We start from the raw sequence: 56227 nt of genomic DNA on the forward strand, positions 1-56227 counted from the left end.
TGGTGACAGCCCTGTCATGGGTTTTACCCGTTCGCGGGGGCCATATGATCGGCCCGGGCATGTCAGGGGAGGAAGGGGTCTCGTGAACGTCACCGAACGGGCCGAGTTGACGGTGGTCGGCTGGGTGGTCCGCACCAGCAATGCCGACGAGATGGACCCGGCGCGCGCCAAGCTGCCCGCCCTGTGGCAGCGCGCGGGAGCGCCGGGCGTCTTCGCGCACGTGCCCGGACGGGTGGACGAAAACCTCTACGCCGTGCTGACCGACTACGAGAGCGACCACCACGGGGCCTACACGCAGATCGTCGGCGTCGGCGTGCGCACCGCGCCGCGGCTGCCCGAGGGCATGGTGGCGGTCCGGGTGCCCGGCGGGCAGGCGCTGAAGGTCGAGGCGCGCGGGCCGATGCCGCAGGCCCTGGTCGAGGCGTGGCAGCAGGTGTGGAAGCACACCGAGTCGGGCGGCACCCCGCCGCGCGCGTTCACGACGGACGTCGAGGTGCACCACCCCGACGGGGTGGACATCTACCTGGGCCTCTAGCCCGGCCTGGACCGGTCCGGAGCCGGGCGCGGGGCCGGGGCGGCCAGAGGGCAGCCAGAGGGCGGCCAGAGGGCAGGCGGAGAGCAGGGCGCGGTCTACGGCAGGGCGAGGGCGGCGGCCGCGGCCTCGACGGCCGCCCGTTTGACCTGCGCCACGGGCAGGTGCGCGTACTCGACCGTGCAGTCGGACATGCCGCCCAGCGCCACCGTCGCCCGGATCTGCAGCTCCGGTGTGGGATCGGGGCCGAGCAGCAGCGCGATCATGCGCCGCTGCCACGCGAACACGCGCTCCCCGAGGTCGAGCGTGCCCAGCAGCGACAGCTCGCGCACGATCATGGTGGTCACCTCGCGGTGCCGCCACATCAGCTCGAAGCAGTCTTCCAGCAGCGCCCGCGCCTCGCCCGCCCGCGCCTCGCCGGGCGGGCGGGTGTCGACGAAGCGCTCCAGGTCGTCGACCAGCGGCTGGAGGATGCTGCGCACGAGGTCCTCGCGCGAGGCGAAGTGGTAGTAGAGGGCGGGCTTGGTGATGCCCAGCCGTTCGGAGATCTGGCGCAGGCTCGTGTTCTGCACGCCCTGCCGGACGAACAGCTCGCGGGCCACCTCCTGGATGCGCGCCTTGGTGTCACCGGGCATGGACCAAGATTACCCCTTACCTTCCGTTAAGTCAGAGCGTACTCTGGAGCGTACTTACCTTCCGTTAAGTAAGGAGGTCGGCATGAGGGTCCTCATCTCCGGCGCCAGCGTCGCGGGTCCCGTGCTGGCGTACTGGCTCAACCGGTACGGCTTCACCGTCACCGTCGTCGAGCGCGCCCCGGCCCTGCGCAAGGCGGGCGGCCACGCGATCGACCTGTTCCGCCCCGCCATGGACATCGTCGAGCGCATGGGCGTGCTCGACCGTGTGCTGGCGGCCAGGACCGGCACCGAGCACCTGACCATGTACCGCGAGGGCTTCGCCAGGCCGATCGACCTGGAGATCACCCGCGTCCTGGCCGCCGTCTCCGACCGCCATGCCGAGATCATGCGCGACGACCTCAGCGAGATCCTGTACGAGGCCGCCCGCGGCGACGTCGAGTACGTCTTCGGCGACTCGATCGCCGCCCTGTCGGCGCGGACCGGCGAGGTGCGCTTCGACAGCGGCAGGGAGGACCGCTACGACCTGGTGGTCGGCGCCGACGGCCTGCACTCCAACGTGCGCCGCCTCGTCTTCGGCCCCGAGTCCCGCTACACCACCTGGATCGGCGCCTACCTCGCGGTCGCCTCGGTCCCCAACCACCTGGGCCTGGACGGCCGCATGGAGGGCATCGCGGGCGCCGGCCGGATGGCCGGCATGTACGGCGCGGCCCGCATGGACGACGCGCGGGCGCTGTTCCTGTTCCGCACCCCGCGCCCGCTCACCTACCACCACCGCGACGTCGCCACCCAGCGGCGGCTGCTGCGCGAGCACTTCACCGGCCTGGGCTGGCAGGTGCCGCGCCTGCTGGCCGAGGCGGAGCGCTCGCCCGCGTTCTACTTCGACTCCATCACCCAGCTCCGCCTCGACACCTGGTCACGCGACCGGGTGACGCTGGCCGGCGACGCCGGCTACTGCCCGGGACCGGCCGTGGGCGGCAGCACGAGCCTGGCGGTCGTGGGGGCGTACGTGCTGGCGGGCGAGCTGGCCCTGCACGGCGGCGACCCGGCCCGCGCCTACCCGGCCTACGAGGCCGCGATCGGCCACTACGTGCGCCGCAGCCGCGCGTTCGCGGTCAAGGCGGCCCGGCGGCTCGTGCCGGGCAGCCGCCTGGACCTGGCCGCGCTCGCGGGCGCCGCGTGGCTGGCCGGCCGGCTGCCCACCGGGCTGACCAGGGCCGTCGTCAAGCTCGGCAGCAAGGGCGTGCGCCTGCACGACTCGATCGCCCTGAAGGACTATCCCGCCCTCACCGGGGCCGCAGCTCGATCGGGAACGACGTCACGCCCCTGACGAAGGCGTTCGGCAGGATCCGCGGCCCGCGCCCGTCGGCCCAGGACGCCTCCCGCACCCGCGCCACCCACTCCTCGAAGAAGATCCGCAGCTCCAGCCGGGCCAGCGCCGCGCCCAGGCAGAAGTGCGTGCCGAGGCCGAAGGCGATGTGCCCGCCCGGCCTGCGGGTCACGTCGAACGCCTCCGGCTCGGCGAACACCTCGGGGTCGCGGTTCGCCGCGCCGTACATGAGCAGCACCTGCGCCCCCGCGGGGATCGGCCGGCCGTGCAGGCGGGTGTCGCGGGTGGCGGTCCTGCACATGTTGAGTATGGGCGTGGTCCACCGGATGAACTCCTCGACCGCGCCCTCCATGAGGCCGGGGTCCTCGCGCAGCAGCCGCCACTGCCGCGGGTGGCGGATCAGCGCGTCGATGGCGGTGGCGATCACCGTCCTGGTGGTCTCGGCGCCGCCGTCGAGCAGCAGCAGCGCCTCGTTGGCCAGGCGCTCGTCGTCGTAGTCGGGGCTGGCGCACCACAGCGACAGCAGGTCCCCTCGCGGGCGGGCGCGGCGCTCGGCGGCCAGCTCCAGCACCGCCTGGCCGTACTCGCCGGCCGCCACCGCGGCCTCGTGGGTGACGTAGCGCAGGCCGCCGCCGGCCACGATCGTCGTCTCCGACCAGTGCTTGAGCCGGGGCCAGTCCTCCTCGGGGAAGCCGAGCAGCCAGCCGATCATCCGGGCCGGCAGCGGCGCGGCCAGCTCGGCCACCGCGTCCACGGCGCCCTTCTCCAGGGCCCGGTCGAGCTGCTCGGCGACCACCTCCCTGACGCGGCCGGCGTAGGCGTCGCGGACGTGGTGCGGGGTGAAGCGGCGGTGGACCAGGCGGCGGCGGGCGGCGTGCTCGGGGTCGTCCAGGCCGATCATGGACGGCTCGGACGGGAGCTGCGGGCGGTAGCCGGCGGTGCTGGTCCACAGCTTCGGGTCGCGCTCGATCGCCGAGACGTCGGCGTGGCGCGAGATGCCCCACAGGCCGTTGGCCGCGTCGTGGTAGACGGGGGCGTGCTCGCGCAGCCAGGCGTAGACGGGGGCCGGGTCGCCGGCGTACAGGTCGCCGTCGAGCAAGTCGATGATCATGCGAGCACCCCTTGGCTTCGCAGCTTGTCCGCCTCCTCCCGCGTGAGGCCCCAGTCGGACAGGTCCGTCAGGCGGGTGGCGGGGGAGAGGTCCTGGGCGGGCACGCCCAGCAGGCGGGGCGCGGGCCGGGGCTGGACGACGCCCCCGACCTCGGCGAAGGCGTCCCGCGCGACGTTGTGCGGATGGGCGGCGGCCTCGGACATGGACAGGACCGGCGACACGCAGGCGTCGGAGCCGGCGAACAGCTCCTCCCACTCGGCCCGCGTGCGCTTCCTGAACTCCTCGGCCAGGCGCTCGCGCAGCGCCGGCCACTGTGCCCGGTCGTCGCGGTCGGGCAGGTCGGTCAGACCCATGAGGGTGACCATCGCCTGCCAGAACTGCGGCTCCAGCGACCCCACGGCCAGGTAGCCGCCGTCGGCCGTCTCGTAGGTGTCGTACTGCGGCGCGCCGGTGTCGAGCAGGTTCGTGCCGCGCGGCCCCCAGAAGCCGCTCTGCACGCCCTGGTAGAACATCGCGAACAGGATCGCCGCCCCGTCCACCATGGCCGCGTCGATCACCCGCCCCCTGCCGGTGCGCTCCCGCTCGAACAGCGCCAGCAGGACGCCGTAGGCGAGCATGAGGCCGCCACCGGCGAAGTCGCCGAGGATGTTGATCGGCGGGGTGGGCTTGCCGCCCTCGCGGCCGAGCATCGACAGCACGCCGGAGATCGCGATGTAGTCGATGTCGTGCCCGGCGGTGGGGGCGAGCGGGCCGTCCTGGCCCCAGCCGGTCATCCGCCCGTAGATCAGCCGCTCGTTGACGGCGTGCAGGTCGTCGGGGCCGATGCCGAGCCGCTCGGCCACGCCCGGCCGGAACACCTCGATCACCACGTCGGCATGCCGCGCCAGCTCCTTGAACGCCGCCACGCCCTCGGGCGCCTTCAGGTCCAGACCGACCGTGCGCTTGCCGCGGTCCATGACGTCGGTGCGCGGCCGGTCGGAGACGGCCTTGACCCGGTCCACCCGCAGCACCTCGGCGCCGTGGTCGGCCAGCATCATCCCGGCGAACGGCCCCGGTGCCAGCCCGGCGAGCTCCAGCACGCGCACCCCGGCCAGCGGGCCGCGACGGTCTTCAGTCATACCGACAGTAGAACAACATTCGGTGATCTCGTGCAAGCCGCCTTCCTCGACCACCCTCCCCGGCCGCATCAGGTATGGGAAACTTGCCTGCTGTCTGTGGTGATCTACAGGGGACGGACATGGTTTCGGATAGCAACCGGCTCATCGCCCGGCGCTACGAGTTAGTGCGCGAGCTGGGCCGCGGGGGGATGGGCGTGGTCTGGGAAGGCCGGGACACGCTGCTCAACCGGCAGGTCGCCATCAAGGAGGTGGTGCTGCCGGACGGCTTGTCGCCGGGCGACCGGGAGCGCCAGCTCGTGCGGACCGTCCGCGAGGCCCGCACCGCCGCCAAGCTCAACCACCCGGGCGTGGTCGCCATCTACGACGTGGTCGAGGAGGACGGGCGCCCCTGGATCGTCATGGAGCTGCTGCGCTGCCCCACGGTCGAGGAGGTCGTGCTCAGCACCGGCGCGCTGCCGATCCGCGAGGCCGCCGACGTCGGCCGCCAGGTGCTCTCGGCGCTGCGCGCCGCCCACGCGGCCGGCATCCTGCACCGCGACGTCAAGCCGAGCAACATCCTCATGACCGAGGACGGCCGGGCGGTGCTCACCGACTTCGGCATCGCCACTGTCGAGGGCGACGCCTCGCTCACCCGCACCGGCATGGTCACCGGCTCGCCCAGCTTCCTCGCGCCCGAGCGGGTGCGCGCCGACGCCGCCGGGCCGCCCTCCGACCTGTGGTCGCTGGGCGCGACGCTGTACGCGTGCCTGGTGGGCCGCTCGCCGTTCGAGCGGGGCGAGCCCATGGCCACCCTCAACGCGCTGCTCAACGAGGAGCCCGACTACCGGCGCATCCCGCCCGCCATGCACCCGGTCCTGCGCGGCCTGCTGCGCAAGGAGCCGGAGGACCGGCTCGACGCCGAGGAGGCCGACAAGCTCCTGGCCGCCCTCGCCGCCACCCGGCCCGCCTACGACCACGACGAGCCCGAGCGCGAGCGCGGCGGCCGGGGCCGGGGCCGGGCCCTGCTGGCGGCGGCCACGGCGGCGGTGGTGGTGATCGGGGCCGGGGCGTTCGGCTACTTCAGGTTCGCCACGCCCGCCGAGGGCGCGCCGCGCGCCAGCACCGCGCCTGCCGCGGCGACCGCTCCGCTGACCCCCGTCCCGACGCCGCCCGCCGCCACCCCCACCGCGACGGCCACGCGCACGCCGCGCGCGACCCGGGCGGCGGCGCCCCTCGTGCGGGCCTGGCGCTCGCCCGACGGCTGGTCGATCCTGCGGCCGACCGGCTGGCGGGGAGCGCGCGGGGAGGCGTACACCGAGTGGACGCGCCGCGACCGGGGCGCCCACCTCGGCGTCCAGGCCGTCTTCAGCAACACCCAGCCGAGCGAGCTGATGATCACCACCCTCGACGAGCTGCGGCAGAGCGCCGCGAACGTGGTCGAGCGCGGCCGGCGCACGGTCCGCCACCAGGGCGTCAGGACGCTGGAGTGGGAGCTGACCTGGACGGCGGGCGCCGAGGGCGGCGCGCCCTGGGTCACGCCCGGCACCCGCTACCGCGAGCTGCGCCGGGCGGTGGTTGTCGGCGACACCGCCTACGTCCTGTCCTGGACCGTCGCCGAGAAGCAGTGGCCGCGCAGCCGGGCGCTGATGCGGCAGGTGATCAACAGCTTTACTGTGAGGGCATGAGCCCCTGGACCCTGCTCGCCCTGCCCCCACTCCCGGAGGCGCTCGTCCGCCGCCTGCTCGCGCCGCTCGGCGACCGGGTGGACGTGCGGGTGCCCGCCGCCCGCGACCGCGACGCCCTCCTGGCGGCGCTGCCGGAGGCCGAGATCGTGCTCGGCGACTGGACGGGCGCGCTCGCGCTGGACGCCGCCGCGGTGGCCGCCGCGCCCCGGCTGGCCTTCGTCCAGCAGCCCTCGGTGGGCGTGGACGGCCACGACCTCGGCGCCCTGGCGGCGGCCGGGGTGCCGCTGGCCAACACGCCGGGCGTCAGCGCCGTCGCGGTCTCGGAGTGGTGCCTGGCCGCCGCCCTGGCGCTGGCGCGCAAGCTGGTCGCGGGCGACGCCGCGGTACGGGCCGGGGAGTGGCCGCAGCAGAGCCTGCAGCCGTACGAGCTGCGCGGCCGCCGGGTGGGCGTGGTCGGGTACGGCCCGATCGGCGCGGCCTGCGTCGAGCTGTTCCGCGCGCTGGGCTGCCAGGTGGCGTTCTGGACCCGCACGCCCCGCGAGGACCCGTCCTTCCAGGACCTTGACGCGCTCGTGGCGGGCAGCGACGTGCTGGTCGTCGTCATCGCGCTGTCGGAGCGGACCAGGGGCCTCGTCGACCCGGCCCGCATGAAGCCCGGCGCGCTGCTGGTCAACGCCGCCCGCGGCGGGGTGGTCGACCAGGCCGGGCTGGTGCGGGCGCTGCGCGAGGGCACGCTGGCCGGGGCGGCGCTGGACGTGTTCGACACCGAGCCGCCGCCCGCCGACGACCCGCTGCGCGAGCTGCCGAACGTGCTGCTCAGCCCGCACGTCGCCGGCGTCACCCCCGAGGCCAGCGGCCGCCTGCTGACCGCCACGGTGGACAACCTGCTCGCCGCCGTCGAGGGCCGCGAGGTGGACGGCGTCGTCAACGGTGTCGAGCCCGCGGTTCGCAGGAAGTTTACCGATACATCTACCCAATAACGGCTCCACCTGGCACGATGAACAGTTTTCGTGTCTTTAACGACCCCGGTCTGGCTCACACCGCGCGCGGGAGATACGGTCTTACGGACGATCTCTACACCAGCTCAAGGGGGTGATTTGGTGACGACGATGGCGACACACCGCCGGGCAGTGGAGCAGATCCGGCAGTCGTACGCCGAGATCCCGGGCGGGGCGGCGCCCCGGCTCGCCAAGTCGACGTCGAACCTCTTCAGGTTCCGCGACCCCGGGCGTACGGCCAAACTCTCGGCCAGAGACCTCGACGAGGTCATCAGCGTCGATCCTGAGACCATGACGGCCGAGGTCCAGGGCATGACCACGTACGAGCACCTGGTCGAGGCGACGCTGCCGCACGGCCTCATGCCGTACGTCGTCCCGCAGCTCAAGACCATCACGCTCGGCGGCGCCGTGACCGGGCTCGGCATCGAGTCCACCAGCTTCCGCGACGGCCTGCCGCACGAGTCGGTCGAGGAGCTGGAGATCCTCACCGGCGACGGCCGGGTGATCGTGGCCCGCGACGACAACGAGCACCGCGAGCTGTTCCGCGCCTTCCCCAACTCCTACGGGACGCTCGGCTACGCCCTGCGCATCAGGATCAAGCTGCGCAAGGTCCAGCCGTACGTGCACCTGACCCACATCAAGTTCACCGACGCCGCCAAGTGCATGCTGGCCATGCAGGAGATCTGCGACAGCATGGTCCACGACGGCGAGCAGGTCGACTTCGTGGACGGCGTCTTCTTCCATCCCGGTGAGATGTACGTCACCGTCGGCCGCTTCGCCGAGCGCGCGCCCTACGTCTCCGACTACACGGGCATGCGCATCTACTACCAGTCGATCAGGCAGCGCAACCGCGACTGGCTGACCATTCACGACTACCTGTGGCGCTGGGACACCGACTGGTTCTGGTGCTCGCGGGCCTTCGGCGTGCAGCAGCCCGTGGTCCGCTCGCTCATGCCGCGCCGCTGGATGCGCTCCGACGTCTACCGCCGCCTGGTGGCGCTCGACCGCAGGCACGGCGTCACCGCCCGGGTCGACCGCTGGCGCGGCCAGCCCGTCCACGAGTCGGTCATCCAGGACGTCGAGACGCCGATCGAGCGCGGCGCGGAGTTCCTGGAGTTCTTCCACGACAAGGTCGGCATGACCCCGGTGTGGATGTGCCCGCTGCGGGCGAGCTCGCGCTGGCCGCTCTACCCCTTGGAGCCGGGCCGCCTCTACGTCAACTTCGGCTTCTGGGGTATGGTGCCGCTGCCACGGGGGCAGTTCGACGGCTACTACAACCGGTTGATCGAGAACGCCGTACACGATCTCGACGGCCACAAGTCGCTCTACTCGACGTCCTTCTACGCCCGTGAGCGGTTCTGGCAGCTGTACAACGGCGACGCCTACTGGCCGGTCAAGCGGGAATACGACCCCGACGGGCGCCTGCTGGACCTGTACGACAAGTGTGTGCGGGGAAGGTGACTGGATGGCTCTCGCAACCATCTTTGAGAAGATCGTCGGCTCCGACGCGAACATCGCGTTCACGGCCTACGACGGCAGCAAGGCGGGCCCTGACGGGGCCGATCTCGCGATCGAGGTCAAGTCCCCGATCGCGGTGGCCTACCTGGCGCACGCCCCGGGCGAGCTGGGCCTGGCCCGGGCCTACATCTCGGGCCATCTCGACGTCCAGGGCGACCTTTACACGTTGCTGGACCGCATGTGGAACATCACCACCAACGACCTGACCACCGCCGAGAAGCTCGCCGCGGTGAAGGCGCTGGGGGTCAAGCCGCTGCTCATGCGCGTTCCGCCGCCGCCGCAGGAGATGCGGCAGAGCGTGCTGGCCCGGATGGGCTCCCGGCACGCCAAGCAGCGTGACGCCGAGGTCATCCACCACCACTACGACGTCTCCAACCGCTTCTACGAGTGGGTGCTGGGGCCGTCGATGGCCTACACGTGCGCCTGCTTCCCGGAGGAGGGCTCCTCGCTGGAGGAGGCCCAGTACACCAAGTTCGACCTGGTGGCCCGCAAGCTCGACCTCAAGCCGGGCATGCGCCTGCTCGACGTGGGCTGCGGCTGGGGCGGCATGGTCATGCACGCCGCCAAGCACTACGGCGTCAAGGCGCTCGGCGTCACGCTGAGCAAGCAGCAGGCCGAGTGGGCCCAGAAGGCCATCGCCGACGCGGGTCTGCAGGACCTCGCCGAGGTCCGCCACCTGGACTACCGCGACGTCCGGGAGACCGGCTTCGACGCGGTCAGCTCCATCGGCCTGACCGAGCACATCGGCAAGGACAACGTGCCGTCGTACTTCGAGTTCCTGTACGGCAAGCTCAAGCCCGGCGGCCGCCTGCTCAACCACTGCATCACCCGCCCGACCGGCAAGGAGAAGACCTTCAACAAGGGCGGCTTCATCAACCGCTACGTCTTCCCCGACGGGGAGCTGGAGTCGGTGGGCTGGCTGATCCGCCAGATGGAGGACCTCGGCTTCGAGATCCGCCACGAGGAGAACCTGCGCGAGCACTACGCCAAGACCCTGCGCCACTGGTGCGACAACCTGGACGCCAACTGGGCGGACGCGGTGCAGGAGGTCGGCCTGGGCACCGCCCGCGTGTGGGCCCTCTACATGGCCGGCTGCATCGTCGGCTTCGAGCGCAACAAGGTCCAGCTCCACCAGGTGCTGGCCGTCAAGCTCGACCGCGACGGCCGCTCCGGGGTCCCGCTGCGCCCGGCCCGCACCTGGCCCTGACCCGCGCCACACCGAGAGGGCCCTTCCGGGGCCCTTTCGGCGTTTCCGGGCCGGATCGTCCCCGGTCAGGCCGCGGGAGTGACGTCGAGGACGGCCTTGCCCGCGACGCGGCGGCCGAGGAGGGCGGCGGCGGCCTCGGCGATCCCCTCCCACGAGCCGCGCAGGCCCACCTCGGGCGACAGGCGGCCGGAGGCCACGAGGGAGACGAGCGTGCCGAGGTCCGGCCCGGGCTCGCGCACGTCGCCGAACGAGCTGATCGTCCTGGCCGGGCCGAGGGCGAACAACGAGCCCGGCTCGAAGACGGCCGGCTCGCCCGAGGCCCAGCCGATGCTCTGGACGCCGCCGCCCGGCGCGAGCAACCGCCAGGCGGCGGCGAGCTGGGGGCCGCCGACGTTGTCGATGACCAGGTCCACCGGCTCGCCGACGCCGTCCAGGCCGGTCACCACCTCGGCCGCGCCCAGGGCGGCCAGGCCCGCGGCGCGGGCGGGCGAGCCGACCGAGGCGATGACGTGGGCGCCGCCGAGGGCCGCGAGCTGCACCGCGTACCGGCCGACGCCGCCCGCCGCCCCCGTGATCAGGACGCGGCGGCCCAGGATCGGGCGGGTGCGCAGGGCACGCAGCGCGGTGAGGCCGGCCATCGGGAGGGCGGCGGCGTCGGCGAGGTCCACCCCGTCAGGGACGGCGGCCACGGCCGTGACCTCCACCGCCATCCGCTCCGCCCAGGCTCCGGCCCCGAACGCCACCACCCTCGTCCCCTCGGCCGGGCCGGTGCCGTCCGTCGCGGCGTGCCGGACGACGCCGGCCGCGTCGTAGCCGTGGACGGTCCCGGGCGGGAGCGCCGCGGCGCCGGCGATCTCGCCGCGGTTGAGCGAGAGGTGGCGGACGTCGAGAACGAGCCGGCCCGGGCCGGGCGCCGGGTCGGGGGCGGTGCCGAAGCGCAGGGCTCCGGGGACTTCGGGATCGACGACGAGAGCGCGCATGGTCAGAGGTCTCCACGAGTGCGGGAACGAAACGGACTGTCAGTCCGATTGGCTCCGCACGCTAGCATATGCGGACCGGTAGTCCGCAACAGGGAGAGCGCGGCGAGATGAACGAGGAACGGCCATGACGGCTGAAGGGCGCGCGGAGCGGGTCGACGCGGCGCGCAACCGGGCGGCGGTGCTGCGGGCGACCGAGCTGCTGCTGGCCGAGGGAGGCGGCGACCACGTGTCCATCGACCGGGTCGCGGCGCTGGCCGGGGTGGGGAAGGGGACCGTGTTCCGGCGGTTCGGCAGCCGGGCCGGGCTGCTGCAGGCGCTGCTGGAGGAGCGGTCGAAGGAGCTGCGGGAGGCGATCGCCGGCGGGCCGCCGCCGCTCGGGCCCGGCGCGCCGGCGCGCGAGCGGCTGCTCGCCTTCCTCGACGGGCTGGGCGCGATCGCCGAGGGCAACGCCACCCTGCTGGCGGCGCACGAGCAGGCGTGCGCCGAGGACAAGTACGACGACCCCAGCTACCGCTCCTGGCACCGGCACCTGAGCGGCCTGCTCGCCGAGGCCCGCCCGGACCTCGACGCGGACTTCCTGGCCCACGCCCTGCTGGCGGTCTTCGACGGAGGGCTGATCCGGCACGTGACGCCGCCGGACGAGCCGCGCCGCTTCACCTGCGCGGTGCGGGAGCTGGCCACGGCGCTGCTGGACGGCTGAGCGGCCGCCCGGGTGCCCGCTGCCGGCCCTGGCCCGGGGCTTACTTCTTGCTCTTGGCCGGAGCGGCGTGCTTGCCGTGGCTCGGCCGGGGCTCGTCGGCGGGGGAGCCTTCCTTGGGCTCCTCCGTCTGGTCCTCGGGGGTGTGGGGCTTCTCGTGGCGGCCCACGCGACCTCCTTCGCCGTGCTTGACTGCTTACCGTTACCGTAAGATTACCGTCGGCACGCGCCTAAGGCGAACACCTGTCACGAAAGCCGGTCATCCGGCGGCAAGCTCCTCGACGGTGCCCTTCAGGCCCGCCCAGCCCTGCCGCGTGTCCGGGGTGTCGCCGTGCGAGGCGCGAAACCAGGACACGAAGTCGGCCACGTCGTCCAGGGCCCAGCGCAGCCGGTAGCTCGCCAGGAGGTCCCGGTCCGGCCGCCGGCCGGTGGCGGCGGCGTATCTCGCCAGGTCATCGGGGGTGGGCGACAGGTGCCACAGGTCGCGCTCGGGGACGGCCAGGCCGACCGTGTCCCAGTCCACGAGCAGGAGGCGGCCTCCGGGGGCGCGCAGCAGGTTGCCGGGGTGCGGCTCGCCGTGGGTGACGACGAGCCCGCCGGACGTGCCGAACGTGCCGGACATCGTGTCGAGACGGGTCAGGCAGCGGCGCAGCACGGCGGCGTGGCGGGCGACCAGCTCCCTGGCGGGCTCGGCGTACGGGCCGCCCCGCCAGGGCCGGCCGCTCTCGCGCAGGGCGGCCTCCAGCGGGCCGCGGCCCGCGAGCCCGGCCGGCGCGCGCGGGGTGGACGCCGGCGGCGGCGTGCGGTGCAGGGCGGCCAGCAGGTCGATGAGCCGCTCGCGCTCCGCGGGCGGCCGGGCGTCGCCGAAGTCGCCGGGGACGCCCTCCTCGTACGGGAACACGCTCACCGCGTGGCGGCCCAGGCGGACCAGGACGGCGCCGTCGCGGGTGCTCAGCGGAGCGACGACGAAGCCGAGCCCGGCCCGCTCGCGCAGCGCGCGTGCGGTCTCCAGGGCCAGGCGGAGGCCGTCGTGGGAACGCCGGCCCAGGTCCGCGACGGTGACGAACCACCGCCCGCCGGCCACCCAGTGGTAGTCGCCGAAGCCCACCGGCGCGTAGTCGAGCCCGCCCGCCCGGATGCCCCACGCCTCGCGCAGGGCGGGCAGCAGCAGCCCTTCGTCGAAGCCGTCCGGCCGATCCCGCATGCCGGGCACGTTATCGGCCGGAGGCCGGGGCTTTCATCCGGATAAATCCATCCCGATGAGCAGTTCCACCGCGTCCAGGACGTCGCGCACGACGTGATCGGCGGCGGGAGCGGGCCCGGGCCGCCCGCGGTCGAGCCAGATCGTCCGCAGGCCGGCCGCGCGCCCGCCCTCGACGTCCTTGACCGGGTCGTCACCCACCATCCAGCCGCCCGCGGCCAGGGACGTGCCGCACCGCGCGGCGCCGATGGCGAACAGCCGCGCGTCCGGCTTGCGCACGCCCTCCGCGCCGGAGATCGCCCAGCCGTCCACCCGCCCGGCCAGCCCGGTGCGCCGGATCTTGCCTGTCTGGTTGTCGGGCATGCCGTTGGTGACGACGCCGACCGTCCACCCGGCCGCCCGCAGCCGCCCGAGGCCGTCCAGGACCTGGGGCCGGCAGGTGACCAGGCCCGGCAGCCGGGCCCGGTAGGCCCGCCACAGCTCGGCGGGCGGCTCGGCCAGGCCGAACCGCTCGCGTACCAGGCCGAAGAAGACGTCCATCGGGACGGAGCCGTCGGCGTCGGTCTCGACCAGCCACGCCGCGCCGGCCGGCCCCAGGCCGCGCTCGGCGGCGAACCGGGCGGCCCACCGCTCGAACGCGGCCAGCCGGTCGATCAGCGTGTTGTCCAGGTCGAAGAGGGCGAGGGGCACCGTCCCGGGCTAGCGCAGCTCGCGCTTGAGGATCTTGCCCGTGGCCGTCATCGGCAGCGCGTCGCGGAACTCGACGATCCTGGGGTACTTGTAGGCCGCCATGTTCTCCTTGCACCAGGCGACCAGCTCGTCCTCGGTGATCGTCGCGCCCGGCGTCCTGATGACGTACGCCTTGACCTCCTCGCCGTGGGACTCGTGCGGCACCCCGACCACGGCGGCCAGCGAGACGGCCTCGTGGGTCATGAGCACCTCTTCGAGCTCGCGCGGGTAGACGTTGAAGCCGCCGCGGATGATCATGTCCTTGGCGCGGTCGATGATGGCGTAGTAGCCGTCGGCGTCGCGCGTGGCGATGTCGCCGGTGCGGAACCAGCCGTCCTTCATGACCTCGGCCGTGGCCTCCGGGCGGCCGTAGTAGCCCTTCATGACGTTGTGGCCGCGGATGGCGATCTCGCCCGGGCCCTCGCCCTCGACGGTCTTCCAGTCGCCGTCCACCAGCTTCATCTCCACGCCCCAGATCGGCGTGCCGATCGTGCCCGGCTTGGCGGGCCGGCCCGGCTGGTTGAAGCTGGCCACCGGCGAGGTCTCCGACAGGCCGTAGCCCTCCAGGATGCTGACGCCGAAGGTCCGCTCGAAGTCCTTCAGCACCTCCACCGGCGAGGACGCGCCGCCCGCCACCGCGATGCGCAGGGTGCCGGGGACCGCCGCGCCCTCCGCGTGGATCTTGGTGAGCATGCCCCAGTACATCGTGGGCACCCCGGCGAAGAACGTCACGCCCTCCCGGCGCATGACCTCCAGGGCCTCGCCCGGCTCGAAGCGCGGCATGAGCACCACGGTCGCGCCGCGCAGGAACCCGGTGTTCAGGACGACGCTCTGGCCGAAGGAGTGGAACATCGGCAGCACGCCCAGGTAGACGTCGCCGCCCTCGGTGGCCGGGAACATGCGGTCGCTGACGATGGCGTTCATCAGCATGTTCTGGTGGGTCAGCTCGGCGCCCTTGGGCCGGCCGGTGGTGCCCGAGGTGTAGAGGATGACCGCGGTGTCGTCGGGCGCGGTCTGCACGGTCTCGAACTCGCCCGGCTGGCCGCCGAGCGCCGCCCAGATCGACTCGCCGTACTCCGACTCGGTCGCCAGCGGGGTGGCGGGCAGCGCGAAGAAGTGCTCGCAGCCGGCCGCCGCCTCGAAGCCCGCCCTGCCGCGCTCGCCGAGCGGCAGCTCGGGCGTGCCCTCGAAGCAGAACAGCGCCTTGGCGTCGCTGTCGTCGAGGTGGTAGGCGATCTCGCGGGACTGCAGCAGCACGTTCAGCGGCACCACCGTCGCCCCCGCCTTGAGGATGCCGTAGTAGACGAACGGGAAGTACGGCAGGTTGGGGCAGGCCAGAGCGACCTTGTCGCCCTTGCGGACGCCGCGCGACACCAGCAGGTTGGCGACCTGGTTGGCGACAGTGTCGATCATGGAGTACGGCAGCCGCATGTCTCCGAAGACGACGGCCGTGCCTTCAGGGTTGTTCCTGGCGCTGTCCTCCAGGACGATCGACAGATTGAGCATGACGCCTTCCTCCTCTAGACCGGCTTCGGCGCCATCTTCGCAGCCTCACCATACCGACCGGTAGGTAATGCAGGTCACAGATGGATATGGACGCCCCAGCCCGCCGTGGAGTAAGCAAGGAAGACGTTGCCCACCGTGGAGGGAAACCGTGGAGTACGACTATGTCATCGTCGGCGCGGGCTCCGCCGGATGCGTGCTGGCCAACCGGCTGTCGGCGGATCCGGACGTGTCGGTGGCGCTGGTCGAGGCGGGTGGCCAGGACGACAAGCTGGAGATCCGCATGCCCGCCGGCTTCGCCAAGCTCTTCAAGACCGCCTACGACTGGAACTACACCACCGCCAAGCAGGGCGAGATGGCCGGCCGGGAGCTCTACTGGCCGCGCGGCCGGGTCATCGGCGGCTCGTCCTCGCTCAACGCCCAGATGTGGGTGCGCGGCTGCGCGCGCGACTACGACCAGTGGGAGGTCCCCGGCTGGTCGTACGCGGACGTGCTGCCCTACTTCACCAGGGCCGAGCACCGGGTCGGCAGCAACGGCGGCGAGGTCTACGGCACCTCCGGCCCGCTCTACATCTCCGAGCTGCGCAGCCCCAACGTCACCACGGCCGCCTTCCTGCGGGCCTGCGAGGAGCTGGGTTTACACCGTCTGGAGGAGCTGAACGGGCCTTCCAACGAGGGCTTCTGCCCGACCCCCGTCACCCAGAACCGGGGCCGGCGCTGGAGCTCGGCCGACGCCTACCTGCGCCCGGCGCTCAAGCGGCCCAACCTGACCGTGGTGACCGGCGCGAGCGTGGACCGCGTGCTGTTCGACGGCCGCCGGGCCGTCGGCGTCGAGCACGGGGGCGGCGCGCAGCTCAAGGCGCGGCGGGAGGTCATCCTGTCGGCGGGCGCGATCGGCTCGCCCCACCTGCTCATGCGCTCGGGCGTGGGCGCGGCCGGCGAGCTGCGCGACGCCGGGATCGAGGTGGTGCACGACCTGCCCGAGGTCGGCAGGAACCTGCAGGACCACCTCGCCTCCGGCGTCTACGTCGAGTGCCGGCAACCGGTCACGCTCACCAAGGCCGAGTCCCTGGTCAACCTGCTGCGCTACATCGTGCTGCGCTCCGGCATGCTCACCACCAACGTCGGCGAGGCCGTCGCGTTCCTGCGCACCTCGGCCGAGGAGCCCGCGCCCGACATCGAGCTGGTCTACGCGCCCGTGCCCTTCGTGGACCACGGCCTGACCCCGCCGACCGGTCACGGCATGACCGTCGGCGTGGTGCTGCTGCAGCCCGAGAGCCGCGGCAGGATCACGCTCAACGGCAAGGACGTGCTGATCGACCCGGCCTACCTGAGCGAGGAGGCCGACGTCCGGCGGCTGGTCGCCGGGCTGAAGACGGCCAAGCAGGTGTTCGCGACGGCCGCGATGAAGGCGTACGCGGGCGGGCCGATGGCCCCGTACTGGGCGCCGGAGAGCGACGAGGAGCTGGCCCAGTGGGTGCGCGAGCGCGCCGAGACCCTCTACCACCCGGTGGGCACCTGCCGGATGGGCACCGACGAGGGCTCGGTCGTGGACCCCTCGCTGCGCGTGCGCGGCGTCGAGGGGCTGCGCGTCGTGGACGTGTCGATCATGCCGACGCTCAACCGGGGCCACACCCACGCCCCGGCCGTCATGATCGGGGAGAAGGGCGCGGACCTGATCCTCGGGCGCGGGTGAGCCGCCCTTGACGTAAGTGGTCACTTGCACGATGTTGGTGGGCATGACGTTGTCCGCCGACCTCGACCTGTCGCAGATCCCCTTCTGGCGGCTGCCGCAGGCCGAACGCATGGAGGCGTTCCGGCGGCTGCGCGCGCTGGAGCGCCCGGTGCTCGTCCCCGAGCAGAAGGTGCCGTTCATCGGCGGCGGGCCGGGCTACTACGCCCTCGTCCGCCACGCCGACGTCACCGAGGCCAGCAGGAACGCCGCCGTCTTCAGCAGCGAGCCGTGCTCCAACAGCATCCCCGACATGCCGCGCTGGCTCGGCGTGTACTTCGGATCGATGATCAACATGGACGATCCGCGGCACGCCCGGCTGCGGCGCATCGTCTCGCGCGCCTTCACCCCGCGCATCCTGGCCAAGATGGAGGAGGACCTCGCCAGGGCCGCCGCCGAGATCGTACGGCGGGCGGCCGAGGAGGGGCCGGGCGACTTCGTGACCCAGATCGCGGCGCGGCTTCCCGTACGGGTGATCTGCGACATGATGGGCGTCCCCGCCCGCTGCCACGACCTGGTGCTGCGCCGCACCAACGTCATCCTCGGCAACGCCGACCCCGAGTACACCGGCCTGTCGCCCGACTTCAGCCGCCTCAACGTGGCCCGCGGCCTGGCCAAGCTGCTGCACGCCGGCTACTCGCTCAACCGGCTGGCCGCCCGCCTCGGCGACGAGCGGCGCAGGCGGCCCACCGGCGACCTGGTCAGCCTGCTGGTCAACGGCGAGGAGCGGCTTTCCTCCCAGGAGCTGGGCTCGTTCTTCATCCTGCTGGTGGTGGCCGGCAGCGAGACCACCAGGAACGCCATCGCCTACGGGCTCAAGCTCCTCACCGACCATCCCGAGCAGCGCGAGCTGCTGCTGGCCGACTTCGACGCCCGCATCGTCCCGGCCTGCGATGAGATCGTCAGGTACGCCACGCCGGTGATCCAGTTCCGGCGCACGCTCACCCGCGACCACGAGCTGAACGGGACCGCGTACCGGAAGGGCGACAAGGTGGTGCTCTTCTACAACTCGGCCAACCGCGACGAGGCGGTCTTCGAGCGCCCCGACGCCTTCGACATCACCCGCGACCCCAACCCGCACGTCGGCTTCGGCGGCCCGGGCCCCCACTACTGCCTGGGCGCCCACCTGGCGCGCAGGGAGATGACGGTGATGTTCCGCGAGCTGTTCGCCCGCCTGCCGGGCATCCGCTCGGTGGGGGAGCCGGACTTCCTGCTGTCCAACTTCATCAACGGCGTCAAGCACCTGCGCTACACCTGTTGACCGGTACTCCCGCGACAGGCCGGGTGCTAGGTTTCGCAGTCATGGAGATCAGAACCGTCCACGCCAACGGGCTGGAGTTCGCGTGTCTGACCTTGGGCGAGGGGCCGCTCGCGCTGTGCCTGCACGGATTCCCCGACACCGCCCACACCTGGCGGCACCTGATGCCGTCCCTGGCCGAGCGGGGCTACCGGGCGGTCGCGCCGTTCCTGCGCGGCTACGCGCCCACCGAGATCCCGGCCGACGGGGCCTACGAGGACGCGGCGCTGGTGGCCGACGTCCTCGCGCTGCGGGACGAGCTCGGCGGCGGCGCGGACGCGGTCGTCGTCGGGCACGACTGGGGCGCCTTCCCCGTCTACCAGTGCGCCGGGCACTTCCGCCGGGCGGTCACGCTGGCGGTGCCGCCGCCGGGCTCCCTGGCCACCACGTTCCTCGACTACGAGCAGCTCAGGCGCTCCTTCTACATCTTCCTGTTCCAGACGCCGCTGGCCGAGGCCGCCGCCGCGAGCCCCGGCTTCCTCGACTCCCTCTGGCGCGACTGGTCGCCGGGGTACGACGCGAGCCACGACCTCCAGTTCGTCCGGCGCAGCCTGCTCGACGACCCCGCCAACCTCAAGGCCGCCATCGGCTACTACCGCGCCATGCTCGGCACCACCCCGCCCTCCGGGCGCTACCCGGCGGTGGACCCGGGCGCGCGCGGGCCGGTGCTCTACCTGCACGGCGCCCAAGACGGCTGCCTCGGCCCCGGCCTGGCCAAGGAGGCCGCCGCCCACCTGCCGGAGGGCTCGCGCGCCGAGGTGGTGCCGGACGCGGGCCACTTCCTGCACCTGGAGCGGCCCGACGAGGTCAACCGGCTGATCCTGGACTGGCTCGGCCCGGCCTCCTGACCGTCACCTCCTCCGGGGGGCGAGCACCGCGATCACGGGATGCCGTCCCGACAGGCTCACCCGGACGGCCTCCTCCACGGCGAACCCCGGCGGCACCCGTGACAGGTCGTCGTGGACGAGCGCCACGGCCAGCCCGTCGGCGGCCAGCACCCGCCGCACCTGCCGCCACAGCGGCCCGAGGCCGCCGGCCAGCAGCCCGGCCGGCGGCACCTGCCGCCCCCACGGCGGGTTGACCAGCACCCGGTCGGCCGCCCCGTCCCGCACGGGCAGCCGCCCGCCGTCAGCACGCGCCCAGGCGAACGACTCCCCGGGCAGCCGCCCGCCGTCGGCACGCGCCCAGGCGAACGACGACCCCCCGGGCGGGCGGCAGGCGCCCGCGGCGGTGAGCGCGTTGGCCGCGGCGGCGGCGAGCGCGGCCGGGGAGTGGTCGAAGCCGAGGAAGCGGGCGCGCGGGGCCAGGGCGCGCGCCTCGATCAGCGTGGTGCCCGCGCCGCAGCACGGGTCCAGCACGGTACGCGCGCCGTCCAGCCGGGCCAGCTCGGCCATCGCGGCGGCCAGCGGCGGATGGAGCGTGCCCCGGACGGAGGCCGTCTTGTACGCCCGCCGGTGCAGCGGCCGCCGCGCCGGCCGCACCGCGATGACCGCGCGGTCCTCCTCGATGGTGACCCGCCAGGCCATCGCCCCGTGCGGCGGCCGCCCGCCGCCGCCGCGCGAGTGGTACGGCACCCGCAGCGGCCGCGCCAGCTCGGCCCCGACCGCGTCCTCGACCTCGAACCGGGTGTAGTTGCGCCGCCCCACGAACGACGCCGACACCTCCACGCCCGCCGCCCCCGCCGGCACCCCGAGCAGCGCGGGGTCCAGCCCGCGCGCCGCCCGCGCGAGCCGCCGCAGGGCCGAGCGGTCCCGCCCGATCCCGTCCACCACGGCGGCGGCCAGCAGCACGTCGTCGGCCGTCCGCAGCGCCGGCAGGCCCGTGCCGCCGGTGGCCTCGAACCACACCTCGCGATGGCGCATCCCGCGGACCACGCCCGCACCCGAACGCCGGATCTCCGTGGCCACCAGGGGCTCGATGCCGTGCACCGCCCTGGCCACGGCAAAAGTATGCACGTGTCCTTCTCCCACGTCGCGACCCGGGACGGCGCTCGCTCAGCCGTCCCGCATCGCCGGCGGTGGGTGCTCCGCGACCCGCCGGCGGATCGCTAGCCGAGGTGGAAGAAGAAGAACATGGCGGTCATTCTAGCCACACGGGCCACGGCATCTCGTACGTACGCCGTACGTACGAACCATTGACGTAAGTGGATACTTTTCCAATGATTGCCCTATGAGCGTCCTCGACTTCGACCTGTCGGACCGCGACTTCTGGGCCAGGCCCATGGAAGAGCGCGAGCGGGCCTTCGACAGCCTGCGCGTCCGTGACACCCCCGCGTTCTTCGAGGAAATGGACGTCGACATCGCCCCCAAGGGCCCCGGTTACTACGCGCTGGTCAAGCACGCCGACGTCGTGGAGGCCAGCCGCAACCCGGAGGTCTTCTGCTCGGGCGACGGCGGCGCGACCAACATCCCGGACATGCCGACGGAGTTCGCCGAGTACTTCGGCTCGATGATCAACATGGACGACCCGCGCCACGCCCGGCTGCGCCGGATCGTCTCCAGGGCGTTCACTCCCAAGATGATCAAGCAGTTCGAGGCGGACGTCGAGTCCGCCGCCCGCGCCATCGTGGACGACCTGCTGGCCAAGGGCTCCGGCGTCGACTTCGTCACCGAGGTGGCGGCCCGGCTCCCCCTGAAGATCATCTGCGACATGATGGGCATCCCCGAGCGGGACTACCGGTTCGTCTTCGACCGCTCCAACATCATCCTCGGCGGCTTCGACCCCGAGTACGCCGGCGACGACCTCGAACAGATCGCCACCCGCCTGCTCACCGCCGGCATGGAGCTCCAGCAGCTCGTCCAGGACCTCGCCGCCCACCGCGCCGACAACCCGACGGGCGACCTGACCTCCTCCCTGGTCAACGCCAACATCGACGGCGAGCGGCTGACCATGCAGGAGCTGGGCTCGTTCTTCATCCTGCTGGTCGTGGCCGGCAACGAGACCACCAGGAACGCCATCTCCTACGGCCTGCGCCTGCTCACCAAGAACCCCGACCAGCGCGCCCTCTGGCTGGAGGACCTCGGCGGACGCGCCGCCGGAGCCGTCGAGGAGATCGTCCGCCTGGCCTCGCCGGTGAACTTCATGCGCCGCAAGGTCACCCGGGACTTCGAGATGAACGGCCACCTCTACCGCGCGGGCGAGAAGGCCGTCCTGTTCTACTGGGCCGCCAACCGGGACGAGTCGGTGTTCGAGGACCCGTACCGCTTCGACATCACCCGCCAGCCCAACCCGCACGTCGGCTTCGGCGGCCCGGGGCCCCACTTCTGCCTGGGCGCGCACCTGGCCCGGCGGGAGATCACCGTGATGTTCCGCGAGCTGCTGAGCCGCGTCCCGCGGATCGAGGCCGGCCGGCCGGACCGGCTGCACTCCATGTTCATCAACGGCATCAAGCACATGGAGTGCAGCTTCTAGCCCCCGGGGCGGGGCTCAGGACTGGGCGCCGAGCCTGAGCTGGTTCATCACCACGCGGATGTCCGGCAGGAGCTGCTTGCTCTCGGCCGGGATCGACACGTAGACGATGGCGGGCACGCTGCCGCCGGTGTTGACCGCCATCGTGACGACCGTGGCCTTGTCGGTGCTCGACGTCAGCGAGTACGCGACCAGCCGTCCGGTCTTGTCGCCCACCTTGATGGCCTGCTGGGCGATCTTGCGGACCTTGTTGTCCGCCGGGAAGAACCTCTTGCGGGCGTCCAGCACCACCTGCTTGATGACCGGCTCCAGGTCGTCCTGGTCGTAGTACGAGGCCAGCCGCTGCGGCAGCGGCCCCGACATGACCATGGCGGCCTTGTCGTCGGTGATCGGGACGTACTGGCGGGTGTCGTAGCCGTAGGTGGCCTTGACCGTGGCGCGCTGGTCGAGCCGCCAGGTGCCGCCGAGGCGCGGGACGGAGATCCCGGCCGCCTGGTCCGGCACCCTGCCGATGACCGGGGACGCCTTGCCGGAGTACTTCGGCAGCGGGCCGATCGAGGTCGAGGACTTGGTGGTGCCCGCCTTCTGCGAGGCGGAGGCGGAGGCCGAGGGCTCGGCGAGGGCGGCGGTGCCCGCCGGGTCCTCGCCGGCCAGCGGTCCGGCCAGGAACGCCCACAGCAGCGCGGCCACCAGCGCGATCACCACGGACCCGCCGAGCGCGTAGATCCAGATCGGCTTGCCCCGGTCCTCGTCGTCCAGCGCGTCCCGGTCGCCCATCGCCTGGTAGTCGTCGCCGAACACGGTGTTCCACAGCTCCTGCTGGCGCTCGGGCGGCGGGGTGCGCGAGCCGCTGATCTGGCCCGCGGTCACGAACCGGTTCTCCGGGTCGGAGGGGTCGCGGCTCAGTCCCGCGCCGGGACGGGGGCCGCCGCCGCCCTGCGGCCGGCCGTGCGGGTCCTCGGCGGGCGGGCCGGGCGGGGGCGTCGGCGGCGTGCCGATGTGGGTGGGTTCCATAGGGGTGCTGGGGACCGCGCGATCGTTGAGCAGGTTCTGGGTCTGGGCGTAGGTGACCGTCCGCTCGTCGGACGGGTGGAGCTGGGCCGGGGGACCCTGCGGCACGGGCGGCCCGTCCTGCGGCCGGTCGTACGGCCCGTCCTGCGGCCGGTGTGTGCCGTCGTGCTGGCCGTTGCCCGGCAGGCCGTTGGGGTTGGGGGAGCCGTCGTACGGGCCGCCGCCCGGCGGCCGGTGTGTGCCGTTGTGCTGGCCGTTGCCCGGCAGGCCGTTGGGGCTGTGCGTGCCGTCGTGCGGGCCGCTGCCCGGGAGGCCGTGGAGGCCGTGGTCGGGACCGTAGCGCGGCTCGTGGCGCGGCCCGCTGTCGGGGCCGTTGTGCGGCGGGGTGCCGGGAGGGGTGGCGCTCCGGTCGAAGGGGCGCTGGTCGAGCGCGGCCTGGCCGAAGGCGGCCGGTGCCTGCCGGTCGGGCTCGCGCCGCTCCGGGGCCTCGGCGGGGGCCTGGTCGCGGGGCGGCCACGGGGCCGGGGTGGACAGGTTGGACCACGCGCCGGGCGTCGGCGTCGGCGGCTGCTGCCAGGCGGGGATCGGGTCGGGCACGAAGGGCTGCCCGTTGGCGGAGTCGCCCGGCCATGCCGCCACGTTCGAGGCGGGGGCGCCGTCCCTGCGCGGCGGCTCGGGCCAGCCGGCGTCCGGCCGTGGCGGCTCGGGCCAGGCCGGACCGCCGTCAGGCGCGCCCTGCGAGCGCGACCCGGCGACCCGGCGGTCCCCGGCGACGGCCCCGGAGCCCGCATCCGACCCGGAAGCCGAGCCGAAGGACGGGCCGGAAGCCGAGCCGAAGGACGGGCCGGACGCCGAGCCGAAGGACGGGCCGGATGCCGAGTGGGACGCCCGGCCGGACGCCGAGCCGGACGCCGGGCCGGATGCCGAGCCGGACGCCGGGCCGGATGCCGAGCCGGACGCCGGACGGGGCGACGGGCCGAAGGACGGGTCGGACGCCGGACCGGGTGAGCCCGCGGCCGGGCCCGAGGGGCGGGCCGGGCGGGGCGGCTCGGGCCAGCCGGCGTCCGGCCGCGGCGGCTCCGGCCAGGCCGGGTCGTGGCCGGTCGTCCGGGGTGTCTCGGGCCAGGCCGGGTCGTGGCCGGCCGGTCGCGGCGTCTCGGGCCAGGACGTCGGCACCTCGGTCGCGGACGCGCCGGCCCAGGCGGGGGAGGGGTCGGGGGCGGAGGGCGTGCCGGCCCAGGCGGGGGTCTCCCGGCGGGGTGCCTCCGGCCAGGACGGGGGCAGGTGTGGTCCGGAGTTATCCGTTGCCATGTCTGCCGGTCCTCCCGAAGTTCTGTCCGGATCAACCCTTATATCCGGATTTGACGTACCAGGCATGATCTCATGGGATTTTCCAGGAGATGCGGGTAGTTCCGCAGCGAAACGAGCGAAGCCATGAGGATCGGTGGGCGGGTCCTGCATCGGCAGGCCGTCCTCCGGTCGGTCGGGCTCAGCTCGGTACACCACGGCGACAAGGGTATTCTTCTGGGACGAATGTGGTCACAACGGATAGATCACCATCGGGTCTCGTCGACCCTGAAGCGTCCATTGTGCCTGCGCTCGTCGATCGACTGCCTGCATTCAGCCGAAGAGGTGCGCTAGGCTTGACACATGCGTTCCGCGACCCTGCTTCTTAGCGGGCCGCGACGGCCCTGAGATCTCGCCGTCGCGGCTACCCCTCGTCCTGTGCACGGGGGGTTTTCTTATGGGTCCGAATCAAGCCAGAAGGACAGTAGCCGTGAGTGAGTACGACCCGCAGGCACTGCAGGCCAAGTGGCTGCAGCGCTGGGAGGAGCAGGAGCCCTACCGGGCGAGCGAAGACCCCGCCGACCCCCGCGAGCGGCGCTACATGCTCGACATGTTCCCCTACCCGTCGGGCGACCTGCACATGGGTCACGCAGAGGCGTTCGGCCTGGGCGACGTCGTGGCGCGCTACTGGATGCAGCAGGGCTACAACGTCCTGCACCCCATCGGCTGGGACTCCTTCGGCCTGCCCGCCGAGAACGCCGCGATCAAGCGCAACGCGCACCCCGCCGAGTGGACCTACGCCAACATCGACACGCAGGCGGGCTCCTTCAAGCGCTACGCGCTGTCGTTCGACTGGTCGCGCCGCCTGCACACCAGCGACCCCGACTACTACCGCTGGAACCAGTGGCTGTTCGTCCGCTTCTTCGAGCGCGGCCTGGCCTACCGCAAGGGCGGCCTGGTCAACTGGTGCCCCAACGACCAGACCGTGCTGGCCAACGAGCAGGTCGTGGCGGGCAAGTGCGAGCGCTGCGGCGCCGACGTCATCCGCCGCGAGCTGACCCAGTGGTACTTCAAGATCACTGACTACGCGCAGCGGCTGCTGGACGACATGAAGCAGCTGGAGGGCTGGCCCGAGCGGCTGCTGACGATGCAGCGCAACTGGATCGGCCGCTCCGAGGGCGCCGACGTGATCTTCGAGATCGAGGGCCGCGAGGAGCCGGTCCACGTCTACACCACGCGCCCCGACACCCTGTTCGGCGCCACGTTCTTCGTCGTCGCCGCCGACGCCGCGCTGGCCGACGAGATCGTCACCGACGAGCAGCGGCCCGCGTTCGAGGCCTACCGCGCCGAGGTCGCCCGGCTGAGCGACATCGAGCGCCTGGCCACCGACAAGGAGAAGACCGGCGTCTTCCTGGGCCGCTACGCGATCAACCCGGTCAACGGCGAGCGCATCCCGGTCTGGGCGGCCGACTACGTGCTGTCCGACTACGGCCACGGCGCGATCATGGCGGTGCCCGCCCACGACCAGCGCGACCTGGACTTCGCGCGCAAGTTCGACCTGCCGGTCAAGGTCGTCGTGCACACCGGCCTGGCCGACCCCGGCGAGACCGGCGAGGCCACGCCCGGCGAGGGCACGCTGGTCAACTCCGGTCCGCTGGACGGCCTGTCCAAGGCCGAGGGCATCGCCAGGATCATCGAGATCCTGGAGCGCGAGGGCAGGGGCACCGGCGCGGTCAACTACCGGCTGCGCGACTGGCTGCTGTCGCGCCAGCGCTACTGGGGCACGCCCATCCCGATCATCCACTGCCCCGACTGCGGCGAGGTCCCCGTCCCCGACGACCAGCTGCCCGTCACGCTGCCCGACCTGCGCGGCGAGGCGCTGGCGCCCAAGGGCGTCTCCCCGCTGGCCAGCGCCACGGAGTGGGTCAACGTCGCCTGCCCCAAGTGCGGCGGCCAGGCCCAGCGCGACACCGACACGATGGACACCTTCGTCGACTCCTCGTGGTACTTCCTGCGTTACTGCTCGCCGGGCTACACCGACGGCCCGTTCGACGTCGAGCAGGTGCGCAAGTGGGGCCCGATCGACCAGTACGTCGGCGGCATCGAGCACGCCGTGCTGCACCTGCTGTACGCGCGCTTCTTCACCAAGGTCCTGCACGACATGGGCATGGTCGACTTCACCGAGCCCTTCCTGCGCATGCTGAACCAGGGCCAGGTGATCAACGGCGGCAAGGCCATGTCCAAGTCCCTGGGCAACGGCGTCGACCTGGGCAAGCAGATCGACCAGTTCGGCGTCGACGCGGTGCGCCTGACGATGGTGTTCGCCGGCCCGCCCGAGGACGACATCGACTGGGCCGATGTCTCGCCGCTGGCCTCCCAGAAGTTCCTGGCCCGCGCGCTGCGGGTGATGTCCGAGGTCACCAGCGAGCCGGGCGTGCCCGCCGAGGGCGGTGACGCCGAGCTGCGCAAGGTCGTCCACCGCACCATCGACGAGGTCACCAAGCTGCTCGACTCCTACCGCTTCAACGTGGCGGTGGCCCGCATGATGGAGCTGACCTCCGCCGCGCGCAAGGCCATCGACTCCGGCTGCGGCCCGGCCGACCCCGCCGTGCGCGAGGCGGCCGAGACGCTGGCCGTCATGCTGTCGCTGGTGGCCCCGTACACCGCCGAGGAGGGCTGGGAGCGGCTGGGCCGCACCGGCCCCGTGGCCTTCGCCGGCTGGCCGAAGGCCGACCCCGCGCTGCTGGTGCAGGAGTCGGTCACCTGCGTGGTGCAGGTGGCGGGCAAGGTCCGCGACCGCCTGGAGGTGCCGCCCGGCATCTCGGAGGAGGAGCTGCGGGCCCTGGCCCTGGCCTCGGAGAAGGTCTCGGCCTACCTGTCCGGCATGCCGCGCAAGGTGATCGTCCGGGCGCCGAAGCTGGTCAACATCGTTCCCTAGATCGACCGGAGCGCCGGCAGGAGCTCCTTCTCGGCCCAGTCGAAGAAGGGCTCCTGCTGGTCGTGGCCGACCTGCACCAGCGCCACGTGCGTGTAGCCGGCGTCGGCGAACTCCTTGACCGACTCGACGACGGCGTCCACGTCGCTGCCGCACGGCACGCTCTGCGCCACGTCGTCGGGCCGCACGGTGGTGGCCGCGGCGGCGAAGTTCACCGGGCCGGGCAGCTCGGCCATCACCTTCCAGCCGCCGACCGCCGACCAGCGCCACAGCTCGTGGGCGCGGCGCTTGGCGGCCTCGGCGTCGGTGTCGTAGGAGAGGGCGAGCTGGCCGTAGACCGGCTTGCCCTGCCCGCCGGCGGCGTTGAACTGCTGGACGACCTGCGGCATCGGCTCGTTGATCACGAGCACGTCGCCCAGCTCGGCGGCCAGCTCGGCCGAGCGGCCGCCGGAGGCGGCGATGCCGATGGGCACGGTCTCGTCGGGCAGGTCGTAGAGCTTGGCCGAGTCCACGTCGAAGAACTCGCCCTGGTAGGTGACGTAGTCGCCGCCGAACAGCTCCTTGATGATCCGGACGGCCTCGGCGAACATCCGGTGCCTGGTGTCGACCGAGGGCCAGCCCTCGCCGATGATGTGCTCGTTGAGGTTCTCGCCGGCGCCGAGGCCGAGGGTGAACCTGCCCTGGCTCAGCACACCCATCGTGGCCGCCTTCTGCGCCACCACGGCCGGGTGGTAACGCATGATGGGGCAGGTGACGTACGTCATCAGCGGGATGCGCTCGGTGGCCTGGGCCACGGCTCCGAGCACCGACCAGCAGTAGGGCGAATGTCCCATCTCCTCGACCCACGGGAAGTAGTGGTCGGAGATGACCGCGTAGTCGAAGCCGATGCGCTCGGCCGCTGCCGCGTACTCGACCAGCTCGCGGGCCGGCGTCTGTTCCGACATCAGAGTGTAGCCGATCTGTACCATGCGTCACGGCTACCCTCATATGTCCTATTTAGTGCCCGACGGCCGGAGATCCTCGCCTGCCCAGCTCCTCCAGCATCAGCCCCAGGCCGATGCCCAGCAGCCAGATGTCCTTCGACACGCCGAGCCCCTGCTGGGACGGCCGCAGGCTGCCCTCGCGGCGCATGCCGGGCGTCTTGAGATAGAGCCCGAGCAGCCCGCCCGCGAACCCGGTCAGGGCCGCCCCGGCCAGCAGCGACGGCACGAACGGCAGCGCCAGCGTGGCTCCCAGGGCCAGCTCGGCCCGCGACAGGAGCCTGGTGAACTCCACGGGCTCCATGTCGCCGAGGAACGGATAGGTGCCGGTGGCCATGCCGTGCAGGCCCTTCGCGGTCTCCTCGTCGGCGCCGGTCTTGTCCAGGCCCGAGTGCAGGATGATGGCGGCGGCCGCCAGCCGGGGCGGAAGCTGGTGAGCGCGAGCGAAGATCCTCATGTTTCCTCCTAGAACGGCTATTCGCCCCCCTTCCCCTTGCAAGTCCGGCACACCCCGTTCTTGGATATTCCGGGGGCGGGGCGGGTGCGCCAGGAGGAGAATTCTTGGGCTCCGCTTGGTGCCTCCCACTAATGTGCAGCTGTGATAAATGGCGCATACCTCAGATATCCGCACCTGCACGGTGACCTGGTCACCTTCGTCGCCGACGACGACGTCTGGATCGCTCCCCTCGACGGCGGAAGGGCCTGGCGCTTCACTGCCGACCGCGTCCCCGTGGCCCACCCGCGTTTCTCGCCCGACGGCACCCGCATCGCGTGGACCAGCGCCAGGGAAGGCGCCGCCGAGGTGTTCGCGGCCGAGGTGGACGGGCCGGAGGGCGAGCGGCTGACCTTCTGGGGCAACGCCACGACCGGGGTGCGCGGCTGGAGCGAGGACGGGCGCGTGCTGGCCGTCAGCGCGGCCGGGGAGAGCACCCGCACCCAGACCTGGGCCTACGCCGTGCCGCTCGACGCCGGGCCGGCCACGCGGCTGCCGTACGGCTGGGTCAGCGACGTCGCCGTCGCCGGCGACCGGGTCGCGACCGTCTCGCCCATGTGGCGCGAGCCCTCGCAGTGGAAGCGCTACCGGGGCGGCACCGCGGGCAAGATCTGGGTGGACGCCACCGGCGACGGCGAGTTCGCCCGGCTGTTCGCCGACAGCACCGCCCAGTACTGGTCGGTGAGCTGGATCGGCGACCGGCTGGTCTTCCTGGCCGACACCGACGGCACCGGCAACCTCTACTCCGTCCTGCCCGACGGCTCCGACCTGCGCCGGCACAGCGACCACCAGGAGTTCTACGCCCGGCACGCCACCGGCGACGGGCGGCGCGTCGTCTACAGCCACGCGGGCGACCTGTGGCTGCTGGAGAGCCTGGACGCCGAGCCGCGCCCGCTGGACATCCGGCTCGGCGGGCCGCGTCCGGGGCGGGCCAGGCGGCCGGCGCCGCCGCGGGTGGGGTCGTACGCGCCGGACGCCACCGGGCGGGCCAGCGCCGTCGAGATCCGCGGCACCGCCCACTGGCTCGCCCACCGCGACGGCCCCGCGGGGACGCTGCGCGCCGAGCCCGGCGTCCGCGTGCGGCTGCCGCGCGTGCTCGACGCCGACGGGCACGCCATCTGGGTCTCCGACGCCTCCGGCGAGGACGGCCTGGAGATCGGCACGCCCGGCGGCGAGGTACGCACGCTGGCGACCGGCCGGCTCGGGCGGGTGCTGGAGCTGGAGGCCGCGCCCGACGGCAAGCACGCCGCCGTCGCCACGCACGACGGCCGGCTGCTGGTCGTGGACCTGGAGTCGGGCAACCTGCGCGAGCTGGACCGCACCTCGCACGGCGACCTCAGCGGGCTGACGTTCTCGCCCGACTCGTCGTGGCTGGCCTGGGTCCACCCGCACCAGGAACCGCTGTCGCAGATCCGGATGGGACGGGTGGACGGCACCTCGGTCATCGAGGTGACCCCGGTGCGCTTCGCCGACTACGACCCCGTGTTCACCAGGGACGGCAAGCACCTGGCCTTCCTGTCGATGCGCACCTTCGACCCCGTGTACGACGCGCACGTCTTCGACATGTCCTTCCCGCAGGCGTGCAAGCCGTACCTGGTGCCGCTCAAGGCCGACACGCTCTCGCCGTTCGCCCCCTCCCTCCAGGGACGCGGCTTCAACGGCGAGGACGACAAGCCCGGCAAGGACGACAAGAAGGACGACACGCCGCCGCGTACCGAGGTGGACCCGGAGGGGATCGGCTCGCGCGTGGTGCCCGTCCCCGTGCCCGCCGGCCGGTACGGCAACCTGCGCACCGCCAAGGACGCCCTGCTGTGGCTGCGCCACCCGCTGGCCGGGCAGCTCGGCGACGGCAGCGACGCGCCGCACGAGATCGTGCTGGAGCGCTACGACCTCAAGAAGCGCGCCAGGAGCGAGCTGGGCAGGGAGATCCGCTCGTTCGAGGTCAGCGGCGACGGCACCCGCCTGGTCGTCAACGGCAAGAACGGCCTGCAGACCCGCGCCGCGAGCGAGGGCGACGAGGTCGTCACCATCGACCTCGACCGGATCGGCGTGCAGGTCGACCCGATCGCCGAGTGGCGGCAGAGCTTCCGCGAGGCCGGCCGGCTCATGCGCGACCACTACTGGCGCGAGGACATGAACGGCGTCGACTGGCAGGCCGTGCTCGACCGCTACGAGCCGCTCGTCGAGCGCATCGGCTCCCACACGGAGCTGATCGACCTGCTCTGGGAGGCGCAGGGCGAGCTCGGCACCTCGCACGCCTACGCCATCGCCCCCGCCGGCGCCGCCGACCCGCGCCGCCGCCAGGGCCTGCTCGGCGCCGACCTGGCCAGGGACGCCGACGGCGTGTGGCGCGTCGAGCGCGTCCTGGCCGGCGAGTCCTCCGACCACGCCGCCCGCTCGCCGCTGCTCGCCCCTGGCGTGGCCGTCCGCCCCGGTGACGCGATCGTCGCGGTGGCCGGCCGCCCGGTCGATCCGGTACGCGGCCCGCTCGCCCTGCTGGCCGGCACCGCCGACCAGCCCGTCGAGATGACCGTCCGGCCCGGGTCGGGCGGCGAGACGCGCCGGGTCGTGGTCACCCCGCTCGCCGACGAGACGGCGCTGCGCTACCACGACTGGGTGGAGAGCCGGCGGGCCCACGTCCGGGAGGTCTCCGGCGGGCGGCTCGGCTACCTGCACGTGCCCGACATGGTCGCCTCCGGGTGGGCGCAGTTCCACCGCGACCTGCGTACCGAGATGGCCCACGACGGGCTCGTAGTGGACCTGCGCGGCAACAGCGGCGGGCACCTGTCGGAGCTGGTGCTGGAGAAGCTGGGCCGCAAGGTCACCGGCTGGGTGCGGGCCCGCGGGTTCGAGCCGCGCCGCTACCCGGTCGACTCGCCGCGCGGGCCGGTCGTGGCCGTCACCGACGAGTTCGCCGGCTCCGACGGGGACATCGTGAGCGCCGGGATCAAGAACCGCGGCCTCGGGCCCCTCGTCGGCACCCGCACGTGGGGCGGCGTGATCGGCATCGACTCCCGCTACCAGCTCGTGGACGGGACCCGGGTGACCCAGCCGCGGTACTCGTTCTGGCTGGAAGGGCACGGCTGGGGCGTGGAGAACTACGGCGTCGAGCCCGACGTCGAGGTGGTCGTCACGCCCCAGGACCGGGTGGCGGGACGCGACCCGCAGCTCGATCGGGCGATCGAGCTGGCCCTGGCCGCCCTGGCGGAGAACCCGCCCGCCACGGCCCCGGCCCTCCCGCCCCTGGCCTGACCTCGCCCCTGACCGCCCGCCCGCGCCGACCCGGGGCGGGCGGTCAGGCGAGGCGGGACAGCCGGTCCAGGATCTCGCCGAGCACCGCCTCGGAGGTGGCGAAGTTCAGCCGGACGTACTCCGCGCCGCCGGGCCCGAACGGAGCCCCGTCGCTCAGCAGCACCTTGGCCTCCCGCTCGATGACCTCCGCCATCCCCGGCCGCCCCACGTGCAGCCAGGCCAGGTAGGTGGCCTGCGGCATCCGGTACCCGAACATCCCCGGCAGCCGCGCGGCGATGGTCCGCCGGTTACGGTCCAGCAGGGCACGGACCTCCTCCAGCCAGGCGTCCCCGTGCCGCCACGCGGCCACGGTCGCCTCGACGCCGAACAGGTGCGTCGAGCCGTACAGGAAGGGTGGCTGCGCCTCCAGGGCCCTGCGGACGCCCTCGTGCCCGACGTGGGCGACCGAGCAGCGGATGCCGCCCAGGTTGAACGCCTTGGTGGCGGAGGTGAGCGTCACCGTCCGCTCGGGGGCGATCGTGGCGAACGGGATGTGCCGGTGCGGCTCGTAGGTCAGGTCGGCGTGGATCTCGTCGGCGATGACGAGCAGGTCGTGGCGCTCGGCCAGCTCCGCCAGCTCGGTCAGCTCCTCGCGGGTGAGGACCCGGCCGGTCGGGTTGTGCGGGTTGACCAGCAGGAGCACCCGGCAGCCCGCCAGGTCGGGGGTGGTGAAACGCCACGAGTCGCCGTCCGGCTCGGCCTGGATCGGGTACAGGGGCCGCCGCATCACCTGGAGCGTGCCCAGGAACGGATGGTAGGCGGGGGTGTGCACGGCCACGCCGTCGCCGGGCCGCGTCCAGACGTGCAGCAGCACCTGCAGGGCGTGGTTGAGGTCGGAGAAGGTGCGCACGAGGGAGAGGTCGGGGGACCAGCCGTAGCGGGCGGCCATGCGCTCGCCGAACGCCTCCCCCAGCGGGCCCGCGCTGGGCTTGTCCAGCCAGGTCGGGTAGCCGAGGTCGCCCTCGGCCCGCCGGCGCAGGGCCTCGATCACGGGCGGGGCGGTGGGCAGGTCCATGTCGGCGATCCAGGCCGGAATGACGCCAGGCCCAGCTTTCGACCACTTGAATCCGTCATTTCGTGCCTTGAGGTCTTCTGGGCTGTATGTGTCATTCACCCGGCCATTCTAGGATTTCGGATTGTGACGAGGCGGTGGCACCACCTGTGGCAGGCTGAGCGGCGATGACCCCCCACCCGAAGATCGACGCGATCGTCGAGACGTACCTGTCGCTGGCCGACGCGGAGGCCCCCGGACTGGTCGAAGGGCTCTACCTGGAGGGCTCGGCGGCCCTCGACGACTACCACCCGGCCACGAGCGACGTGGACTTCGTGGCGGTGACCTCGGCCCTCCCTCCCGCCGGGACGCTGGCCCGCATCCACGCCAACCTCGGCGCGCACCCGTTCGAGGGCGTCTACCTCACCTGGGACGACCTCCGCCGCGACCCCAGCGGCCTCGGCCCCCGCCCCCGGGCGCACGAGGGCAGGCTCGACCCCCAGGGCGGCGTCAACCCGGTCACCCTGCACACCCTCGCCCGCCACGGCGTCGCGTGCCGGGGCCCCGAGCCGGGGGAGCTCGACATCTGGGCCGACCCGGCGGCCCTCGCCGCCTGGACGGACGACAACCTCGACCGCTACTGGCGGCGCCTGGTGAGGCAGGCCGCCAGCCTGGCCCGGCCGTGGGGCCTCGCGGCACTCGGCGGGTACGCGACGGTGTGGATCGTCACCGGCGTCTCCCGGTTGCACTACACGCTGGCGACCGGCGAGCTGACGTCCAAGACGGGCGCCGCGCGGCACGCGCTGGAGGCGTTCCCCGAGCGCTGGCACCGCGTCGTGCGCGAGGCGCTGCGCCTGCGCGAGGAGGACGACGCGCGGCCGTCGCTGGGCGGCCTGCTCTCGGGGCTCACCGAGCACTTCGCCGTGCCCCGGCGTTCGTTGTACCGCTCGCCGCTGGAACGGCGCCAGGACGTGCTGGGCTTCGCCGGCCAGGCCATCGAGGCCGCGCACGCGCTGTACACCGCCCGGTAGGGCAGCGGCCGGGCAGGCGGGCGAGGGCGTTCCCTCCGCCCGGGGAGAGACCCAGGTCCCGTCGGGCCGAACCGGGCCGAACCGGGCCGAACCGGGCCGGATGTGCGACGACCACAGGCGCGCCGGCCACGGGACGGGGGAGCCGGGAGGAGGGGCACAGGAGGAGCGGGGGCGGGACGCGGGCGGAGCGAGACGTCAGTAGCAAGTGAGGCGAGATCGGGGCGCGGGCGTTGGGCGAGATCGGGGCGCGCGGGCATTGGGCGGCATGCGGCGGGACGGGGCCGGCGGGCGGGGATGCCGTACCCGTTCCGTTGTCCGTCTGCCGTGCCCCGTTCGTCCTTCTGGCCTCGTTCGTCCTTCTTCTGGCTTCCGGCTTCCGGCTTCCGGCGCGCGCCGGAGCGCGGCGCGGCGAGGTGACGCGCGCCCTGCCCGCCGCCCCTCAGGTCAGAGCCGGCGCAGGACCGCCACGACCTTGCCCAGCACGCTGGCCTCGTCGCCCGGGATCGGCTCGTAGTTGGGGTTGTGGGGGACCAGCCAGACGTGACCGTCCTTGCGCTTGAACGTCTTGACCGTGGCCTCGCCGTCGATCATGGCGGCCACGATGTCGCCGCTCTCGGCCACCGGCTGCTGGCGTACGACCACCCAGTCGCCGTCGGCGATGGCGGCCTCGATCATCGAGTCACCGGCGACCTGCAGGAGGAACAGCGTGCCCTCGCCGACGAGCTGCTTGGGCAGCGCGAAGACGTCCTCGACGCTCTCCTCGGCGAGGATCGGCCCACCGGCGGCGATGCGGCCGACGAGCGGGACGTAGGCGGCGGTCGGGCGGTTGACCGTGGGCTCCTCGTCGGTGGTGGCCGCGTCGGGATCGACCCACATCACCGGCTCGCCGGGCAGGCGCACCTCCAGGGCGCGGGGGCGGTGCGGGTCGCGCCTGAGGTAGCCCTTGCGCTGGAGGGCCGTCAGCTGATGCGACACGCTGGAGGTGCTCGTCAGCTGGACGGCCTCGCCGATCTCCCGCATGGAGGGCGGATATCCGCGCCGCTGAACCGAGTCGCGGATCACTTCCAGGATCTTGCGCTGCCTGGGCGTCAGGCCCAGGGAGTCGCGCCTGCGCACCGCGAGGTCGCTGACCCCGCTCGCGCCGTCCCGCTCGGTCATGCTGCTCCTCCTCGCCCGGATGCCCGCCTCACCGGCGAACCTCCCGTTCTGTGGTCTTGATGTCGCACACCGCGAACGTATCTCGCTTGAAGATCATCTTCAAACAATTGTTCGAGTCTTCCTCGAATTTGTCGCCGGCGTGGTGTACAACATCGTACGGGAGTTCGATCGACACCGTGTTCGATTCGCTGATCTTATTCGGCCTTTCCTCGGGCCGCACGGCAGGAGGTCATCCATGCGAGCGACCACAAACACGGACATGACCAGCGAAGACGCCAAACACCTCACTCTCATCGCCGACGCCACGCAGAGCAAGGACCGACGGGGAGACGACGATACGCGGGCGGAAGCCGGCCCCCGCGGAAATTCCGGCAAGAGGTTGGGGTCCCGTTCGAGTGGCGGCCGGGGAACGCGTGGAAACCCACCGGGCAGCGGCGTCATGGGTGGCGTCATAGGCGGGGTCATCGATGGCGGCGCCGGGCCGCGTGCCGCTGGCGACACGCCGCCGGGCGCGGGCAACGGCACAGGGGCGGGCTCCGGCCGTGGCACGCGGCGGATGGCCGGTGGGCGGGAGTCCGGCGGTGGTGCGAGGGCGGGTGCCGGCGGCTCGGGTGCGGGGGCGGGGCAGGGGAGGCCCCACCTGCGTCTGGTCCCGCCGCCTCGGTCCGGCACAGGCGCCGACGGCGTTGGTGCGGGTGCGGGCGAGCCGGCTTCGGGCGGGCGTTCCGGTCGCGGCGGGGGGCCGGTGCCGGAGCGGCCGGGGGACGAGGGGGCCTCGGAGGCTCGCGGTGCCCTGGAGTCGGTCAGGCGAGGCCCGCCGGGGGGCCGCGCGTCCCGTCCGAGGCGTCCGACGGGCCGGCCCGCCATAGGCCCGAGCCCGGTGCGGGGCCGGGCGGGGGACGTCCCCGCGAGCGACCCGCCCCGGCGACCGCGGCCGGACGACCGCGACGGGAGCAAGGGCCGACGGGCTTCAGCCTCGGCAGCCGGTACGGGTCGGGGAGGGCCTGGCACCGGCGGCAGGCTCGGCCTGAGGCCGGCACGCCCGCGTCCCCGCGCGACGGACCCGGGACGGGACGCCGCCGTGGAACGGGACGGCATCCTGGGACGGAAGGGCACGGCAGGACGGGGCGACGCCATAGGACGCGGTGACGCCGTGGGACGGGGCGACGCCGTGGGACGCGGTGACGCCGTGGGACGGGGCGACGCCGTAGGACGCGGTGACGCCGTGGGACGGGGCGACGCCGTGGGACGGGGCGACGCCGTGGGACGCGGTGACGCCGTGGAGCGCGGCGGACCCCCCGCGCCCGGCCCGGCACCCGAGCGCGGCGGACCCCTCGCACCCGAGCGCGGCGCCCGTCCCGAGGGCCCCGGCGCGGACGGAAGGGCCGCACCCGGCACCGGACGCGACGCCGGGACCGGTCGATGGGGCCGGGGTGACGTTGGGGCCGGTTCATTGGGTCGGGGTGATGCCGGGGCCGGGCGGTCGGGTGAAGGTAGAAGGGGTGAGAGTGCTGGGCGTCGCCGGGGGTGGTGGCGCGGGCTGGGGCTGAGGAGGAGGAGCGGTCCTTCGGGGGTCGCGGTGCGTTCGAGCGTGTCGTCCGGCCGCCCGGCGTCCCCGTCCTCCCGCCCGGCGTCCCTGCCCTCCCGCCCGGCGTCCCCGTCCTCCCGCCCGGCGTCGTCGCCCTCCCGTCCGGCCGTGCGGGGCGGGCACCTGGCGGTGGTGGACGGGATGTCGGACGCGCGGGCCAGGCGTGGGTCCGTACGGAGGAAGGGGCGACCTGCCGCTCGGGGCGGGTGCGTGGGAGCGGGGCCCGTGCGGCTGACCCGGCGGGGGCGGGCCGTGGTGGTCGTGGCGGTGGCCCTGCTGTCGCTGGGCGGGTTCTGGCTCGGGACCCGCACCGCCGGTCACGCGGCGGTGAAGGTCGTGGTGCCGAGCCATGCCGGGTTGCCCTGGGTGGAGGTCCGTCAGGGGGACACGTTGGGGGCGATCGCCGACGTGCTCTCCGGGGGTGAGGACCCGGCGGCCGTGGCGGAGGAGATCGAGCGGCTGAACGGTCTGGCGGGCCCGGCGAACGGCTCGGCGGACCCGGTGATCCGTCCCGGCACCCGGCTGTTCGTGCCGAGGGACGTGGCGGCCGTGACCCGCTGATCACCACCCGCGCGGCCCGCCCTCAAGCCCGCCCGCCCTCGAACCCGCCCGCCTTCAGACCCGCCCGCCCTCAGACCCGCCCTCGAATCCGCTCTCAGGCCCGCCCTCCGAGGCGACGGGTGCGGGGGTCGCCGGGCTCTTCGCCCTCCGGTGCCCCCTTTGCGGCGCACGCCCTCCTAGCTGGGACGGAGGGAGCGGAGCGAGAGGCGTGAGGTGTCCGATACCGTTGTGAGGTTTGTTCACCACCGTGGCGGTCAGCAAGAGGTGTGACGTCGTCGCGGGCGACACGCCGCGCGCGCCCGAGGATGCCCACCCTGATCAGCGACTTCGGCCGGACGGCGTCGCTCAACTTGCGTTCATGGTCACGCGCTTCTACGGTTGGACCACAACATCTAGTAGTTACACCGATGTAGTTCACCACACCTTGTGTTTCCGTGACCGCTCCATGGTCAGCCGTGGAGTGTGCGCGAGCGTCCCTTCAGCACGGTCCGGCGCGCGTGGTGGTGGCCGCAGGTCTAGGAGGCGAGCGCGTGCACTGTCCGTTCTGTCGCCATCCCGACACCAGGGTCATCGACAGCCGCTCCACGGACGACGGCGCGGCCATCAGGCGGCGCCGCACCTGTCCCGAGTGCGGGCGCCGCTTCACCACGCAGGAGACCGTCCTGCTCATGGTGAGCAAGCGCAGCGGCGTGACGGAGCCGTTCTCGCGGGACAAGGTCGTCGCGGGCGTGCGGCGGGCGTGCCAGGGCCGGCCGGTCAGCGAGGACTCGCTGGCCCAGCTCGGGCAGCGGGTGGAGGAGGCCATCAGGGCCAAGGGCGCGGCCGAGATCCCGTCCAACGAGGTGGGCCTGGCCATCCTGGGCCCGCTGCGGGAGCTCGACGAGGTGGCCTACCTGCGGTTCGCATCGGTGTATCGCGGTTTCGAGAGCCTGGCGGACTTCGAGGCCGAGATCAGGCAGTTGAAGGCGGAGAAGGGGGAGTCATGACGGAGACGGCCAGCGGTTCAGTCGCGCGCGGGGGGAAGCGTCCGCGTAGAGGGCTGAAGATGAAGCGGATCTTCACCACGCCCGGCGTGCACCCGTATGACGAGATCCAGTGGGAGCGCCGCGACGTCGTCATGACCAACTGGCGCGACGGCTCGGTCAACTTCGAGCAGCGGGGCGTCGAGTTCCCCGAGTTCTGGTCGGTGAACGCGGCCAACATCGTGACGACCAAGTACTTCCGCGGCGCGGTGGGCACCCCCCAGCGCGAGTGGAGCCTGAAGCAGCTCATCGACCGGGTCGTCGGCGTCTACACGCGGACCGGCATCGAGCACGGCTACTTCGCCGGCGAGGAGGACGCCGAGATCTTCGACCATGAGCTGAAGTACGCGCTGGCGCACCAGGTGTTCGCGTTCAACTCGCCGGTCTGGTTCAACGTGGGCACGCAGTCGCCCCAGCAGGTGAGCGCGTGCTTCATCCTCTCCGTGGACGACACGATGGAGTCGATCCTGGAGTGGTACAAGGAAGAGGGCGTGATCTTCAAGGGCGGCTCGGGCTCCGGGGTCAACCTGTCCCGCATCCGCTCCTCCAAGGAGCTGCTGAGCAGCGGCGGCACCGCGAGCGGCCCGGTGAGCTTCATGCGCGGCGCCGACGCCTCCGCGGGTACGATCAAGTCGGGCGGCGCGACCCGCCGGGCGGCCAAGATGGTCGTCCTGGACGTGGACCACCCCGACATCGAGGAGTTCATCGAGACCAAGGCGCGCGAGGAGGACAAGATCCGCGCGCTGCGCGACGCCGGCTTCGACATGGACCTCGGCGGCAAGGACATCGTCTCCGTCCAGTACCAGAACGCCAACAACTCCGTGCGCGTCTCCGACGAGTTCATGCGCGCGGTGGAGAAGGGTGAGAAGTTCGGCCTGCGGGCCCGCCTCACCGGCGAGGTCATCGAGGAGATCGACGCCCAGGACCTGTTCCACAAGATGGCCAAGGCCGCCTGGGAGTGCGCCGACCCCGGTGTGCAGTACGACGACACGATCAACGACTGGCACACCACCCCCGAGACGGGCCGCATCACCGCCAGCAACCCGTGCAGCGAGTACGTCCACCTGGACAACTCCTCCTGCAACCTGGCCAGCATCAACCTGCTGAAGTTCCTGAAGGACGACAACTCCTTCAACGTCGCCGACTTCGTCAAGCTGACCGAGCTGATCATCACCGCGATGGACATCTCGATCTCGTTCGCCGACTTCCCGACCGAGAAGATCGGCGAGACCACGCGGGCCTACCGGCAGCTCGGCATCGGCTACGCCAACCTGGGCGCGCTGCTCATGGCCACCGGCCACGCCTACGACTCCGACGGCGGCCGGGCCGTGGCCGCGTCGATCACGTCCCTGATGACCGGCGTGTCCTACCGGCGCAGCGCCGAGCTGGCCGGCGTGGTGGGCGCGTACGAGGGGTACGCCAGGAACGCCGAGCCGCACAAGCGCGTCATGCGCAAGCACGCCGCGGCCAACGACGACCTGCGCACGGTCGGCACCATGGACGCCAAGATTCACGCCGAGGCGTCCCGCCAGTGGACGGAGTGCCTCAGGCTGGGCGACAAGCACGGCTACCGCAACGCCCAGGCCAGCCTCCTGGCCCCCACGGGCACGATCGGCCTGATGATGGACTGCGACACCACCGGCATCGAGCCGGACCTGGCGCTGGTCAAGTTCAAGAAGCTCGTCGGCGGCGGCTCCATGCAGATCGTCAACCAGACGATCCCGCGGGCGCTCAAGCTGCTCGGCTACCAGCAGGAGCAGATCGAGGCCATCGTCGAGTACATCGCCGAGCACGGCCACGTGGTCGACGCCCCCGGGCTGCGCACGGAGCATTACGAGGTGTTCGACTGCGCGATGGGCGAGCGGGCGATCGCCCCGATGGGGCACGTGCGGATGATGGCGGCCACGCAGCCGTTCCTGTCCGGCGCGATCTCCAAGACGGTCAACCTGCCCGAGTCGGCCACCGTCGAGGACATCGCGCAGGTCTACATGGAGGGCTGGAAGCTCGGCCTCAAGGCCCTGGCCGTCTACCGCGACAACTGCAAGGTCGGCCAGCCGCTCTCCGCCGGCAACGGCGCCAAGAAGGAGGAGCCGCAGGAGGCCGCCGCCGCGCCCGCCGAGCCCGAGGTCAAGGTCATCGAGGTCAACCGGCCGACCCGGCGGCGCATGCCCAACCAGCGGCCGAGCACCACCACCCGCTTCACCGTGGGCGGCGCCAAGGGCTACATGACCGCCTCGTCCTACCCCGACGACGGGCTCGGCGAGGTGTTCCTCAAGATGTCCAAGCAGGGCTCGACCCTGGCGGGCGTCATGGACGCGTTCTCGGTCGCGATCTCCATAGGGCTCCAGTACGGCGTGCCGCTGGAGACGTACGTCTCGAAGTTCGTCAACATGCGCTTCGAGCCGGCCGGCATGACCGACGACCCGGACATCCGCATGGCCGCCTCCGTCATGGACTACATCTTCCGCCGCCTGGCCCTCGACTACCTGCCGTACGAGGAGCGGGCCGCCCTCGGTCTGTTCTCGGCGGCGGAGCGGACGGCGCAGCAGCGCGGGGAGGACCCGGCGGCGCTGCAGGAGGCGGTCGACCGCGAGGCGCTGGCCCAGTCGGCGCCCATCGAGGAGAAGCAGCCCCAGCAGGCGGCCGTCGAGGGCGAGCCCCCGGCGGGCGGTGGCAGGGAGCTGACGCTGGAGAGCCACCAGCGCTTCACCGCCGACGCGCCGCTCTGCATGACCTGCGGCACCAAGATGCGTCCGGCCGGTAGCTGCTACGTCTGCGAGGGCTGCGGCTCGACCAGCGGTTGCAGCTGACAGCGGGCCGGGCTCCGTCGGCTCCCGGCCGCCTGAGGCCCACCGCGGCCGCCTGAGACGTGGCCGCCTGAGACGTGGCTGCCTGAGGCGTGGCTGCCTGAGGCGTGGCTGCCTGAGGCGTGGCTGCCTGAGGCGGGCCCGGCTGAGGCGGGCCCGGCTGAGACGTGCCCGCCTGAGAAGGCGATCCTTCTGGAGAAGGGGATCCGGACCTCGTTCCGGGTCCCCTTCGGCGTGTCCGGACCCGGTGGCGGCGCCCGCCAGGGCGGCCGGCGCGTCGCCTTACCTTTCGGGGCGCTGCGTTGTCGAACCGGTGAGGCGTCCTCCCCGGCCGCCCTGGCGTCGCCGGGGTCGCCTGCCTCGGACACCCGCTGAGATCGAGAAGGGAACTCCGCCATGCCCACGCCCGGACACCACGCGATCACCAAGGTCGTCGTCATCGGCGGCGGTTACGCCGGCACGCTCGCGGCCAACCGTCTGCGAGCGCGCGCCGGCGTCGACATCACTCTGGTCAACCCCCGCCCCGAGTTCGTCGAGCGCGTCCGGCTGCACCAGCTCGCGGCCGGCACCGGCGGGGCCACGACCGGCTACGGCACGCTGCTCGGCGCGGACGTCCGGCTGGTGGTGGACAGCGCCACGCGCATCGACACCGCCGCCCGCGCCGTGCGGCTGGCCTCGGGCCGCGCGCTGGACTACGACTACCTCGTCTACGCGGCCGGCAGCACCGGGGCGGTCCCGTCATCGGTGCCCGGCGCCGCCGGGTCGGCCTTCGGCGTCGCCGAGCTGGAGAGCGCGCGGCGGCTGCGGGCCCGGCTGGCGGAGCTGCCCCTCGACGCCCCGCTCACCGTGGTCGGCGGCGGGCTGACCGGCATCGAGACGGCCGCCGAGCTGGCCGAGCGGGGGCGGGCGGTCACGCTCGTGTGCGGCCGCGCCCTGGCGCCGGCGTTCGGCGAGCCGGCCCGCCGCGCCCTGGCCAGGTGGCTGTCCCGGCACGGTGTCACCGTGCTGGAGGGCGCGGTGGTGAGCGAGGTCCGGGCGGAGGCGGTCGTCCTCGCCGGTGGTGCGGTGCGGGCGAGCGCGCTGACCGTCTGGACGGGCGGTTTCGCGGTGCCGGGGCTGGCGGCGGCGAGCGGGCTGCGTACCGACGCGCTCGGCCGGCTGCTCACCGACGAGACGCTGACCAGCGTCGATGACGACCGCGTCGTCGCGGCGGGGGACGCCGCCGCGCCGTCGGGCCGCCCGCTGCGGATGAGCTGCTACGCCGCGGGGCCGCTCGGGGCGCAGGCCGCCGACACCGTGCTGAGCCGGATCGCGGGGGCCGCTCCGGCGGTGATCGACGTGGGCTTCACGGGGTCGTGCGTCAGCCTCGGCCGGCGCGCCGCCCTGCGGCAGTTCGCCCGCAAGGACGACACGGCGACGAACGTCTACTTCGGCGGCCGGGTGGCGGCGGCCTACAAGGAGCTGACCTGCACGTTCGCGATGGCGAGGATCCGCCGTGAGGCCCGCAGGCCCGGGTCCGTGATCTGGATCAAGGGCGGTCCGCGCTCCGGGCGTCCGGCCGCGACCGTCACGTGATCGGCTCGTCGGCCCGGAGGCGTTCCCGGGCGGATCAGGAGTGCAGGATCCTGCGGAGGACGTCCGGGCGGTTGGTGATGATGCCGTCCACATGCCGGCCCAGCGCGCGGCGCATCGCGCTCGGGCTGTCCACGGTCCAGGTCAGCAGGCGCATGCCGAGGGCGTGGACGCGGCGGACGTACGCGGCCGTCAGGGTGGCGTACGGCGGGTTGATGTAGTCGGCGAACGCCGCGAGCTGGGGGAGCTGCGCGGTGGACGGGGTGCCGAGCAGGCCGATCCGCACGCCCGGCAGGTGGCGGTGGAACGTCCGCATGGAGGTCCAGTCGAACGACTGCACCACCAGACGTCCCGGAGCCTGCCAGGCGGGGTGGCGGCGGAGCTCGCCGGCCACGCGCTCCTCGATGCCCGGGTAGAGCTGGGGGGACTTCACCTCCAGCAGGAGGCCCATCCCGGAGTCGGCCATCGTGGACAGGGCCTCGCCGAGCGTCGGCACGGGCTCGCCGGCGTACTCGGGGCCGGACCAGGAGCCGGCGTCGAGCTCGCGGATCTGGGCGAGGGTGAGGTCTCCCACCCGCCAGGGGGACAGGCCGGGGTGGACCCGCTCGACGTCGGTGGTGCGCGACAGGGTGGTGTCGTGCATCAGGACCAGCTTGTGGTCCTTGGTCTCCTGGACGTCGAGTTCGAACAGGTCGGCGCCCATGTCGGCGGCGAGCTCGAAGGCGGCGATCGTGTTCTCCGGCGCGTACGCCGAGGCGCCCCGGTGCGCGATGCCGACGACGCCGGACGCCGCCGAAGCCGGGGCCGGGGCCGAGGTCGAGGCCCGGGCCCGGGACGGGGCGGCCGGCGTGGCGAGGCAGAGCGCGGTGGCGAGGGCGAGCGCGGCGGCGGGGGTGAGGGCAAGGCGTCGGAACATGGGTCTCCTCCGTCGGGGAGAGGCCGGTGAACCGACGGTGACAAGTGTGCGTGACTAAAGGTTGAGTGCAGAGTAGACCAGGAGTGCCCAGGCGATGAGCATTCGACACGCCGTCGAGGTCTCAGGACGTGCCGGGCACGGGCAGCGGCCCGCCACGCCAGACCGGGAACGGCCGGGCGCCGGTCGCGGTGTCGAAGGCGGCCGCGGACAGCAGGCGGGTCGAGTCGAGGGTGGGCAGCGGCGAGTCGTCGGGAGTGATCAGGAGGGGGATCTCGGTGCAGGCCAGGGCGACGGCGTCGCAGCCGCGCCCGGCGGCGAGCCGTTCGATGATCTCGACGTAGGCGCGGCGCGAGCGGTCGGTGAACACGCCGTTGACCAGCTCGGTGAAGATGATCTCGTTGACGGTCCTGCGGTCCTCGGGGCCGGGCACCTCGGCGGCCAGGCCGCGGGCGGCGAGGGCGCGCGGGTAGAGGTCGCCCTCCATCGTGTAGGAGGTGCCGAGGACGGCGACGCGGGTGTGGCCGGCGCGGGCCGCCTGGTCGGCGACGACCTCGGCGATGTGCAGGCCGGGCAGCGCCAGGTCCTCGCCGGGGCGTTCGAGGGCGAGGTGCGCGGTGTTGTCGGGGCAGATGAAGAAGCGGGCTCCGGCGCGGGCCAGGCGGGTCACGCTCGCCGCCAGCGTCTTCCTGACCGTGTCGTGGTCGCCGGCGTCCCAGGCGGGCATGCTGCGGCCGAAGGGGATGTAGTCGAGGGTGAGGTCGGGATGGTCGTGGTGGCCGAGCCTGCGGAAGCCCTCCTGGCAGAAGGACAGGAAGCTCAGTGCGGCGCCCTCGGTGCTGTGGGCGAGGATGCCCAGGTGATGCCAGGCGGGGTGGTTCATGGGGTCTCCTGCGGGGGTTCGCCGACGCGATCGGCTCTGTTGATCGGTTCCATGATGCACGCCTGGCGCTCGTAGCCTGATACGCGTGAGATCCACCGGTATGTTGGCCGTCCTGCTGTCGGCGTGGTTCATGGCCCAGTTCGACTTCTTCGTGGTCAATGTCGCGGCTCCCTCCGTCGAGCGCGACCTGCACGCCGGCCCGGCCGCCCTGGAGCTGATCGTGGGCGGTTACGCCTTCACGTACGCGGCCGGGATGATCACCGGCGGCCGGCTGGGCGACCGTTACGGCTACCGGCGGGTGTTCGTCTGGGGCGTGGCCGCGTTCACGGTGGCGTCCGTGTTGTGCGGGATCGCGGCGAGCCCGGGGCAGCTCGTCGCCGCCTGCCTGCTCCAGGGCCTGGCGGGCGCCGTGATGGTGCCGCAGGTGCTGGCCACGATCTCGGCCGCCTACCCGCCGGGCGAGCGGGCCAGGGCCCTCGGCTGGTACGGCGCCGCCGGCGGCCTCGGCTCCATCGCCGGCCAGGTGCTGGGCGGCCTGCTGCTGACCGCCGACGTGCTGGGCCTCGGCTGGCGGGCGGCCTTCCTCGTCAACCTGCCCGTCGGCCTCGCCGTCGCGCCGCTGGCCGCCTGGCTCCTGCCCGAGGTCGAGACCGGCCGCCGGGCGCGGCTCGACGTGCCGGGAGCGGCGGGCCTGGCCGCCGGGCTGGCGCTGGTGCTGGTGCCGCTCGGCCTCGGCAACCACCTCGGCTGGCCCGCCTGGACGTGGGCGAGCATGGCGGCGAGCGTCCCGGTGCTCGTGCTGACCTGGCGCCGGCAGCGGGCGCTCGGGGCGCGCGGCGGGCAGCCGGTGCTGGACCTGGCGCTGCTCAAGGTCCACTCCTACCTGGCGGGTGTCGGCGCGATCGTGGCGTTCATGGCCTACTTCGCCTCGTTCATGTTCACGCTGACCCTGTTGCTGCAGGGCGGGGCGGGGCTGAGCGCGTTCCAGGCGGGGCTGGCCTTCGCGCCGATGGGGGTCATGTTCACGGTCACGTCGCTGCTGGGGAGGCGGCTGGTCGCCCGGTACGGGCTGGTCGTCGTCCTGGCCGGCGGCGTGGTCGCAGCGCTCGGGCTCGGCCTGCTGGTGGTCACGGCCGGGGCCGGCCTCCCGTACGTGATCGCCGCCGTGACGCTGGTCGGCGCGGGCAACGGGCTGGTCCTGCCGCAGCTCATCGGGGCGGCGCTGGTGGAGGTCGCCCCGCACCAGGCCGGCGTCGGCTCCGGCGTGCTGAGCACCGCGCAGCAGTTCGCGGGCGCGGGCGGGGTGGCCGTGATCGGCGCGGTGTTCTTCGCGGCCGAGCGGGGCGGCGGCCATGCGGCGGCCATGCGCTGGTCGGCCGCCATCGACCTGGGGCTGGTCCTCGTGGTGATCGCGACCGTGGCCTACAACCGGCGGCGGGCTACGCGGAGGGCGGGCTCAGCACCGTCCCGTACAGCCGTGACGTCCTGATCCTGATCACCAGCCGCCGGTCGGCGACCATCCGGCGCAGGAACGCCGCCTCGTCGGCCGGGTCGGCCAGGCCCGCCTGCATGGCGAGCAGTTCCTTGCCCACCTCGTCGCCCGGCTCGGCGGTCACCGGCGACAGCTCCGCCTCGCCCTCGGCGACCGCGTAGGACCAGAAGTCGTCGCTGGTGACGTACAGCGCGCAGCGCGGGTCCTGGTGGAGCCGGCGGGCCCTGGCGCGGTCGGCGATCGTCGAGATCCGCGCCACGCGCTGCTCGGGGTCCCAGCGGTACAGGACGGTGGACACGCGCGGAGGGCCGCCGGGCTCGTTCGTCGCCAGCGCGCCGAAGCGCTGCCGCGCCAGCAGCGCCGACAGCTCGGCGTCCGTGAGCGAGCGCATCGCCCCGCCACCCGCGCCCTGCTCCCCGGCGGGCGGCAGACCGGCGCCCTGCCCTCCAGCCGGCGACGTGCCGGCGCCCTGCCCCGCGGCCGGTGGCGGCGGTGCCGGATTCAGGTTCCGCCCGTACTGATCCGACACCTGCCAGCCCCCCGTCCGAATTGCGGAAATTTCACCCTATCTCTAGCTGCCGGTTGAATGTCTGGGCATCGGAGATCACCCAGTATTCGGCGAACCTGCCGTTCTCGGCCCGCAGGAGGTCGTGACCGCTGAAGGCCACCCTGGTCCCCGGCCGCGCGCCCGCGCCGGGCAGGCCGCCCCGGTACGTCCCGGCGAACGTCCACCGGGCCGCGACCCGGTCGCCGTCCACGATCGGCCCCACGTCCAGCGTGACCTTGACGTCCTCGAACGGCGCGTGCCCCTGCCGCAGCGCCTCGGCCAGCCCGTCGGGACCGTGCACGTCCATGCCGGGCCAGTGGCCGACGAAGCCGGGGGTGACCAGCTCGCGGGCGAGCGCGAAGTCGCCGTTCCACATCTCCAGCAGCCAGCGCTCGTACAGTTCGGCGATCATGCCGGCTCACTACCCCCGCGCCGGTAATTTACCAATCGTGAATCTTGCTATTACCGGCGGACATGTCGTACCGGTCGATGGCGATCCCATCGACGGCGGCACCGTGCTCATCACCGACGGGAAGATCGCCGAAGTCGGCGCGGACGTCGCGATCCCCGACGGCTGCACCGTCGTGGACGCCGCGGGCGCCTGGGTGCTGCCCGGCTTCGTCGAGGCCCACGGCCACCTCGGCGTGCACGAGGAGGCCGAGGGCTGGGCCGGCAGCGACACCAACGAGATGACCGACCCCAACGGCGCCCGCCTGCGCGCCCTCGACGCGATCAACCCCGCCGACCTGGCCTTCGCCGACGCCCTGTCCGGCGGCGTCACCACCGCCGTGATCAAGCCCGGCTCCGGCAACCCCATCGGCGGTCAGACGGTCGCCGTCAAGTGCTGGGGCCGGTCCGTGGACGAGATGGTGATCAAGGAGCCCGCCAGCGTCAAGAGCGCGCTCGGCGAGAACCCCAAGCGCGTCTACGGCGACCAGAAGAAGCTGCCCTCCACCCGCCAGGGCGTCGCCGCGGTGATCCGCGACGCGTTCATGAAGGCCCAGGACTACCGGGCCAGGAAGGCGGCGGCGGCCCGCGAGGACAAGCCGTTCGACCGCGACGGCACCCTGGAGGTGCTCGTCCGCGTGCTCGACGGCGAGCTGCCCTGGTGCCAGCACACCCACCGGGCCGACGACATCGCCACCGCGCTGCGCCTGGCCGACGAGTTCGGCTACCGGCTGATCATCAACCACGGCACCGAGGGGCACCTGCTGGCCGACGTCCTGGCCGAGCGGAACGTACCGGTGATCATGGGACCGCTCTTCACCAGCCGCTCCAAGGTCGAGCTGCGGCAGCGCTCGCTGCGCAACCCGGGCATCCTGGCCCGCGCCGGCGTCGAGCTGGCGATCACCACCGACCACCCCGTGGTGCCGATCCACTTCCTGGTCCACCAGGCCACGCTGGCGGTCAAGGAAGGGCTGGACGCGGCCGGGGCGCTGCGCTCGATCACCGTCAACCCGGCCCGGATCATGGGCCTGGACGACCGGGTCGGCGCGCTGCGCCCCGGGCTCGACGGTGACGTGGTGATCTGGTCCGGCGACCCGCTCGACGTGATGAGCAGGGCGCTGCGGGTGTTCGTCTCCGGCCGGGAGGTGTACACGTACGCGGACGGCGAGGGCGTGACGGCGGATCCGTACTACCGGGAGTCAAGCGAGCGTTAAGCGCCTGTAGCCCGGCGGGGCGCATAGTGGGTGGGCCAGCGGGAAGAAAGGCACCACCATGACAGCACCGCCGCTCGCCCAGCGTCCCAGCAAGGCACTGTTGATCGGGCTGGTCCTCTCGGGGCTCCTCGCGCTGCTGACCCTGGCGGTCATGCTGGTCGTGGGCGGCCCCGTCGGGTTCGGGCTGTCGATGCTGCTGGCGCTGGCGCCCCTGCCGGTGCTGCTCGCGGCGGTGCTCTCCCTCGACCGGCTGGAGCCCGAGCCGAAGCTCAACCTCGCCTTCGCCTTCGCGTGGGGCGCGGGGGTGGCGATCGTGCTGGGCATCGCGCTGACGTTCGTCGGGCAGGAGCTGTTCAAGGCCGGGTACGGCAGCGCGGTCGCCGAGAGCGTCGGCACGGTCTTCCTGGCCCCCGTGATCGAGGAGGCGCTCAAGGGCTCGGCGCTGCTGCTGCTCCTGCGCCGCCGCCAGGAGATCGACGGCCTGACCGACGGCATCGTCTACGCCTCCATGACCGGCCTCGGCTTCGCCGCCGTGGAGAACGTCGGCTACTACCTGATCGCCTTCGGCCAGTCCGGCCCGGACGCGGCGATCCAGCTCTTCGTGGTGCGCGGGCTGATCGACCCGCTCGGCCACCCGGTCTACACCTCGATGATCGGCCTCGGCGTCGCCTACGCGCTCACCCGGCGCACCGCCTACCGCTACGCCATGGTGCCGCTGGGCTACCTCGCCGCCGTGTTCCTGCACGCCCTGTGGAACGGCGCGGCCAGCACGGGGTCGCTGACCCTGCTGGGCGGCGCCTACCTGGTGATCATGACGACGCTGGTCCTGCTGGTCGCCGTGACGGTGAACGAGCGCCGTCAGCTCGTCGGCAAGATGGCCCTCTACCTGCCCGGCTACCGGCACACCGGGCTGGTCTCCGACGCCGACGTGCGGATGCTCACCACGCTCCCCGGGCGCAAGGCGGCCCGCAAGTGGGCCAGGCGGGCCGGGCTCGGCCGGGCCATGAGCGACTACCAGCAGGCCGCGACCGAGCTGATCATGCTCCACCTGCGGGCCGAGCGGCAGGAGCTGGACCCGACCAGGTTCGTGCTGGAGCGGGACGCCTACCTGGGGGCGATGGCCCAGGCCCGCCGCTGGTGAGTGGGGACACCCGGCCGGTCAGCGCCTGAACGCCCACACCGCCGCGGCCATCGCCGCGGCGAGCACGACGCAGGCGGCCATCGCCACTGCCGTCCCGCGCGCCGGCCCCAGCGCGCCGACGACCGCCGCCACGCCGGCCGCGCCCAGGGACGAGCCGACGTACCTGGCGGTGTTGTTGGCCCCGGAGCCCATGCTGACCCGGTGGGCGGGCACGCTCTCGACGGCCAGGTGGGTGATCGCCGAATTGATCAGCCCCGATCCGGCGCCGCTGACCGCCAGCCCGGCGACGGTCAGCGGCAGCCGGAGCTCGGCGCCCACGCCGAGCAGCGCGGCGAAGCCGGCGGCGGTCAGCCCGAGCCCCAGCGCCAGCCGGGCGGCCGATCCCAGCCGGACGCGGCCGCTCAGCATCGAGCCCGCGAACGACGTCCCCGACCACACGGCGATGAGCAGCGCCGTGTCCATCGGGGTCAGGCCGTGCGCGAGCTGCAGCACGGTCGGCAGGTAGTTGAGCAGCCCCACGATCGCCGCCCCCACGACCAGCGCCGCCCCCGTGGCCAGCAGGAACGCGGGCCGCCCGAACAACGTCAGGTCCAGCAGCGGCTCGGCCCGCCGCCGCTCCACCGCCACGAACGCCCCCACCAGCACTGCCGCCACCGCGAACGCGATCGGCACCACCGGCCGCGACCAGCCCGCCCGGCCCTCGGTCACCCCGGCGACCAGCGCCGCCAGGCCCAGGCTGAGCAGCACCACGCCGGGCACGTCGAACCGGCGCGGCACCGGCGAGCGCGACTCCTCCAGCATCCGGGCGGCCGTCGCGGCCAGCGCCGCCGCGCAGGCGGCCACCAGCGCGTACACCGCCCGCCAGCTCGTCATCGCGGCCAGCGCGCCGGAGACCAGCGGCCCGAGCAGCGTGCCCAGGCTGATCATGGCGCCGTACCGGCCGGTGGCCCGCACCCGACCGGCCCCCGCCGGGAAGGCGTGGCCGACGATGCCGAGGCTGGCCGCCAGCATCGCCGCGCTCGCCCCGCCCTGGGCCAGCCTGGCCGCGACGAACACCGGCACCGACGGGGCGGCCGCGGCCACCGCGCCGGCGGCGGCCAGCACCAGCGAGCCCGCGACCAGCACCCGCCTGCGCCCGCGGTCGTCGGCCAGCCCGCCGGAGACCAGCAGCAGCGACGCCAGGCCGAGCGCGATCGAGCCGAGCAGCCACACCGGCCCGCTCGGCCCGGCGCCCAGCGACCGTGCCATCTGCGGCAGCGTCACCATCGGCGCGGTGAAGTTCGCCAGCACCAGCAGCGGCGCCGCCGACGCCACGGCCAGGGTGCCGCGCCGCGCCACCCCTGTCGGTTCGGTCATTGAACTCATAGCGCCGGACGGTATCACGGTTCGATGAATGAACTAACATGGGGGGCATGGCGCTCGGCAAGAACTACGACGGTCAGGACTGCTCCTTCGCCAGGGCGCTGGAGGTGCTCGGCGAGCGCTGGACGCTGCTCGTGGTCCGCGACGCGATGTACGGCGTGCGCCGGTTCGGCGACTTCCAGGCCCACCTCGACATCCCCAAGGCCGTGCTGTCGCAGCGGCTGGGCGCCCTCGTCGCGGCCGGCGTGCTCGAACGGCGCCGCTACCAGGACGCCCCGCCCCGCGACGAGTACGTGCTGACCCCCGTGGGCCGCGAGTTGTGGGTGCCGGTGCTGGCCCTCGCGCAGTGGGGCGAGCGCCACCTGGCCGCGCCCGGCGGCCCCCGGCGGCTCTTCCACCACGTCACCTGCGGCACCCGGCTGGACCCCTGCTCCGTCTGCGGGGTCTGCGGCGGCGCCGTCCCGCTGGAGGAGGTCGAGGTGCGCCCGGGGCCGGGCCTGCGTGACGACACGCGTGGCGACCTGGTCAGTCTCGCCCTGCGGACGCCGCACCGGATGCTCGCGCCGATCCCTGACAAAATGGGGGCGACCCCCGAAGGGAGATCATATGAGCTGGGCGGAGATCCAGTCCGAGGCCGAGCTGCGCGAGCTGCTCGGTGAGGTGATGCCGAGGGCGGCGGCGAAGGAGCGCGTACGCCTGCACGAGCGTGACCGGCAGTGGCTGGCGGCCTCGCCGTTCTGCCTGGTCGCCACCTCGGACGAGCAGGGCAACTGTGACGTCTCGCCCAAGGGCGACCCGGCCGGATTCGTCCACGTCATCGACGACACCACGATCGCCATCCCCGAACGGCCCGGCAACCGGCGCGCCGACGGCTTCCGCAACATCCTGAGGAACCCGCACGTCGGCCTCATCTTCCTCATCCCCGGCCGCGGCGAGACGCTGCGCATCAACGGCAGGGCCCGGCTCGTCCGCGAGGCGCCGTTCTTCGACGAGCTGATCGTCAAGGGCCACCGTCCGCGGCTGGCGACCGTGGTCGAGATCGAGCAGATCTTCTTCCACTGCGCCAAGGCGCTGATGCGCTCGTCGTTGTGGAAGCCCGAGACCTGGGGCGACGACCTGCCCTCGCACGCGCGCATCACCGTGGAGGTGCAGAAGGTCGAGGAGTCCCTGGAGGAGCTGGAGAGCTACTACAGCGAGAAGACGTACAGCAAGAAGCTGTACGCCTCCTAGGCTCAGGCGGCGGGCGCCGGGCCGCCGGGGAAGCGCAGGACGTTCCTGCCGGTGTAGGCCCGCAGGTCGATGATCTTGGGATCTGCGGGTGGCCTGCGGCGGTCCGCCGAACGGATGTCACGGACCTTGTGCCTGGCGACATGTGGCGGCACTACCACAAGCCTCTTCATCGTACGCCCCCCGTGATGTTCCTGTTACCTCTGTTGTCTACCGATACGCCCGTAAGCTGGGTGTAAGGAACGGGTCAATAGGGTAGCGGGCGGCCCGCCGGCGACCGCAGGTCCACCTCCGGGACCCGCCGTGGGCGTCGCTTGCTCGTCTCCTTGGTGACTCTGACGCGTTTCATGGCTCCCCCTTCTCCGAACCGCGTCGTCCGCCGTCATGCGCGCCAACCTAGCCGGGGCGCCAGGCCCGCTCAACGTATTTCTGCGCCCTGGCGCCCCGGTCGCGTCGGTGAGGTGCCGGTCAGGCGCCAGGGGTGAGCCGGGTGGTGACCCCGATCCGGTTCCAGGCGTTGATCATGGCGATCGCCGCGACCAGCAGCGCGAGCTGCTTGTCGTCGTAGTGCTCGCGCGCCTGCTCCCACACCGCGTCCGGCACGGCCTCCCGGTCGGGCAGCCTGGTCGCCTCCTCCGTCAGTGCCAGGGCGGCCCGCTCGGCCGGGGTGAACACCGTGGCCTCGCGCCAGGCCGCCACCATCCACAGGCGCTCGTCGCTCTCGCCGGCCTTCTTCATGTCCCGGCTGTGCATGTCCACGCAGTAGGCGCAGCCGTTGATCTGGCTGGCCCGCAGCTTCACCAGTTCGAGGGTGCTCACGGGCAGCTCGCCCTCGTGCAGGATCTTCTCCACCCCCAGGAAGTGGCGGTAGACGTCGGGGATGTGCTTGGTGAGGTCGATCCGCTGGGTCATGACAGTCCCTCCCGTGGTCTTTTCCGTACTTACGGGAACTGGACGGGGCAGGCCGCCACGATGTGACAACTCCGGCGAAGAAATCTCAGCCCTTGCAGTTCCCCCAGCTCTGACGGCCGCCCCACGCCTCTACGCGGTTGTCGGGGTCGCGGGTCCAGCCGGCGTACCGCACGCACTTCCAGTCCCCGTCCAGGTGGCCGGTCTCGGCGTAGTAGCGGTACTTCTGCGCGTCCTCCGACCGGCCGCCGCCGCGCACCTCCAGGTACGCCCCCGTGACCGAGCGTACGCCCCGGAACGTGGTCTTGATCGCGGCGACGCAGTTCTCCCCGGCGCGCTTGTTGTACATGAGGTACACGTGCCCGAAGACGGCGCCGTCGCGCGTCTTCATCGCCCGGTGCCCGTCCTTGACGCGGTGGAAGCCTGGGCCGCAGACGCGCTCCGGCGTGTACGCGGCCGAGGCGGCGTACACGGAGGAGGGGAGGGCGGCGATCCCGGCGGCGGCCAGGGCGGCCGCGAGGACGGTTCGCGTGAGCACATTCATTCCTTCGAGAGAGGATACGGGACATCGATGATCTTTACTGTGGTCTGTTGGGGATGGCAAGGGGAATGAAGAATGCCGCTTATCGCGGTATGTGCGGCCTGGGCCGTGTTCTGGGGATCGTGGTCGGCCCTGCTACCCGCCGTCAAGCTGGAGCTGGGCGTCTCGGCGGCCGATCTCGGGCCGGCGCTCAGCGCGGTGCCGGTGGGGGCGATGCCCGCCATGGCGCTGACCGGCAGGCTGGCGCGCAGCCGGGAGCGGACCGCCCTGCTGGCGGTGACGGCGGCGTTCGCGCTCAGCGTGGCCGGCGTCGGACCGGCCGGCTCGCTCGGGGCCGACGTCAGGACCGTGCTCGCGGCCGTCGCGGCGATCATCCTGGTCACGTCCCTGTCGGTGCTGACGCTGCGGGTGGAACGCGGCCCCGTCGCCTCGCCCGAGCACGGCGACCGCGGCCGCGTGTGGCGCACCGCCGCCGTGCTGGGGGCGCTGGCCGCCTGCGCGCTCATCATCGAGAACGCGGTCGAGCAGTGGTCGGTGCTGCTGCTGGAGGAGCACCGCGGCGCGTCACCGCTGGTGGCGAGCGCCGCGCCGTCGGTCTCCATGGCGATGCTCACGGCCGGGCGGCTCGTGGCGCAGGCGCTGCCCCGGCTGTCGCTGCGGACGATGTACCTGGTGGCGGGGGCGGGCGGCGGCGCGGGCATGGCGCTGGCCGGCCTGGGCGGGCACGTCTGGACGTCGCCGGCCGGCTTCGCGGTGACCGGGCTCGCGCTCGGGCCGCTGGTGCCCGCCCTGCTGTCACGGGCCTCGGTCGACGACCCGAGCGGAACGCTGGTGTGGGGGGTCTCGACGATCTCGTACACGGCGTTCGTGGCCGGCCCGCTGCTCGTCGCCGCGCTCAACGGCGGCCTCGGGCTGCCCGCCGCGCTGGCCGTGCTCGGGCTGCTCGGCCTGCCGCTGGTCGCCCGGTTCGCCGCCGAACGGCCGTGACCCGGGCGAGCGGCCCGAATATGGTGGTCTCTTGGGAGGAACGCACCCCATGACCGGGTATCCCGACGGCGGATCGACTGCGTGAGGGGATCACCATGGCTGTCTGCGAGACCTGCGGCAACGACTACGACATGGCGTTCGAGGTGCATGCCCAGGGCGCGGTGCACACCTTCGACTGCTTCCAGTGCGCGATCGAGGCCATGGCGCCCATCTGCGAGCACTGCGGCACCAAGGTCATCGGGCACGGGGTGCAGTCGGGCGAGCACTGGTACTGCTGCGCCCACTGCGCCCGCGCCGAGGGCAACGACGGCATCGTGGACCGCGTGATGGCGAGCACCACCACCGTCTAATACCGACTGGCGCCGTCTAACGTTTCAGCAGGGCACGCATCCGGGCGACGGCCGCCGCCAGCGGCTCCGGCGGGACCGGGGCGGCGAGGTCGAGGACGATGTCGCCGTCGCGGTGCTCCCACACGCCCGCCACCCGGCCCTCGTGGATCACCACGGGGGAGATCCAGCCCGCCTGGCGGCTCACCCTGGCCTTGAGCGCCGGCGGCAGGAGCGGGGCCAGCGTGCGCGGAGCGCCCAGGATGTACTGGTCGAAGCCGGGCAGCAGGTGGACCTCCTCGGACGGGCGGGTGGCGGCCAGCTCGTCCACGTGCTCCGACAGCGCGAGCAGCGTGAGCCCGTCGTCGGTCTCGACCTCGGTCAGCTCGGGCGCCAGGTCGCCGAACCAGCCCTTCAGCACCGCCTTGCGCGCCGTGCCGCCGAACAGCCACGTGTCGAACATCTCCGGCGTCGCCGGCCCGTGCGCCCCCAGGTAGGCGCGGGCCACCCGCACGCCCGCCTCCTCGTGCGGGGGCAGCTCTCCCGGCCATCCGGGGATCCAGCCGGCGGGCGTGGTGAAGGTCACCCGGCCGTCGCGGGGCGGGCCGTAGCACAGCTCGCCCAGGCGGCTGAGCGGCTTGAGCAGCGCGCCCCAGCCGGACGTCAGCGCCTCGCGCAGGTGGACCTCACCGGTCACCGCCACCACGGCCTCGACCAGCTCCTCCCGGGTCAGCGGGGCGCCCTTCAACGCCTGGGGGACCGCCTCCATGATCGCGGCCAGCTCGCCGGCCGTCACCCCGTGGCCCCGCTGCCAGGAGCCCTTCTCCCAGAACCGCAACGTCGCCAGCGCGCTGCAGTAGACGGCCAGCTCGTCGGCGGGGACCAGGTGCAGGGTGCCGCCGCGCATGAGCCAGGTCTTGGCGAGCGTGCGCTCCTCCCACAAGGCACGCCCGACCTCCCCGCGATCGGGCCCCGCGTGACCGGCCTCCCCGCGATCGGGCGTTGCCCGCCTGACCGCCACCGCCAGCTCCGCCGACGAGGCCACCTGCGCCTGCACCCCGCACAACCGCCGCGCCACGCTCACGGCGTCGGGCGCGCCGGCCCCGCTCACGTACTGCCTGCGCAACCGCCACGCCAGGATCTGGCCCCAGCTCACCCGAATCGTCATCCGCCCTTTCTACACGCTCCCCCGGCCCGCCGGGAGGCACGCCCTCCCGGCGGCGGCGGGGGAAGGCACGCCCGGGTCAGCGCATGAAGCCGATGTTCTCGTAACGCAGGTCGTAGAAGCCGCGCGCTCCCACGTTGGCCAGCGTCTCCTTGACGGCCACGTTCTGCGGCCGCTGGTAGAGCGGCAGGACGTTCACCTCCTGCCACAGCAGCCGGTCGGCGGCGTTGGCGGCCGCCCGCCCCTCGGCCGGGTCGAGGGACTGCGCCGCCCGGCTCATCGCCTGGTCGACGGCGGCCGACCCGGTGCGCCCGAAGTTGGCGTTCCACGTCTTGCCGTCCACCGCGTTGGCGTAGATCCCGTAGCTGCTGGACACGGGGAAGGGCGTGCCGATGTACGCGAACGGCGTGATGTCGAAGTTGCCGGGGATGACGTAGTTGGTGAAGAAGTCGTCGCTGGGCACCGCCTTGATGGTCAGCTTCACCCCGATCTGGGCGAGCATGCTCTGCGCCAGCTCCCCTTCCTGCTTGCTGATCTGCACCCCGGACGGCACCACGAACCGCAGCTCCAGCGGCTTGCCGTCCTTCTGCCGGACCGCGCCGTTCAGCTTCCAGCCGGCCGCGTCCAGCAGCCGCCGGGCCCGCCCGGGGTCGTAGGTGCCGAGGTCGCCGGCGTTGGCCTGGTAGCCC

At 73.0% G+C, this 56227-nt stretch carries 49 protein-coding genes (1 of these 49 running past the window's edge); 25 read left to right on the top strand and 24 right to left on the bottom strand.

All coding sequences use genetic code 11. The features are described 5' to 3' along the window. The first annotated feature begins 82 nt into the window (after positions 1-82). Complete coding sequence (locus tag AB0H75_RS32245; protein ID WP_367802902.1) at positions 83-535, top strand: GyrI-like domain-containing protein; 453 nt, start codon at positions 83-85, stop codon at positions 533-535. 95 nt (positions 536-630) lie between these two features. On the opposite strand, the gene AB0H75_RS32250 is transcribed toward AB0H75_RS32245, so the two are convergent. Then, positions 631-1167: a TetR/AcrR family transcriptional regulator gene (locus tag AB0H75_RS32250; protein ID WP_367802904.1), complete on the bottom strand. Its 537-nt coding sequence runs from the start codon at positions 1165-1167 to the stop codon at positions 631-633. A gap of 82 nt (positions 1168-1249) precedes the next feature. Between AB0H75_RS32250 and AB0H75_RS32255 the strand changes: the two genes are divergently transcribed. Further along, a complete protein-coding gene (locus AB0H75_RS32255) occupies positions 1250-2494 on the top strand; it encodes an FAD-dependent monooxygenase (RefSeq protein ID WP_367802906.1) in 1245 nt (414 codons plus the stop codon). Here the strand turns inward: AB0H75_RS32255 and AB0H75_RS32260 are convergent. Together AB0H75_RS32260 and AB0H75_RS32265 are read right to left on the bottom strand one after the other, a co-directional pair. Further along, on the bottom strand, positions 2451-3605 hold the full coding sequence (locus AB0H75_RS32260) for a cytochrome P450 (RefSeq protein WP_367802908.1): 1155 nt from the start codon (positions 3603-3605) through the stop codon (positions 2451-2453). The two genes, AB0H75_RS32255 and AB0H75_RS32260, sit on opposite strands and share 44 nt — an antisense overlap. Next, positions 3602-4723 (bottom strand): CaiB/BaiF CoA transferase family protein, encoded by a 1122-nt coding sequence (locus AB0H75_RS32265; protein WP_367802910.1) that lies wholly within the window; start codon positions 4721-4723, stop codon positions 3602-3604. The genes AB0H75_RS32260 and AB0H75_RS32265 overlap by 4 nt, the downstream gene beginning before the upstream one ends. 119 nt (positions 4724-4842) lie before the next feature. On the opposite strand from AB0H75_RS32265, the gene AB0H75_RS32270 reads away from it, so the two are divergent. From AB0H75_RS32270 to AB0H75_RS32285, 4 genes are all read left to right on the top strand, one after another. Beyond that, positions 4843-6387, top strand: a complete 1545-nt coding sequence (locus AB0H75_RS32270) for a serine/threonine-protein kinase (protein WP_367802912.1) — start codon at positions 4843-4845, stop codon at positions 6385-6387. After that, positions 6384-7367 (top strand): NAD(P)-dependent oxidoreductase, encoded by a 984-nt coding sequence (locus AB0H75_RS32275; RefSeq protein ID WP_367802914.1) that lies wholly within the window; start codon positions 6384-6386, stop codon positions 7365-7367. The genes AB0H75_RS32270 and AB0H75_RS32275 overlap by 4 nt, the downstream gene beginning before the upstream one ends. Positions 7368-7496: 129 nt before the next feature. Then, positions 7497-8846 carry an FAD-binding oxidoreductase gene (locus AB0H75_RS32280; RefSeq protein WP_367802916.1) on the top strand — a complete coding sequence of 450 codons (1350 nt, stop codon included), beginning with the start codon at positions 7497-7499 and terminating at the stop codon, positions 8844-8846. A gap of 4 nt (positions 8847-8850) precedes the next feature. Further along, positions 8851-10110 (top strand): class I SAM-dependent methyltransferase, encoded by a 1260-nt coding sequence (locus AB0H75_RS32285; RefSeq protein WP_367802918.1) that lies wholly within the window; start codon positions 8851-8853, stop codon positions 10108-10110. Positions 10111-10175: 65 nt separating this feature from the next. Here AB0H75_RS32285 and AB0H75_RS32290 read toward each other — a convergent pair whose 3' ends face one another. Then, positions 10176-11090 carry a zinc-binding dehydrogenase gene (locus tag AB0H75_RS32290; protein WP_367802920.1) on the bottom strand — a complete coding sequence of 305 codons (915 nt, stop codon included), beginning with the start codon at positions 11088-11090 and terminating at the stop codon, positions 10176-10178. 124 nt (positions 11091-11214) lie between these two features. Between AB0H75_RS32290 and AB0H75_RS32295 the strand changes: the two genes are divergently transcribed. Next, a complete protein-coding gene (locus AB0H75_RS32295) occupies positions 11215-11790 on the top strand; it encodes a TetR/AcrR family transcriptional regulator (RefSeq protein ID WP_367802922.1) in 576 nt (191 codons plus the stop codon). Between the two features lie 40 nt (positions 11791-11830). Here the strand turns inward: AB0H75_RS32295 and AB0H75_RS32300 are convergent, their stop codons facing one another. The 4 genes from AB0H75_RS32300 to AB0H75_RS32315 form a co-directional block, all read right to left on the bottom strand. Further along, the gene (locus AB0H75_RS32300) at positions 11831-11956 is read right to left on the bottom strand and encodes a hypothetical protein (RefSeq protein ID WP_367802924.1); all 126 of its coding nucleotides are present in this window, start codon (positions 11954-11956) and stop codon (positions 11831-11833) included. A 90-nt stretch (positions 11957-12046) separates the two neighbouring features. Beyond that, the gene (locus AB0H75_RS32305) at positions 12047-12991 is read right to left on the bottom strand and encodes a phosphotransferase enzyme family protein (protein WP_367802926.1); all 945 of its coding nucleotides are present in this window, start codon (positions 12989-12991) and stop codon (positions 12047-12049) included. 33 nt (positions 12992-13024) lie between these two features. Next, positions 13025-13678, bottom strand: coding sequence for an HAD family hydrolase (locus AB0H75_RS32310; protein ID WP_367802928.1), 654 nt, complete (start codon positions 13676-13678; stop codon positions 13025-13027). Between the two features lie 9 nt (positions 13679-13687). After that, positions 13688-15223 (bottom strand): long-chain fatty acid--CoA ligase, encoded by a 1536-nt coding sequence (locus AB0H75_RS32315; RefSeq protein WP_367802930.1) that lies wholly within the window; start codon positions 15221-15223, stop codon positions 13688-13690. A gap of 148 nt (positions 15224-15371) precedes the next feature. Here AB0H75_RS32315 and AB0H75_RS32320 point away from each other — a divergent pair, with 148 nt between their 5' ends. The 3 genes from AB0H75_RS32320 to AB0H75_RS32330 are packed head-to-tail and all read left to right on the top strand — an operon-like array spanning position 15372 to position 19097. Beyond that, positions 15372-16916, top strand: a complete 1545-nt coding sequence (locus AB0H75_RS32320) for a GMC family oxidoreductase (RefSeq protein ID WP_367802932.1) — start codon at positions 15372-15374, stop codon at positions 16914-16916. A gap of 43 nt (positions 16917-16959) precedes the next feature. Beyond that, positions 16960-18213, top strand: coding sequence for a cytochrome P450 (locus AB0H75_RS32325; protein WP_367802934.1), 1254 nt, complete (start codon positions 16960-16962; stop codon positions 18211-18213). A gap of 41 nt (positions 18214-18254) precedes the next feature. After that, entirely contained in the window at positions 18255-19097 is an 843-nt protein-coding gene (locus AB0H75_RS32330) for an alpha/beta fold hydrolase (protein WP_367802936.1), read from the top strand. A gap of 3 nt (positions 19098-19100) precedes the next feature. Here the strand turns inward: AB0H75_RS32330 and AB0H75_RS32335 are convergent, their stop codons facing one another. Next, on the bottom strand, positions 19101-20204 hold the full coding sequence (locus AB0H75_RS32335; RefSeq protein WP_367802938.1) for a TRM11 family methyltransferase: 1104 nt from the start codon (positions 20202-20204) through the stop codon (positions 19101-19103). Positions 20205-20418: 214 nt separating this feature from the next. Here AB0H75_RS32335 and AB0H75_RS32340 point away from each other — a divergent pair, with 214 nt between their 5' ends. Beyond that, the gene (locus AB0H75_RS32340) at positions 20419-21660 is read left to right on the top strand and encodes a cytochrome P450 (protein WP_367802940.1); all 1242 of its coding nucleotides are present in this window, start codon (positions 20419-20421) and stop codon (positions 21658-21660) included. 15 nt (positions 21661-21675) lie between these two features. Here AB0H75_RS32340 and AB0H75_RS32345 read toward each other — a convergent pair whose 3' ends face one another. Continuing rightward, positions 21676-23979, bottom strand: a complete 2304-nt coding sequence (locus tag AB0H75_RS32345) for a hypothetical protein (RefSeq protein ID WP_367802942.1) — start codon at positions 23977-23979, stop codon at positions 21676-21678. A 433-nt stretch (positions 23980-24412) separates the two neighbouring features. On the opposite strand from AB0H75_RS32345, the gene leuS reads away from it, so the two are divergent. Next, complete coding sequence (gene leuS / locus AB0H75_RS32350) at positions 24413-26893, top strand: leucine--tRNA ligase (RefSeq protein ID WP_367802944.1); 2481 nt, start codon at positions 24413-24415, stop codon at positions 26891-26893. Here leuS and AB0H75_RS32355 read toward each other — a convergent pair. Beyond that, positions 26890-27858 (bottom strand): TIGR03557 family F420-dependent LLM class oxidoreductase, encoded by a 969-nt coding sequence (locus tag AB0H75_RS32355; protein WP_367802946.1) that lies wholly within the window; start codon positions 27856-27858, stop codon positions 26890-26892. The two genes, leuS and AB0H75_RS32355, sit on opposite strands and share 4 nt — an antisense overlap. Positions 27859-27886: 28 nt before the next feature. Further along, entirely contained in the window at positions 27887-28327 is a 441-nt protein-coding gene (locus AB0H75_RS32360) for a hypothetical protein (protein WP_367802949.1), read from the bottom strand. A 141-nt stretch (positions 28328-28468) separates the two neighbouring features. Between AB0H75_RS32360 and AB0H75_RS32365 the strand changes: the two genes are divergently transcribed. Continuing rightward, entirely contained in the window at positions 28469-31615 is a 3147-nt protein-coding gene (locus tag AB0H75_RS32365) for a PDZ domain-containing protein (protein ID WP_367802951.1), read from the top strand. Between the two features lie 43 nt (positions 31616-31658). Here the strand turns inward: AB0H75_RS32365 and AB0H75_RS32370 are convergent, their stop codons facing one another. Beyond that, positions 31659-32669, bottom strand: a complete 1011-nt coding sequence (locus tag AB0H75_RS32370) for a MalY/PatB family protein (RefSeq protein WP_367802953.1) — start codon at positions 32667-32669, stop codon at positions 31659-31661. A 164-nt stretch (positions 32670-32833) separates the two neighbouring features. Between AB0H75_RS32370 and AB0H75_RS32375 the strand changes: the two genes are divergently transcribed. Then, positions 32834-33676 carry an aminoglycoside adenylyltransferase domain-containing protein gene (locus AB0H75_RS32375; protein ID WP_367802955.1) on the top strand — a complete coding sequence of 281 codons (843 nt, stop codon included), beginning with the start codon at positions 32834-32836 and terminating at the stop codon, positions 33674-33676. A 444-nt stretch (positions 33677-34120) separates the two neighbouring features. Here AB0H75_RS32375 and lexA read toward each other — a convergent pair whose 3' ends face one another. Continuing rightward, the gene (gene lexA / locus AB0H75_RS32380) at positions 34121-34834 is read right to left on the bottom strand and encodes a transcriptional repressor LexA (RefSeq protein WP_367802957.1); all 714 of its coding nucleotides are present in this window, start codon (positions 34832-34834) and stop codon (positions 34121-34123) included. 1813 nt (positions 34835-36647) lie between these two features. Here lexA and AB0H75_RS32385 point away from each other — a divergent pair. From AB0H75_RS32385 to AB0H75_RS32400, 4 genes are all read left to right on the top strand, one after another. Continuing rightward, positions 36648-36983, top strand: coding sequence for a LysM peptidoglycan-binding domain-containing protein (locus AB0H75_RS32385; protein WP_367802959.1), 336 nt, complete (start codon positions 36648-36650; stop codon positions 36981-36983). Positions 36984-37513: 530 nt separating this feature from the next. After that, entirely contained in the window at positions 37514-37969 is a 456-nt protein-coding gene (nrdR, locus tag AB0H75_RS32390) for a transcriptional regulator NrdR (protein ID WP_168016843.1), read from the top strand. Next, on the top strand, positions 37966-40815 hold the full coding sequence (locus tag AB0H75_RS32395) for a vitamin B12-dependent ribonucleotide reductase (protein WP_367802961.1): 2850 nt from the start codon (positions 37966-37968) through the stop codon (positions 40813-40815). The genes nrdR and AB0H75_RS32395 overlap by 4 nt, the downstream gene beginning before the upstream one ends. Positions 40816-41208: 393 nt before the next feature. Next, positions 41209-42387 (top strand): NAD(P)/FAD-dependent oxidoreductase, encoded by a 1179-nt coding sequence (locus AB0H75_RS32400; protein ID WP_367802963.1) that lies wholly within the window; start codon positions 41209-41211, stop codon positions 42385-42387. 34 nt (positions 42388-42421) lie between these two features. Here AB0H75_RS32400 and AB0H75_RS32405 read toward each other — a convergent pair whose 3' ends face one another. Further along, positions 42422-43300, bottom strand: coding sequence for a glycerophosphodiester phosphodiesterase (locus tag AB0H75_RS32405; RefSeq protein WP_367802965.1), 879 nt, complete (start codon positions 43298-43300; stop codon positions 42422-42424). Between the two features lie 121 nt (positions 43301-43421). Further along, positions 43422-44180, bottom strand: a complete 759-nt coding sequence (locus AB0H75_RS32410) for an aspartate/glutamate racemase family protein (protein WP_367802967.1) — start codon at positions 44178-44180, stop codon at positions 43422-43424. 85 nt (positions 44181-44265) lie between these two features. Here AB0H75_RS32410 and AB0H75_RS32415 point away from each other — a divergent pair, with 85 nt between their 5' ends. Continuing rightward, on the top strand, positions 44266-45669 hold the full coding sequence (locus AB0H75_RS32415; protein WP_367802969.1) for an MFS transporter: 1404 nt from the start codon (positions 44266-44268) through the stop codon (positions 45667-45669). Here AB0H75_RS32415 and AB0H75_RS32420 read toward each other — a convergent pair. Beyond that, positions 45620-46063, bottom strand: a complete 444-nt coding sequence (locus tag AB0H75_RS32420; protein ID WP_367802971.1) for a TIGR03618 family F420-dependent PPOX class oxidoreductase — start codon at positions 46061-46063, stop codon at positions 45620-45622. The genes AB0H75_RS32415 and AB0H75_RS32420 overlap by 50 nt on opposite strands. Positions 46064-46232: 169 nt before the next feature. Beyond that, positions 46233-46631, bottom strand: a complete 399-nt coding sequence (locus tag AB0H75_RS32425) for an ester cyclase (RefSeq protein WP_367802973.1) — start codon at positions 46629-46631, stop codon at positions 46233-46235. Between the two features lie 37 nt (positions 46632-46668). Between AB0H75_RS32425 and AB0H75_RS32430 the strand changes: the two genes are divergently transcribed. Further along, positions 46669-47880, top strand: coding sequence for an amidohydrolase (locus AB0H75_RS32430; RefSeq protein WP_367802975.1), 1212 nt, complete (start codon positions 46669-46671; stop codon positions 47878-47880). A 58-nt stretch (positions 47881-47938) separates the two neighbouring features. Beyond that, on the top strand, positions 47939-49021 hold the full coding sequence (locus tag AB0H75_RS32435) for a PrsW family intramembrane metalloprotease (protein ID WP_367802977.1): 1083 nt from the start codon (positions 47939-47941) through the stop codon (positions 49019-49021). 18 nt (positions 49022-49039) lie between these two features. Here the strand turns inward: AB0H75_RS32435 and AB0H75_RS32440 are convergent, their stop codons facing one another. Then, positions 49040-50377, bottom strand: a complete 1338-nt coding sequence (locus tag AB0H75_RS32440) for an MFS transporter (protein ID WP_367802979.1) — start codon at positions 50375-50377, stop codon at positions 49040-49042. Between the two features lie 56 nt (positions 50378-50433). Between AB0H75_RS32440 and AB0H75_RS32445 the strand changes: the two genes are divergently transcribed. Then, positions 50434-51042: a winged helix-turn-helix transcriptional regulator gene (locus tag AB0H75_RS32445; protein WP_367802981.1), complete on the top strand. Its 609-nt coding sequence runs from the start codon at positions 50434-50436 to the stop codon at positions 51040-51042. Further along, positions 50990-51613 carry a pyridoxamine 5'-phosphate oxidase family protein gene (locus AB0H75_RS32450; RefSeq protein ID WP_367802983.1) on the top strand — a complete coding sequence of 208 codons (624 nt, stop codon included), beginning with the start codon at positions 50990-50992 and terminating at the stop codon, positions 51611-51613. The genes AB0H75_RS32445 and AB0H75_RS32450 overlap by 53 nt, the downstream gene beginning before the upstream one ends. Before the next feature lie 2 nt (positions 51614-51615). Here the strand turns inward: AB0H75_RS32450 and AB0H75_RS32455 are convergent, their stop codons facing one another. The 3 genes from AB0H75_RS32455 to AB0H75_RS32465 all read right to left on the bottom strand — a co-directional run bounded on the left by AB0H75_RS32455 (position 51616) and on the right by AB0H75_RS32465 (position 53057). Continuing rightward, positions 51616-51783: a hypothetical protein gene (locus AB0H75_RS32455; protein ID WP_367802985.1), complete on the bottom strand. Its 168-nt coding sequence runs from the start codon at positions 51781-51783 to the stop codon at positions 51616-51618. A gap of 295 nt (positions 51784-52078) precedes the next feature. After that, complete coding sequence (locus AB0H75_RS32460; protein ID WP_367802987.1) at positions 52079-52522, bottom strand: carboxymuconolactone decarboxylase family protein; 444 nt, start codon at positions 52520-52522, stop codon at positions 52079-52081. Between the two features lie 85 nt (positions 52523-52607). After that, positions 52608-53057, bottom strand: coding sequence for a hypothetical protein (locus AB0H75_RS32465; RefSeq protein WP_367802989.1), 450 nt, complete (start codon positions 53055-53057; stop codon positions 52608-52610). Between the two features lie 78 nt (positions 53058-53135). On the opposite strand from AB0H75_RS32465, the gene AB0H75_RS32470 reads away from it, so the two are divergent. Further along, positions 53136-54047, top strand: a complete 912-nt coding sequence (locus tag AB0H75_RS32470; protein WP_367802991.1) for a hypothetical protein — start codon at positions 53136-53138, stop codon at positions 54045-54047. A gap of 95 nt (positions 54048-54142) precedes the next feature. Next, positions 54143-54397, top strand: coding sequence for a hypothetical protein (locus AB0H75_RS32475; protein WP_367802993.1), 255 nt, complete (start codon positions 54143-54145; stop codon positions 54395-54397). A 16-nt stretch (positions 54398-54413) separates the two neighbouring features. Here the strand turns inward: AB0H75_RS32475 and AB0H75_RS32480 are convergent, their stop codons facing one another. Beyond that, positions 54414-55541, bottom strand: coding sequence for a crosslink repair DNA glycosylase YcaQ family protein (locus AB0H75_RS32480; protein ID WP_367802995.1), 1128 nt, complete (start codon positions 55539-55541; stop codon positions 54414-54416). A 76-nt stretch (positions 55542-55617) separates the two neighbouring features. Next, on the bottom strand, positions 55618-56227 hold the end of the coding sequence (locus tag AB0H75_RS32485; protein WP_367802997.1) for an ABC transporter family substrate-binding protein. It continues 1085 nt past the right edge of the window; 610 of the gene's 1695 nt are visible here — the last part of the coding sequence; its start codon lies off the right edge, out of view; it ends in the stop codon at positions 55618-55620.

This window comes from Nonomuraea sp. NPDC050783 (assembly GCF_040802095.1).
Taxonomy (GTDB): domain Bacteria; phylum Actinomycetota; class Actinomycetes; order Streptosporangiales; family Streptosporangiaceae; genus Nonomuraea.

Bases quoted from the DNA above. Each gene is read 5' to 3' on its own strand.
- AB0H75_RS32395 (WP_367802961.1), top strand. From the start codon at position 37,966: ATGACGGAGACGGCCAGCGGTTCAGTCGCGCGCGGGGGGAAGCGTCCG.
- leuS (WP_367802944.1), top strand. From the start codon at position 24,413: ATGGGTCCGAATCAAGCCAGAAGGACAGTAGCCGTGAGTGAGTACGAC.
- AB0H75_RS32370 (WP_367802953.1), bottom strand. From the start codon at position 32,669: ATGGACCTGCCCACCGCCCCGCCCGTGATCGAGGCCCTGCGCCGGCGG.
- AB0H75_RS32455 (WP_367802985.1), bottom strand. From the start codon at position 51,783: ATGAAGAGGCTTGTGGTAGTGCCGCCACATGTCGCCAGGCACAAGGTC.
- AB0H75_RS32340 (WP_367802940.1), top strand. From the start codon at position 20,419: ATGAGCGTCCTCGACTTCGACCTGTCGGACCGCGACTTCTGGGCCAGG.
- AB0H75_RS32305 (WP_367802926.1), bottom strand. From the start codon at position 12,991: ATGCGGGATCGGCCGGACGGCTTCGACGAAGGGCTGCTGCTGCCCGCC.
- AB0H75_RS32410 (WP_367802967.1), bottom strand. From the start codon at position 44,180: ATGAACCACCCCGCCTGGCATCACCTGGGCATCCTCGCCCACAGCACC.
- AB0H75_RS32285 (WP_367802918.1), top strand. From the start codon at position 8,851: ATGGCTCTCGCAACCATCTTTGAGAAGATCGTCGGCTCCGACGCGAAC.
- AB0H75_RS32450 (WP_367802983.1), top strand. From the start codon at position 50,990: ATGAGCTGGGCGGAGATCCAGTCCGAGGCCGAGCTGCGCGAGCTGCTC.
- AB0H75_RS32295 (WP_367802922.1), top strand. From the start codon at position 11,215: ATGACGGCTGAAGGGCGCGCGGAGCGGGTCGACGCGGCGCGCAACCGG.
- AB0H75_RS32475 (WP_367802993.1), top strand. From the start codon at position 54,143: ATGGCTGTCTGCGAGACCTGCGGCAACGACTACGACATGGCGTTCGAG.
- AB0H75_RS32375 (WP_367802955.1), top strand. From the start codon at position 32,834: ATGACCCCCCACCCGAAGATCGACGCGATCGTCGAGACGTACCTGTCG.
- lexA (WP_367802957.1), bottom strand. From the start codon at position 34,834: ATGACCGAGCGGGACGGCGCGAGCGGGGTCAGCGACCTCGCGGTGCGC.
- AB0H75_RS32280 (WP_367802916.1), top strand. From the start codon at position 7,497: ATGGCGACACACCGCCGGGCAGTGGAGCAGATCCGGCAGTCGTACGCC.
- AB0H75_RS32290 (WP_367802920.1), bottom strand. From the start codon at position 11,090: ATGCGCGCTCTCGTCGTCGATCCCGAAGTCCCCGGAGCCCTGCGCTTC.
- AB0H75_RS32425 (WP_367802973.1), bottom strand. From the start codon at position 46,631: ATGATCGCCGAACTGTACGAGCGCTGGCTGCTGGAGATGTGGAACGGC.
- AB0H75_RS32420 (WP_367802971.1), bottom strand. From the start codon at position 46,063: ATGCGCTCGCTCACGGACGCCGAGCTGTCGGCGCTGCTGGCGCGGCAG.
- AB0H75_RS32355 (WP_367802946.1), bottom strand. From the start codon at position 27,858: ATGGTACAGATCGGCTACACTCTGATGTCGGAACAGACGCCGGCCCGC.
- AB0H75_RS32260 (WP_367802908.1), bottom strand. From the start codon at position 3,605: ATGATCATCGACTTGCTCGACGGCGACCTGTACGCCGGCGACCCGGCC.
- AB0H75_RS32480 (WP_367802995.1), bottom strand. From the start codon at position 55,541: ATGACGATTCGGGTGAGCTGGGGCCAGATCCTGGCGTGGCGGTTGCGC.
- AB0H75_RS32460 (WP_367802987.1), bottom strand. From the start codon at position 52,522: ATGACCCAGCGGATCGACCTCACCAAGCACATCCCCGACGTCTACCGC.
- AB0H75_RS32315 (WP_367802930.1), bottom strand. From the start codon at position 15,223: ATGCTCAATCTGTCGATCGTCCTGGAGGACAGCGCCAGGAACAACCCT.
- AB0H75_RS32445 (WP_367802981.1), top strand. From the start codon at position 50,434: ATGGCGCTCGGCAAGAACTACGACGGTCAGGACTGCTCCTTCGCCAGG.
- AB0H75_RS32270 (WP_367802912.1), top strand. From the start codon at position 4,843: ATGGTTTCGGATAGCAACCGGCTCATCGCCCGGCGCTACGAGTTAGTG.
- AB0H75_RS32405 (WP_367802965.1), bottom strand. From the start codon at position 43,300: ATGTTCCGACGCCTTGCCCTCACCCCCGCCGCCGCGCTCGCCCTCGCC.
- AB0H75_RS32250 (WP_367802904.1), bottom strand. From the start codon at position 1,167: ATGCCCGGTGACACCAAGGCGCGCATCCAGGAGGTGGCCCGCGAGCTG.
- AB0H75_RS32330 (WP_367802936.1), top strand. From the start codon at position 18,255: ATGGAGATCAGAACCGTCCACGCCAACGGGCTGGAGTTCGCGTGTCTG.
- AB0H75_RS32360 (WP_367802949.1), bottom strand. From the start codon at position 28,327: ATGAGGATCTTCGCTCGCGCTCACCAGCTTCCGCCCCGGCTGGCGGCC.
- AB0H75_RS32470 (WP_367802991.1), top strand. From the start codon at position 53,136: ATGCCGCTTATCGCGGTATGTGCGGCCTGGGCCGTGTTCTGGGGATCG.
- AB0H75_RS32435 (WP_367802977.1), top strand. From the start codon at position 47,939: ATGACAGCACCGCCGCTCGCCCAGCGTCCCAGCAAGGCACTGTTGATC.
- AB0H75_RS32255 (WP_367802906.1), top strand. From the start codon at position 1,250: ATGAGGGTCCTCATCTCCGGCGCCAGCGTCGCGGGTCCCGTGCTGGCG.
- AB0H75_RS32275 (WP_367802914.1), top strand. From the start codon at position 6,384: ATGAGCCCCTGGACCCTGCTCGCCCTGCCCCCACTCCCGGAGGCGCTC.
- AB0H75_RS32325 (WP_367802934.1), top strand. From the start codon at position 16,960: ATGACGTTGTCCGCCGACCTCGACCTGTCGCAGATCCCCTTCTGGCGG.
- AB0H75_RS32345 (WP_367802942.1), bottom strand. From the start codon at position 23,979: ATGGCAACGGATAACTCCGGACCACACCTGCCCCCGTCCTGGCCGGAG.
- AB0H75_RS32400 (WP_367802963.1), top strand. From the start codon at position 41,209: ATGCCCACGCCCGGACACCACGCGATCACCAAGGTCGTCGTCATCGGC.
- AB0H75_RS32265 (WP_367802910.1), bottom strand. From the start codon at position 4,723: ATGACTGAAGACCGTCGCGGCCCGCTGGCCGGGGTGCGCGTGCTGGAG.
- AB0H75_RS32440 (WP_367802979.1), bottom strand. From the start codon at position 50,377: ATGACCGAACCGACAGGGGTGGCGCGGCGCGGCACCCTGGCCGTGGCG.